Source organism: Oscillospiraceae bacterium, from assembly GCA_015067255.1.
GTDB lineage: Bacteria > Bacillota > Clostridia > Oscillospirales > SIG519 > SIG519.
Genome location: SVMS01000010.1, coordinates 1 through 49,163, shown reverse-complemented (window position 1 = coordinate 49,163; position 49,163 = coordinate 1). Strand labels below are relative to the sequence as shown.

The window sequence follows — 49,163 nt, the reverse complement described above, 5'->3', positions numbered from 1 at the left end:
CTTTTTAATTCAAGTGGTGTTTAGGGAACGAAAAAACCCAGAAACCGTTGTGGTTACTGGGTTTTTCGGGCTGTCATCTATTTTGGTAGCCAACCATGGTTGCGGAGGCCGGATTTGAACCAACGACCTTCGGGTTATGAGCCCGACGAGCTACCAGGCTGCTCCACTCCGCGATATTTATCTATAGCTATATAATAACATATAATGATTTTATTGTCAATATGTTTTTATAAATAAAAAATAAAAATATATTGACAATAAACGAGATAAATTTCCTTTTTAAAACAATAGGAGAGAAAATTTTATTCTTATTCTGAGGTTAAAATCTCTCTTTTTAATTTGTTTAAAATTTTCTTTTCAAGTCTTGAAATATATGATTGTGATATGTTTAACATCTGCGCTACTTCTTTTTGAGTATATTCTTTTCCGTCTGTAAAGCCAAAGCGCAAATTCATAATTTCACGCTCTCTTGGCAAAAGCTTATCCAAAGCATCCTTTAAAAGCTTTGATTCTACCTCTTTTTCTATATCTTTATGTACTATATCGCTATCAGTTCCCAAAATATCGGAAAGTAAAAGCTCGTTTCCGTCCCAGTCAACGTTTAAAGGCTCTTCTATGGAAATTTCACATTTCTGAGCAGTGTTTTTTCTTAAATACATCAAAATTTCATTTTCAATACAACGGGAAGCATATGTGGCAAGCTTTATATTTTTATCAAATTTAAAAGTATTTACCCCTTTGATAAGTCCGATAGTACCTATAGAAACTAAATCCTCTATGCTTATTCCTGTATTTTCAAAACGCTTAGCGATATATACAACAAGGCGTAAATTACGCTCAATAAGAATGTTTTTTGCTTGCTGATTGTTTTGTTGTAAAAGAATAGTATAATGTTGCTCCTCAGAAGCTGAAAGAGGCGGGGGAAGGGTATCATGTCCGTTTACGTAATATACGCTGTTAAGCTTAAAAAGCTTTTTAAAAAATAATTGTATTTTTAATAATAAGTTTTTCATTTGTAGTTGCATCCTTTCTATGCTAACAGCATATTGTATTCATCGGTAAGGGAAAGCTTTTTTGAAACTAAGCCTATAAGAGCATCTGTTTCATAGCTTTTATTCTCTCTGTGTATTATAATTTTATCGGGCTTTAAACAAACAATTAAATCCCCTGTGGAAAAAGCTGAGCTGACAGGCAAAATCCGTAAACCCTTAAGCTGTTCACTTGTAAGAGTGTCGATATTTCCTGAAATTATTTTTAAATATACTTCTTTTTGAAAAAGATTTTCAAATATATTAGCTTGTGCAATAAAAACAGGCAGACCGGTCAGAAAATCTCTGAGTAAATTACCTGTATCGTACAGTCCTTCGAGTGTAAAGGTGTTTCCTTTTACAGAAATATCTACTGTGTAAATAAGATTTTTTTTAAGAGTTTCGTTATTGATATGTGCATATGTCATTAACAGCAAAACAGCTACTGCACATATAGCAAGACAATAGATAGGCGGAAGGTTAAAATATGTAATTCCGTTAGATAAAGAGATAAAGCTTGAAAAAGATGTTAAATTATATATAAGATATGTACAGCCGCCTAATATGCTTGAAGCAATCAAAAAGAAAACGGAGCTTTTTATATATTGTCTAAAGCTTTTTGGCTGAAAAATAATAAAAATAATTATAAGTAAAAAAAGAATATTCAGTATTGAGGATAAATAAAAGGGGAGAGGTATATAGAAAATAACTGTACTGTATAAAGCACCCAAAGCAGAAAAAATAATAAATCGTAACTTTTTAATTCTTTTTTTCATAAGAATACAGGAACAAATAAGTATAAGCAAATTACCTGAAAAACAGTTTAAAAATAAAATATCTGCATAAACTTCAAATACCATTAAATTTTATTCACCCTATTTGAGTATACAACTTAAACAGAGTGAATTTTGTCATAATTAAGAAGCTGAAAAAAATAAGCCGACTTTTTCTGTCGGCTTATTCATCGTAAGTATCAAGAAAGCTGTGAAGCTCCCCATTTTTTTTATATCCCAATATAGTGCCTAAGTTAACATAGTGCGTGCTTTTAAAGATATTTTTATCTATAAGCTCGCTGGTGGCTCTGAATTGCTTTATAAGACGTTTCATTTCAAGACGTTTGGAGCTTTCTTCGTGTTCATTTTTGTTTTGTTGAGTGAATTTACAAGCACACTGTAAAAAAGAAAGACCGTTATACTGTGCCCAAGAAATTATATCGTCTTCACGCACATAATAGAGAGGACGGATAAGCTCCATACCTTCAAAATTAGTGGAGTGTAATTTCGGCATCATAGTTTTAAATTCGCCGCCGTAAAGCATACTCATAAGGACAGTTTCAATAACGTCGTCAAAATGATGTCCCAAAGCAATTTTGTTACAGCCAAGCTCCTTTGCTTTTTTGTAAAGATGTCCACGTCTCATTCTTGCACAAAGATAGCAGGGCGATTTTTCAATGTTTAATACCGCTTCGAATATGTCACTTTCAAATAGTGTAATAGGTACGTTAAGCAGCTTTGCATTTTCGATGATTTTTTTGCGGTTTTCAGGACTGTAACCAGGGTCCATAACCAAGAAAACAAGCTCAAAGCGTTTGTTTCCGTGACATTGAAGCTCCTGCATACATTTTGCAAGAAGCATAGAATCTTTACCGCCGGAAATGCAAACAGCAATTTTATCTCCTTCGTCTAAAAGCTTATAATCTGTTACAGCTCCGGTAAAGCTATTAAAGATAGTTTTTCTGTATTTTGTTATTATACTTCTTTCAACTTCTTTGTAAAATTCCATATGTAAATCCTTGTATTTTATTTAAAAAGATAATACTCCTGTCCGAAATATATTATATTCAGACAGGAGCATTTGTTAGTCTTGATTGTCAGAATTCTTTTTATCTTTTTTAATCAAATCTTTAAAAGTATCAAAAGCATCGGGAATCATTCCTACAAGGCGTTCAACAGCAGTTGAAGCTGCTTCGTTAACCTGTAAAAGACGAACCTGAGAATTGGATGCAATAAGAAAAGCAATAGGAGTAATTGTTATTCCTGCGCCGCTTCCGCCTCCGAAAAGATTGTTGTCAACGCTTGTTTTTGCCTGAAAATCAGAGCCGCCGGAAGCAAAACCAAAGGTTACCTTAGATACAGGGATAATAACGGTACCGTCAGGAGTAGTTATTGCATCTCCGATAATTGTATTAACATCAACCATGTCTTTAATGTTTTCCATAGCAGTTTGCATAAGTCCTTGAATAGGATGCTGTTCCATAATTTAAAATTCCTTTCTTATTTATATTTAAGTTTTATCTTTTTTTAAAATAACAGCTAAAGCTTTAATTGCAATTACAATATAAGTAATTACTCTTGCAGAAATTTTCCCTGAATATTCTACCTTTGCAGTTTTCCCATTATAAACGGGATTTATTAGTATTTGAGGTGGATTTATTATAAAAATATTTTGCAACGGTCCTAAAACAGAATATACAGCGGCATAACAGGTCCCGCATAAAATAGCTGTCTGTGCGGCATCTCCTGTGCCTATCTCCGCCGTAAGCTTAAAATCTGATATTGTCAGCTTGTGCTTTATTATTTTAATAAAATCGGTAAGATGAAATACTGCTTTTTTGACACTTGAAATTACGTCAAGGTTTTCATCTGTTTTATCTTTAGTTTCGGATTTTTTTTGCTTTTTAGGAGAAACAGGAAAAACCTTTATTTTAAAAAATAAAAATTTAATGATAATTCTTAGCTTGTCTTTATCGTCGTAGATAATAACACCGCTTAATTTTGAAAAGAGAATAATGAAAATAAGAAAAAGGAGAACGGCTGAAATTATTAAAAATATTTTCAAGCCAATATCCGCCCCTTTCTATATGTTTAATTTAAGTATTCCCGATTTTATGGAAAAAATTACATCATATTTTCATTGTCAGCTGTTGGTCCTCGTTGGGATTTGCAAGCTCAGGCAAATCAGGAAGCTCTTCTAAAGAGGAAATTCCAAAGCAACGAAGAAAATTAGGTGTTGTACCGAAAAGCAAGGGCCTTCCAGGTGCATCAAGACGTCCCTTTTCTTCAACCAGTTCTTTTTCGACTAAATTTGCCACAACTGCCGAACATTCAACGCCACGGATTTGTTCCACAAAGCCTCTTGTAACAGGCTGATTGTAAGCAATTATTGACAGAACCTCAAGGGAAGCAGGGGAGAGAATAATGTTTCTGCGATTGTTAAGAGCTTTTTTTACATAAGGAGCAAACTCAGCTTTTGTAATAAGCTGATATTTATCCTCAAGCCGCACAAGCATTATTCCTCTTGAAACATCGTCCTTGTATCTGTTTTCAAGGGTTTCCAAAATAGCCTGCATATCTGAAAGCTCCATATCGCAGGCATTGGATAAACGGGTTATTGATATTGGTTCACCTACCGCAAAGAGAATACTCTCCACAGTGGCACAGGCAGTATTGATATTCATTAAATTACCATATAATACCGAAAAGCTTTTCGGTACCGTTTCTTAGTGGATTACGGAAGCCATATTTTAAGAATTTTTAACCTTCTCCGCAAGACGCATCTCGTCATTGTCAACGGAAATTCTGCGATTTTTGGCAAGCTCAAGAATTGCAAGAAAGGTTGCAACAATTTCAGAACGGCTTTTTGAACTTTCAAAAAGAGAAAGAAAAGGAATTTTCTTTTTGAAAAGTAACTGTCTTAAAAGTGAAATTGCCTTACGGGATACAGAATAAACAGTATGTCCCACAATTCCTTTAAAAGAGGTAACAGGAGGCGGAAGCCTTCTTTTAACCTTTCTGACTGCGTTCAAATAAGCATCGTAGAGCTCGTCGGGAGAATGAGAATTTGAATATGTATTATCGGGAACGATTTTCTCAGGCTCTTTTACAAAGGTGGAATTAAGAGGCGCAGACATTTCCTTCATAGTGCCTGATACTTCTTTGTAACGTTTGTATTCAAGAAGCATACGTACCAAAAGGTCTCTGGGGTCCTCTTCCTCTTCATCCTCATACTTGGGAAGCAGCATTTTTGATTTGATATATATAAGCTGCGAAGCCATAGCAAGAAAATCGGCAGTAACCTCCATATTCATATCATTCATAGAGTCAATATACGCCATATATTGTTCTAAAATCTGAGCGATAGGAATATCGTAAATATTAACTTTGTTCTTGGAAATAAGGTGAAGCAACAAGTCAAGAGGTCCTTCAAAGACCTGAAGCTTGAAAGAGGGCTTTTCCATAGTATAAACCAAAGCCTTTCGTTGAATAAAACTAATTTACATTGATTGTGATATATTTGGAATTAAGATTTAAACGTTCAGCAAGAATTTCGGAAACGTTGAATTTAAGGCTTTCGCCGGAATTTACTGTAAAGGTAAAGGTTGAGTATCTGTCCAAAGCATCTTGGTTGAAATTCTGTGAAGAAACCTCTTTACCCAAAGAAGAGGTGACAACGTGCTTATAATAATGGTCATTATTATCAAAGCCTGTTACAGAGCCCATCATATGCATTTGCATAGGTAAAACACGTTCTTTTTCCGTTTCACGTACAGTGATTGTAACTGTGCCGGGTTTTACAGATACTGAGTTTGAAGTAACGGGCTGTCCGTTGATTTCCAATGCATATGACCAATAGGATTTTTCAAGCTCAACAACGTCTTCGGTAGCAATCTCATTTTTAAGAGTGTCTTCTGTGTATTTATCGTTGGATTGCTTAAGTAAATCAACATTGTCAAGAATAGATATAGAGTTTTGTATTTCTTTTAAAATGTAATCCTTTTGAGATTGTAAGCTGGAAAGCTGACGGCCGAAGGAAATAATAACGGCAATCAAAACAAGGGATAAAAACCAGAAAATAGCAGAAAGAATTATTTTAACCTGAAGAAAGCGCTGTGCTTTTTTTAATGCGTCCATATTATTCCCTCCTCCTTAATTATATATGATTTCAAAAAAGTTTTGGCCAAATTCAACACGTCCTGAAAGGTCATCAGAGAAAAAGACTGTTATAATATCGCCTTTTTGAATATCGGTGTAGGTGAAATAAGCATTAGTGGCAAGATTTTTTGAAGATATTGTTTTTTTGTATTCTTTTTTACCGCAGGTAATTCTTACAGAGTTTGAAAAATCTTCAAAGCTACCTGTGAAATCTTTAACTCTTCCAAGGTTAAGAATATTTTTGGGAAGACCGCTATCCTTGATTGTTTCAACAAGACCTATAGAAACAGTAGAGCCGCTGACATAAACAACATCCTCGTTTTGAACGACCTTTCCGTTAACGGTGAAAACATAAGAATAATTTCTCTTTGCAATTTCAGTAAGCTGATTTTCTGAAAATGCAGAGTTCATTATGGTTTCAAGATATTTAAGGTTTTCATTATTGATTTTAGTAGTATAGTCATTGAGAGTAACGGTGTTTTTGTTGTTTTCCTCAGTAACTGTTTTTATCTGACCTGTTACGTTGCCGAGATAATTTACGGAGAAAACAGCTAAAGCAACAAAAACAATAGCTGATAATATTAAAACCAAAAGCCATATACGGTTATTGATTTTAACTCCGGCAGATTTGCTTTTCATAAAGTTCAATCCTTTCGGTAAAAATAATTATACTTATAAAACATACTTTATATATAATAACATATTTTAAAATCTTTTGCAATTGTTTTATTTTTAATTATATTGTCCGAAGTCGTGCGCCGCCTGATACATAGCAATAACGTTTTCCGTAGGTGTGTTATCTTGTATAAGATGGGTAGGTGCGAAGTGATATCCGTACCCTTTTTTCATAATTTCTAAGGTTTTTTTGCAATATTCACGGGTTTCTTCGGCAGTGCCGTAAGCTAAAGGACCTGCAGTAGAGATACATCCTCTGTAGCAAAGCTTGTTGCCAAAGGTTTTCTTTAAATATTCAGGGGACATATTAGTTGCTTCAGGCTGTAAGGTATCTACGGCATCAATTCCGAGTTCAATGAAATCGTTGTAAGCCCAGGAAGAGCTTCCGCAAGTATGTATAATTGTAAACACATTGTAAGCTTTTGCTAAGTCTACAAATTTTTTCTGTATAGGCTTAATATGTTTTCTGTAAAGCTCAATGCTTATCATAGGAGTATGCTGTGTTCCTAAATCTTCACCGAGCCAAAGAAAATCTATTTTGCCCTTACATTTATCAAGAGTACGCTCCATAAGCTTCAGTTGGAAATCGGCACGTTTTTTTATCAGATATAGAGCAGGCTCGTGATCCAAAGCCAAATTACACAGCATATCCTCAACGCCCATAATTCTGCCGTTGGAGTTTAAAATATCGGGAGTTCCTGAATTGCCGATAAAAATACCGTATTGGTTATCATAGTGATTTACAACATCAAGACAATAATCATAATCAAAGTCGTCGGGATTTGGTACAGGAAAATTATAAAAAACTTCATCATCTGCATCTCTAAGAGGAAAATCGCAAAAATCCCAATATCCTCCTGTTTCGTGCTCTACCCAACGCATTATACAGCCTTCTAAGGGGTCAACTCTTCTGTTTGGCGGAGCTGTAAATAATTCAGGTCCTATGTATGGAGCTGCAACTGAACGGTAATCTACTCCTAAAGCCTGAAACACTTTTTCGTAATCTCCGTCAGGAATGCCTAAAGCTTTTGACAAACGCATATGAATATTCGGATTTGCTTCGTAGCCTATTGTAACACGGTCTGTTTTTTCGTGATTAAAGGTTCTTATAACACGTTCTTTCGATGACATAGTTTCCTTGCTTTTTATAATTTGCATAATAATACTCCTTTAAAAGACTGGCTTATGTAACCGGCTGAGCCGGTGTTTTTATACCGGATTTATAATGGAAATAACAGCATATTGCTCATCAAAAAAGCTCTTTAAACGTTCTAATGCCATTTCGGGAGTAACTCGGCGGTATGCGTTGAGAAGCTCAAAAACATCAGTACCTGTAAAGAAAGCAGAAACTGCTTCGTTTCCTAAGCCCTCTACCTCGTTGAGAAGCTGAATTCTGTTTCCGTAAACAGCTTTTTTACAACGCTCAAAATCCTTTTCGGGAAAGTTCTTGATAAGCTCAGAGCAATATTCGAAAAAGCTGTCATATACAGCCTTGGGGTTATCGCTTTCACCGCCGAAAACAGCAATTCCGTAGCTTTTTGAATACATATATTCTTTTGAAAAGTCAAGACCGATAAGTCCTTTTTGATATAAATCTTTGTAAAGGGGAGAAGCTTTACCGATAATAAGCTCCAAAAGTATATCGGTTAGAGCCGCACGGTCACAAAGCTCTCCTGCAACAGTAAATTTAACATTGTCTTTAATGCCGATATTGAAAATTGTTTTTGATACCGACAGCTTTTTTTCAATTACCTTCTTATAAGGCAAAGCAGGCTCTTCGGGATATATCCTTTTTACTTCAGAGGGCTCTTTTTCCTTTAAAACCTTGTCGCAAATATTCATAACGGTTTCGGGGGTTGCGTTTCCCACAACACAAAGCACCATTTCGGAAGGATTATAGAAATTGTTATAGCAAAGATATAAAAGCTCAGGTGTTATTTTAGCAATAGAGTCAACAGTGCCTGCAATATCCTCTCTTATAGGGTGGTTTTGATATGCAGCTTCCAAAGCAGAGAAAAAGACCTGCCAATCGCTGTTGTCGTCATACATACGGATTTCCTGACCGATTATGCCTCTTTCTTTTTCAACGTTTTCGGGAGTGAAATAAGGGGAGTATACAAAATCAAGTAAAATTTCAAGAGAGTCCTCAAACTGTTCGGTACAGGAGAAAAGATAAGCAGTTGTATCAAAGGAAGTGAAAGCGTTCGCATTGGCACCTGTTCTTGCATATCTTTCAAAAGCGCCTTCCTTTTCGCCCTCGAAAAGCTTGTGTTCAAGATAGTGGGCAATACCTCCGGGAACAGTTACTTGTTCTGATTGCTTAGGAATAAAGGTTTTGTCAATAGAGCCGTAATGGGTTGCTATTACGGCATAGGTCTTTGAAAAGCCTTCCTTTGGGTAGATAATAATATTAAGTCCGCTTTTGTGCTTAAATTTAAAATAGCTTTGATTTAAGCTTTGATCGGTATATTTATTCATCTTCTTTTCCCCCTTTCAAAACATAGGTGCAGTTAAGAGAGATTTTTTCAGAAACTGCTGTGATTTGCTCTTTGCAAACAGCCATAATACGTTCGGAGATTTCTTCAGGTGAATAAATTCTGCCGGAAAGATATCCGTTTATATAAAAGCTTTCAAGAGTATAAAGGCTGTCGTTGGCGGCAATATAAAGATTTTTAAGAGTCTTTTTGGCAGCGGATATTTCTTCCTCAGTAATCTCTCCGTCTGTAATATGCTTTAGCTGATTTAAAATTTCTTCCTGTGCGGCGCTTAGCTTGTCAAATTCAACGCCTGAGTATACAAGCATAATACCTTTTTGAGCTTCAAGTCTTGCAGCACAGTAATAGCAAAGGCTGAGCTTTTCACGGACATTTTCAAAAAGCTTAGAATGAGCGCTTCCGCCGTAAATACAATTTAATAAGATAAGAGCAGGATAGCTTTTGTCAGTAGGTAAAGTATCGGTATTAAAGGCAAGAGTAAGCTTTCCTTGAGATACCTGCATATTATCTTCAAAATTTCTCACTTGCTCTGAGATAGGTACAGCTGTTTGAACTATATCGAAATTACATTTATTTTTGAATTTTTCGGTAATACTTTTTTCGATAGAGGAAAAGTCAAGCATACCCTGTGCAAATACTATTATTTTTGAATTTGATATAAATTCTTTATAAGCCTTATAAAGCTGTTTGGGTGTTGCTTTTTCAATAAACTCAATGCTTCCCAGCTCGTTTTCTCCAAAGGGACTGCCTTGACACATAAGTTCCTGACAACGTGTTACTGCATATGTTCTTTTGTCATTGACAGCAGCACGGATACGGTCGCAAAGGCTCTCTTTTTCTTTTTCAACAATTTGAGTATCAAACTGTTCATTTTCAATTTTAGGATTAAAAATAACTTCAAAAAGAAGCTCCAAAGCTTGCTTTTCAACGTTTTCTTTATCATAAGCAAAAGAATTTTTAATGAAATCGGCACAAATGCTTACCGCCTGATAATCTCCTCGCTTTTGAACAGAGCCCGAAATAAGAGCGCCGTAAAGCTCCTCACAGCGAAGATTAAGGCTTGAAATATCAGGATAGTTTTTTGTACCTCTGCGTAATACGAGAGATAAAAGAGCATATAATCCGTTTCTTTCTTTTTCAAGAGGATTTATAAATACAACGCTTATGCGATTATTTGTAAATTTATCGGTTTTAATACTCATAAGAGTAAGACTGTCGTTAATTTCTTTTACAGCAAAATCTGACATAAACAATCATTCCTTTCAAAGCTTATTATATATATTATTATACTCTCATAAGTATACAGATTTATACCTTTAATGTCAATAACATTAAAAAAAGAGCCCCTTTAAAAAAGGGACTCAAAAAGTGATACTGCAGTACTATTTTCCGCAACAGCCGCAATCCGCATCTGCACCGCCTGCATCTTTGAAATTGCAAAATTCAGGCGGGAAAAATTCGTCTGTCGGGAATTTGATTTTTGAGAAGAGATGGCAAGGATTATCTTCACCGCTTATTACACATTCTTTTTCTGGAATACAAAAATCGTAAGCGGGAACAAGTAGCTGAACGGTTCTTTCAAGACGTACAATAGAGAAAAGACCGAGAGTTACGGCAACTTTCTTGTGGTCGTCGTCAAAGGCTAAATCTTCGTTAAAGCAGCAGCAAACAAAGTCGGGGACAGATGTTTTATCACATTCACAGCAACAACAGTTATCGTTGGGCTCGATAAGCTTTGCGCCTAAAGCGATAGGGTCAACAACCTCAACTGTGGCTTTGGGAAGATTGGTTTTATACATAAGCTGCGCATCAGCTTCGCAAGGAGTATATTTTGAAGAATATATCTTTGCATTACCCTCACTTCCGAAAAGTATTACTCTTTTGTCATAGACGCACATTCCTTCAATTTCTTTAGGCTTACCTACGCAGATATAAGCATCAAGAGTAACCTTGAAATAAAATCTTATATCTACAGTGTAAAATCCTCTGTTGAAGGGGACGCATTCTACGTCAATGTATACCCAAATCAGTTCCGCACACTTTGCCTTAACGCTTACGGCTTTGTCGATTACAGCCTGAGAGCTGCTGCAAAGATAAACTCTTAAATCCTCAAGGCAATCTCTGTCACGACAGCTGTCATATACCTTTTCGGTATTGATGCACACTGCTTCTTTGAAACCGTTGCTGTTGGTAAAGCCGGACATCATTCTTTCACCCATATTTATTCCTCCGTATTTTAATTAAAACAATGATATGTTTCAATATATATTATGGTAAAATTAAAAAAGGGTGCATTTTAAAGTAAAAAAAGTAAAATGTTTACAAAGTCGTTAATTTTCCGTTAAATGTATTGATTTTGGTATTTGTACGAATATAATATTAAAAGCAAAGAAAAAAGGAGGCTATATTATTGAAAAAAGAAGACAGAGAATTTTTTAAAAAATGTATTGATGAAATTTTCGACTGCGAAAAAATCAGTCTTATGGATAACTATCAGCAGCACTGTTCGGTTTCTTGTCTTGAACATAGTGTTCTTGTTGCATATATAAGCTTTTGGTTTTGTAAAAAATTTAAAATAAAAGTTGATTTTCGTTCTTTGATAAGGGGAGCGATGCTACACGATTTTACGTTGTATAATTGGCGTGAGCGTCCCGAAAACGCTTTTGCACATTTAAGAATGCACCCTACAAATGCATACAATAATTCAATAAAATATTTTGAAATCAACGAAAAAGAAAAGGATATTATATTAAGTCATATGTGGCCATTAACCTTTAAAATGCCAAAATATAAAGAAAGCTTTATCGTAAATTTTGCAGACAATATTTGCGCTGTTTTTGAGGTTTGCGGAATGTATGCAAAAATTTTTGAAAGAAGATTAAAGAAAATAAGTGTATTTCCTTACTCTGCCTGCTGATTGAAACACATAATATTATAAATTTTTGAAAAAATAAAAAGGACAGATTTAAAGAAAGGATATGATATTATGAGAGGTATTGCAGGATTTGCCAAGGGAATGATGGCAGGTATAGCAATCGGCGGTGCTATGGCAGCGGCTATGAAAATGAACCCCAAAGCAAAGCGCATAGTCAGAAAAAAAGCGCATAAAGCCTTTGATGTTATGGATAACGTCATTGATACTATGACACGTTAAAAATTAAAGATTTTTGATGCCTTAACCAGCTTTTTTTTAATGTTGAAAAAATTTTTTCAGAAAATTAAAAATAATGCTTGCTATTTTGATTTAAATGTGTTATTATTGTTCTAAATGCGGATAGTCCTCTGCCCTGCTCGGCATGAATGTCCTAAGAATATGGAGGAAGAGATAATGCAAGATATTATCAGAAGCTTTACAAGCGAGCAGATTAAGAATGATCTTTCACAGATAGTTATTGGTAACACTGTCAGAGTTCATGTCAAAATCAAAGAGGGAAACAGAGAAAGAATTCAGGTATTTGAAGGAACAATTATTGCACGTAAGGGCGGCGGCGTTTCTGAAACATTTACAGTAAGACGTATTGCCAGCGGCGTAGGCGTTGAGAGAACCTTCCCGATTCATTCCCCGAAAATTGAGAAAATAGAAACTGTAAGAAAAGGTAAAGTTCGCAGAGCAAAGCTTTATTATCTGCGTGACAGAGTTGGTAAGGCTGCTAAGGTTAAAGAATTAATACAGTAACTTATAAAACCTGTAGATAAAAAGCTTTTAGCTTTTTATTTGCGGGTTTTTCTCTTTTTAGAATATCTATTGCAAGGTAGGGATAGCTATGAGCGATAAAAACAATTTCAATTATGACGAAATAAATAAAATTTTAAATGATATAGAAAAAAGAGAGGCTGACTCTGAAATGGACTCTTTGATAAGTAAGATGTCAGAAAAAGCAGTAGCGGAGCAAGCTGAAGAGCAACCTCGGGAAGCAGAGGATTTTCTCGATTTTGAAGACGTGCAGGAAGATGAAGCTTTCGAAGAAAACACTTACAATTATCAAAGTGATGATTTTGAATTTGACGAAGAGGATGAGCAATACGATGATTATAAGGCTCATAGCGTGACATCGAAGGAGAAGCATTCCAAGGGTATGTCAACAGAAATTTTTGAATGGGTAGAGTCTATTGCAATTTCTGTTGTATGTGTTGTTTTGCTGTTTACGTTTGTTTTCAGAGTTGTAATGGTTGACGGTCCTTCTATGGAAAACACCTTGCATAACGGCGAAAGAGTAATTCTTTCAAATTTTCTGTATACACCTAAGACAAATGATGTAGTAGTATTTATTCCCGATATGGCGGGTAATGAAAACAGACCTTTTGTAAAAAGAATAATTGCTACTGAGGGTCAGACTGTAGTTGTAGATATAGATAAAAAAGCAGTGTTTATAAACGGAGAAGAAATCGAAGAGCCTTATATTAAAGAGGCTATTTTAAGAAAAGGCGACCAGAAATATCCTTTGACAGTGCCTGAAGGCCACGTGTTTGTTATGGGAGACAATAGAAATGACTCTATGGACAGCCGAGATACAAGAGTAGGAACTGTAGATGTGCGCTCTATTTTAGGCAGAGTTGTTTACCGTGTATATCCCTTCAATAAAATAGGATTTATCAATTAGGTGTAAAAATGATAGATAATATTAACTGGTATCCGGGTCATATGGCAAAAACAAGACGGCTTATAGAAGAAAATCTTAAGCTTGTTGATATTGTTGCCGAAATAGTAGATGCCCGTATTCCCAAAAGCTCAAGAAATCCCGATTTTGACAATCTTCTTAAATCTAAAAAAAGAATAGTAGTTTTAAATAAATCCGATATTGCGGATTTACAAACCACAAAGAAGTGGCAGAAATATTATACCTCTCAGGGTATATGCGCAATATGTGCTGACAGTAAGCAAAAAAAAGGAGTATCTGATTTTCTTGCTAAAATCAAAGAGGTTCTTTGCGAGGAAGAGGAGAGAAAAAACAGCCGCGGAATGACGGGAAAGCCTATCAGAATAATGATTTTAGGCGTACCCAATGTTGGAAAATCCACATTTATAAATGCCCTTGCAGGAGCTAAAGTGGCAAAAGCACAGGATAAGCCGGGTGTTACCAGAGGAAAGCAGTGGGTGAGTATTCAGGGGGCAGACCTTCTTGATATGCCCGGAATACTATGGCCCAAAATTGACGACTCGCAAACAGGTATAAATCTTGCTTTAACAGGTGCTGTAAGAGACCAGATTCTTGATATTGAAGAGTTGGCGTGTCAGCTTTTAAGCGTTTTAAATACTAATTATAAAGAAAAATTGCAAGAGCGATATAAAATAGCTACCGATATTACAGACGGATACGAGCTTCTAAAGCTTGTAGCTAAAAAGAGAGGCTTTTTAATTTCGGGCGGAGAGCTTGATACAGAGAGAGCCGCAATTATAGTTATAGATGAATATAGGGCAGGTAAATTGGGCGCTATATCTTTGGAAAGCCCTGAGGATATTTAGAAATTATGAATACAATTTTATTTGATTTGGACGGGACTCTTGTTCCCGTAGCTCTTGAAGATTTTATAAAGGATTATTTCGGAAGACTTGCAGATAAAATGGAAAGCTTAGGCTTTGATAAAGAAAGCTTCATAAAAGAAAGTTGGAAATCTGTAGGTAAAATGATGGAGAATGACAGCCAGAAGACCAACGAAGAGGTTTTCTGGCAAAGCTTTATAAATAAAAGTAAGCCTGACAGTAAGCTTTATGAAATTTTTGATAGCTTTTATAAAAATGAATTTAATCTTACAAAGGGAATTCTCAAAGAAAAAAGAGATTTTCGTCAGATGTTTGATACTCTGAAAGAAAAAGGGTACAGCTTAGTGCTTGCCACAAATCCTCTTTTTCCGATGTCAGGTGTTGAATCACGTCTTAATTGGGTCAATCTTACACCAGAGGATTTTATATATATAACAACATACGACAACTCATATTGCTGTAAGCCTAATCTTAAGTATTATAAAAGAATTTTTGGAAAAATAGGCAAAAAGCCCGAAGAATGTCTTATGGTTGGAAATAATGTTTTAGAGGATATGTGTGTAAAAAAATTGGGAACACAGGTGTACCTTATAACCGATTTTATTGAAAATCCTCTAAACGAAAGCTTTGATAATATTCCCAACGGAAATTTTGCTCAGTTTGAAAAATATATATGCGGTTTGGATTTTGCCGTATAAATACCGTTTTTAAATTACTGTCTGTACGGCTTTTGTTTTAGCGTACGGCAGTTTTTTATATTATGTATAATGGGGAAGTTGAAAATGACAAGATTGATTATTGATACGAAAAAAATTGAGGAAAATATAAAAATAGTTAAAAAATATGCCAAGGACTCAAAAATATATTGGGTACTTAAGGGTAATGCCTATGGAATGGGCGCAGTGGAAACAGCAAGAGTGCTTCTCAAAAATTCAGAAAGTTCTTTTGCGGTATCAAGAATTGAGGAAGCAGTGGAGCTTCGTCAAAACGGAATAGACAGTGAAATACTTGTTATGTGCTCAACCTCTGTTGAACAAGAAATTCAGACTTTGATAGATAATCATTTGACAGCAACAGTAGGCTCTTTAGGCGCTATGCTTGCTTTAGACGGAGCTTTAAGACGGGACGGAGTAACATTAAACGCTCACATAGCTCTTGATACAGGTATAGGAAGATACGGCTTTTTACCTTCAGACATAAACGATTTGACTGCCGCAGTTTTAAACCTGACAAATTTGAAAATTACGGGAATTTTTACGCACTTGTCAACAGCCTTTGGAAAAAAAGCATATTCTCAGAAACAGTTTGATGTCTTTAATCAAATGGTTGAATTTTTGAAAAACAGCGGAATTGAAATACCCTGTAAGCATATTTTAAATTCAAACGGACTTTTCAGATTTGATGACATGCGTCTTGATGCGGTGAGAGTGGGCTCTGTACTTACAGGAAGAGTTTTAAAGGGAAAGGGTCTTTCACCTGTCGGAACTCTTGAATGTACGATACAGGAGATTAAAAACCTTGATAGCGGCTGTAATGTAGGCTACGGAAATGCCTTTAAGCTTAAGAAAAATGCTACAATTGCAGTTGTTCCTGTAGGCACCTCTGACGGAATAGGTCTTGAAAAGGCAAAGGGTTTATTCAGATTTATAGATAAATTAAGATATGTAAAGAGTGATTTATTACTCAGTAAAAAATCAAGAATATCCTGTAAAATAAATGATAAAAAAGTGTATATTCTTGCCCGCCCGTTTATGACAAGCTTAGTCTTAGATGTTACGGATATTCCCTGTAAAGCAGGGGATAAGTGCTATTTCAATGTAAATCCGATGTTTATTAACTCATCTGTTGAAAGGGATTATATATGATTGAAAAAATAAAGGAAATACTTCTTGAAGGTCTTGCTTTTGCAACAATGAGCGAGATAAAAAAGACAAGTGATACACTTTATAAAAATGTAAAAATAGTTCCTTTTGAAAATAAAAACGGCGATATTTTTTATCAGTTCAGCTTTTTTGAGCAAAAGAAGGTAAAGCACGAAAATTGCAGTATTGAAGATACGGCAGAAAAAATTTCATTTTTGCTTGAGAAGGACTATAATCAGCTTGTTCTTTTTACAGCGGAAAATGACTATCATATTACATATTATCAAAAGTTGAAAATCAAAAAATCAGCACCCACTAAAAAAGTAAAGGATATCAAAACTCATAACAAACAAAAAAGCTATATATTGCAAGAGGGTACACCAGTAGACTTTCTTGTGCGTTTGGGTGTAATGAATAGTCAAGGCAAGGTAATCAGCTCAAAATATGATAAATTCCGTCAGATAAATAAATATTTAGAGCTTATAGAAAGCGTTATAACCGACGAATTCGGTAAAGAAAAGCTTGAAATAGTGGACTTTGGCTGCGGTAAGGCATATCTTACCTTTGCACTCTATTATTATCTTGTAAAGGTAAGGAACTTTACGGTTTCAATTACAGGCCTCGATATAAAAGATGACGTAATTGAGTTTTGCACAAGGACAGCTGAGGAGTTAGGCTACGAAAATCTGAAGTTTAAAAACGGATTTATTTCCGATTATGAGGGAACTAAAGCCGATATAGTAATTTCACTGCACGCTTGCGATAATGCTACCGATGATTCAATAGTAAAAGCTATTGATTGCGGAGCCAAGGTTATTTTGGCGGTACCTTGCTGTCAGCACGAAATCAATTCAAAGCTTCCTAAAGAATATATGCCGCTTCTGACAAAGCACGGCATAATAAAAGAAAAGCTTTCAAGCCTTATAACCGACTCTTTGAGAGCACAGCTTCTTGAATGTATAGGCTATAAAACAACAGTATGTGAATTTATCGACAGTGAGCATACTCCTAAAAACATTCTTATAAAAGCAGTAAAGAGCGAAAGTACCGTAAATTCACGCAAAAAAGCATATGAACTATATAAAAATTATATTGATAGTCTCGATATAGACTTTTACCTTGAGAAAAAACTTGCAAAAATTCTGCATAAATGAATAAATATGCAAAATTGTGCATAAATATAAATATTTCTCGTATATGTTGTATTTGTGTGTTAAGTTATACAAAGATTTAAAAAAGGCTTGCAATATATAAAAAAATGTGTATAATTATTAGTGTTATATGATTTCAAAGGAGATTTATAAAAATGAAAAATTATAAAAAAGTTGTTTTAGCTTATTCAGGCGGTCTTGATACATCTATCATTATTCCGTGGCTTAAGGAAAATTACGGCTGTGAGGTTATCGCAGTTGCTGCCGATGTAGGACAGGGTAAAGAGCTTTCAGGACTTGAAGAAAAAGCAATTAAAACAGGTGCTTCAAAATTATATATAGAAGATTTAACAAAGGAATTTGTTGATGAATATATTTTCCCCACACTTAAAGCGGGTGCTGTATATGAGGGTAAATATCTTTTAGGTACTTCCTTTGCTCGTCCCATAATAGCTAAAAGAATAGTTGAAATAGCTAAGAAAGAGGGCGCAGATGCTATATGTCACGGTTGCACAGGTAAGGGCAATGACCAGGTTCGTTTCGAGCTTGCAATAAAAGCTTTTGCTCCCGATATGGATATTATTGCTCCTTGGAGAATTTGGGATATCAAATCACGTGACGAGGAAATTGACTATGCAGAGGCAAGAAATATTCCTCTTAATATAAGCCGTGAAACAAATTATTCAAAGGATATGAACCTTTGGCATCTTTCTCACGAAGGTCTTGACCTTGAGGACCCTGCAAATGAGCCCGATTACGATAAAATTCTGGAATTGGGCGTTTCTCCTCAAAAAGCTCCCGACAAAGCTACATATGTTACAATAGATTTTGAAAAAGGCGTTCCTGTTGCTATTGACGGTAAGAAGACAGACAGCGTTGAAATAATCAAAATCCTTAATAAATTAGGCGGAGAAAACGGCATAGGAATAGTTGACTTAGTGGAAAACCGTCTTGTCGGTATGAAATCAAGAGGCGTATACGAAACTCCCGGCGGAACAATTCTTTATGCAGCTCACGAAGTTTTGGAAACCCTTTGTCTTGACAGAGAAACAATGCACTACAAGCAGGGTATAGCTCTTAAGTTTGCCGATATCGTTTATTTCGGTCAGTGGTATACTCCTTTACGTGAAGCTCTCAGCGCTTTTGTTGATAAAACACAGGAAACAGTAACAGGCTCTGTTAAGCTTAAGCTTTACAAAGGAAATATCATTACAGCAGGAGTTACAAGTCCTTATTCCTTATACGATGAAGAAATTGCTACCTTTGATGAGGATGAGGTTTACAATCAGAATGATGCAGAAGGCTTTATCAATCTGTTTGGATTACCCCTCAAGGTAAGAGCAAAGAAAATAGGAAATAACTAAAAATAAAAAAGGGGGATGTAAAAAAAGCGCAGAGCGCATAAAACAAGTAAATAAAAGGATTATATACTATCATCTCTTGAAAAAAGAGCAAAAATTAACAGAAAAACATCTTTTTGCTAATTCTTTTAAGAAATATACGTTTTATGCTATATGTCAATTTCGCCCTCGACGTACCTCTGTACGCCGTCGGGTAACCGACAACAAATCCTTGTTTTCGCGAAATTGACATATTCTGCACATTTTTTCCTATCCCCTAAAAAGGGGCTGTAAAAAACTTTCGTTTTTTTACAGCCCCTGTCGTAGTATATTATTGAAAGGCATGATTATAAATGAAGCTTTGGGCAGGTCGTTTTTTAAAGCAGACAGATAAAAAGGTAAATGATTTTAATTCTTCAATAGCTTTTGATGCAAGAATGTATAAGGAGGATATTGAAGGAAGTATTGCGCACAGTACAATGCTCAGCGAGTGCGGAATAATTACTGCGGAAGAAAAGGATGCCATTGTTACAGCTTTAAAAGAAATTGAGCAGGAAATAGAAAATTCAACAGCGTGCCTTTCGGCAGACAGCGAAGATATTCATATGAATATCGAGGTTTTGCTTACCCAAAAAATAGGAGATACAGGCAAAAAGCTTCACACTGCAAGAAGCAGAAATGACCAGGTAGCTCTTGATATCCGTTTGAATTTAAGAAAAGAAATAAAAGAAATTGCAAAGCTTGTTTGCGAGCTTGAAAAAGCAATAATAAATAAAGCAAAAGAGAATACCGATTCTGTTATGAGCGGATATACTCATTTGCAAAGAGCGCAGCCTGTTACCTTTTCTCACGCTATAATGGCATACGCTCAAATGTTAAGACGTGATTTGGAGCGCCTTAAGGACTGCTATAAAAGAACAAGTATGATGCCTTTGGGCAGCGGTGCTCTCGCAACTACCACATATGATATAAACAGACAGCGTGTTTGTGAGCTTTTAGGCTTTGAAGCTGTTACGGAAAACTCAATGGACAGTGTTTCCGACAGAGATTTTGTTATTGAGCTTTCTTCTGCTCTTTCTATACTTATGATGCATCTTTCAAGATTCAGCGAAGAGATTATTTTGTGGTGTAGTCACGAATTTTCCTTTATCGAGCTTGACGATGCTTATTCTACAGGCTCATCAATTATGCCTCAGAAGAAAAATCCTGATATTCCCGAGCTTGTAAGAGGAAAAACAGGCCGTGTTTACGGCTCTTTGATAACTCTTTTAACTATGATGAAGGGCTTGCCTCTGTCATACAACAAGGATATGCAAGAGGATAAGGAAGCAATTTTCGATGCAGTTGATACAGTAAAGCTTTGTCTTGAAGTATTTGCACCGATGATTGATACAATGACAGTAAAAAAAGAAAATCTTAAAAAAGCGGCTCAGGACGGATTTATCAATGCCACCGACTGTGCAGATTATCTTGTTAAGCACGGTATGGCATTCAGAGATGCTTATAAAATTGTAGGAAGCCTTGTGGCTTACTGTATTCAAAATAAGAAAAATCTTGAAACTCTTTCCCTTGAAGAGTATAAAGTTGTTTGCCCTGTTTTTGAAAAAGATATTTATGAGGCAATCAGCATTGAAACTTGTGTAAACGGCAGGGGAGTTTACGGCGGACCTGCACAGCAGGCTCAGAAAATACAGATTGAAAATCTTGAAAATTTCATTGAAGAATTTGAAATTTAAGCAAATAATTACGGGTGATTTTAATGTATAAAGTATTTGTGGACGGAAGCGCGGGAACAACAGGCCTTCAGATTTTGCAAAGATTAGAAAAAAGAAATGATATAGAGCTGATAGTATTACCTGACGAACTGAGAAAAGACGAACGTGCAAAAAAAGAAGCTATCAATAAGTCAGATGTAACAATTCTTTGCTTACCTGACGAAGCGGCAAAGGCATCTGTTGCTCTGTGTGAAAATGAAAATACAATTATTATAGATGCAAGCACTGCCCACAGAACAAATGAAAGCTTTGCATACGGCTTTGCAGAGCTGTCACCTGAATTCAGAAATAAAATAAAAACTTCAAAAAGAATAGCAAATCCCGGCTGTCATGCATCGGGCTTTTGTGCGGCAGTATATCCATTGACAGCGTCGGGAATAATGGGTAAAGACTATCCTGTTACCGCAAGCTCAATAACAGGCTACAGCGGCGGTGGAAAATCAATGATTGCGGATTATAATGAGAACGGACAAAAGGAAAGTATGTGCAGTCCGAGATTTTATTCTCTTAATCTGACACATAAGCATTTGCCTGAAATGAGTAAGGTCTGCTCTCTTGAAAATGCGCCTGTGTTTACTCCGATAGTAAGTAAAATTTATAACGGTATGTTAGTATCAATTCCCATTGTAAACAGGCTTTTAAATAAGAAAATGACAGCTGAAGAAATTCACGGCTTTTATAAAGAATATTATAAAAACGAATATTTTGTACGGGTTATGCCTTTTGGAGGAAAAGAGGCTCTCGAAAACGGATTTTTACCTGCTACAGAGTGTAACGGTACAAACTTTCTTGATATATTTGTTTTTGGTAATGAAAGTCAGACTCTTGTGGTTTCCAGACTTGATAATTTGGGAAAAGGAGCTTCAGGAGCTGCTGTTCAAAATATGAATATTGCATTAGGCTTAGATGAAAAAATCTCTCTATAAAGGAGTTTAAATTAAATGGAAATAATACAAGGAAATGTAACAGCTCCAAAGGGCTTTCAAGCGTCTGGAGTATATTGCGGAATTCGCAAAAATAAAGAGAAAAAGGATTTAGCGCTTATCTATTCCAAAAAGCTTTGTCAGGCAGCTGCTTGTTATACACAGAATAAGGTTAAAGGCGCTCCTATTTTGGTAACACAGGAAAATTTACAGGACGGCGTTGCAAACGTTGTTATTTGTAACAGCGGAAATGCCAATACCTGTAATGCAGACGGAGTAGAGGTTGCAAAAAAAATATGTAAGGCTCTTGCTGATAAGCTTGATGTCTTTCCGTCAGACATTATAATAGCTTCTACAGGTGTTATAGGACAGCCTTTAAATTCTCAGGCAATAATTGACGGTATTCCTAAGCTTATTGAAGAAATGTCAGAAGAAAAGGGAATAGATGCGGCAACAGCTATAATGACAACTGATTTAAAAGAAAAGGAAATCGCTGTTGAGGTTATGATTGACGACGTGCCTGTAAGAATAGGAGGTATTGCCAAGGGAAGCGGAATGATAAATCCCAATATGGCAACAATGCTTTGCTTTATTACAAGCGACTGTGCAATCAGCTCAAAAATGCTTCAAAAGGCTTTAAAAAGAGCAGTTGGCGACAGCTTCAATATGATAAGCGTTGACGGAGATACTTCAACTAACGATATGGTAAGCGTTATGGCAAATGCTTGTGCGGGCAATTTGCTTATAGATACAGAAAATGAAGATTTTGAAATTTTTGCAGATGCTTTAAAATTTGTATGTATTAACCTTGCAAAGAAAATGGCGGCAGACGGCGAAGGCGCTACAAAGCTTTTAGAGTGCAGCGTAATTGGCGCTAAGGATGTAAAGGATGCAAAAATTGCTGCAAAGTCAGTTATATCTTCAAGTCTTGTAAAAGCAGCTATGTTCGGCGCAGATGCAAACTGGGGCCGTGTACTTTGTGCAATAGGCTATGCACCCTTTGATACTGATATTACAAAAACAGATGTTTCATTTATATCTGAAAAAGGTGAAATCTTAGTTTGTAAAAACGGCTCAGGCGTAGATTTTGACGAAGATAAGGCAAAAGAAATTTTGCTTGAAAAGGAAATAATAATATCCGTTAATTTAAACGAAGGTGATTGCCAGGCTAAAGCATGGGGCTGTGACCTTACCTATGATTATGTAAAAATAAACGGAGATTATCGTACTTGATATCAGAAAGGAAATAAAAATGGATTATTCATATCAAGCTCAAATATTGGCACAAGCGCTTCCTAATATTCAAAAATACAGGGGCAAAACAATAGTAATAAAATACGGCGGCAACGCTATGATAAATGAACAGCTGAAAAATTCTGTTATATCGGATATCGTTCTTCTTACCTGCGTAGGAATACGTGTTGTTCTTGTGCACGGCGGAGGTCCTGAAATTTCCGATATGCTTAAAAAGATAGGTAAGGAAAGCCGTTTTGTAAACGGACTTCGCTATACCGATGAAGAAACAATGGAAATTGTTCAGATGGTATTGTGCGGCAAAGTAAATAAGGATTTATCAGAGCTTATAAAAAAAGCAGGGGGCAAGGGAATAGGTCTTTGCGGTCTTGATAACGGCTTGCTTGTGGCTGAAAAGCTTGATGACGGAATAAACGATTACGGTCTTGTAGGTGAGCTTGTAAGCGCAAATGCAAAGACTATAAATGATTTACTTGAAAATGATTATATTCCCATTATAGCAACCGTAGCGGCAGATAAAAACGGTCAGGCATATAATATCAATGCCGATACTGCAGCGGCTAAAATTGCATCTGCAATAGGTGCAGAAAATCTTATTCTTTTAACAGATATAAAAGGTCTTATGCGTGACCCTAACGATGAAAGCTCTCTCATTGAAGAGGTAAGAATTTCAGAGCTTAAATCTCTTATTGCAGACGATGTTATAAAAGGCGGAATGATTCCTAAAGTTGATTGCTGTATAGATGCTGTAAGAGACGGTGTTAAAAAAGCAGTAATAATCGACGGCAGACTTGAACATTCAATCTTAATTGAAATTCTTTCCGATAAAGGTATCGGAACTATGATAAGGCGTTAAACAAGGGGCTATAAATAATGACTACTTTTGAAAAAGACAATAATTATATAATGAATACATACGGCCGTTTTAATGTCAGCTTTTGCAAAGGTAAGGGAACAAAGCTTTGGGACGAAAACGGTAAAGAATATTTGGATTTCGGCAGCGGAATAGGAGTTACCTGCTTGGGACACTGTGACGAAGGCTGGGTAAATGCTGTTTCCAAGCAAGCTTCTCAAATGGGACATATTTCTAACTTATATTATAATCCCGTTATGGCAGAGCTTGCTCAGAAGCTTACACAGCTAACCTCAATGTCAAGAGTTTTCTTCTGTAACAGCGGTGCCGAAGCAAATGAAGGAGCAATAAAGCTTGCCCGTAAATATGGAGCACAGACAGGCAGAACAACTATAATTACTCTTAAAAATTCCTTTCACGGAAGAACAATAGCAACTCTAACAGCTACAGGACAGGATACCTTCCATAAGAATTTCGGTCCTTTCCCCGAAGGTTTTTTATATGCTCAGGCGAATATGGAGTCATTAAAAAGTGTATATAATGATTCTGTATGTGCAGTTATGGTTGAATGTATACAGGGCGAGGGCGGAGTATTACCCCTTGAAGAAGGCTTTGCAAAAGAGTTAGAAAGCTTTTGTAAAGAGAAAAATATTCTCATAATAGCAGATGAGGTACAAACCGGTGTTATGAGAACAGGAAGCTTTTTGTGCAGTGAGCAATATGGCTTTAATCCGTCCATAGTAACAATGGCAAAGGGCTTGGGCGGCGGTCTTCCTTTCGGTGCCTTTTTATGTAACGAAGAATTAAAGGATATTATGTGCAAGGGTGACCACGGCTCTACCTTCGGTGCAAATACCATTTGTTGTGCAGGCGCTTTAGAGGTTATATCACGAGTTACGGCAGAGGACTTTGGAGAAGCAGTTAAGCAAAAAGGTAACTATATAATGACCAAGCTCAAGGAAATTGAGAATGTGGGCGATATAAGAGGTAAAGGCCTGATGATTGGCTTTGATGTAAAAAAAGGCGACAGCAAAGAAATCGTGGCTAAAATGATTGATAAAGGCTTGCTTTGTCTTACTGCAAAATCAGCAATCAGACTTTTGCCCGCATTAACAGTGAGCTACGAAGAAATAGATACGGCTCTTGAAATAATTAAGTCAACTCTTTAAAATATATTAATTCCGAGAAAGGAAAAAGAAAAATGAAAAAAGATTTACTTAAACTCCTTGACCTTACAAGCAAGGACATAATAAATATTTTAGATTTGGCAGACCAGCTTAAATATGAGCAAAAAAAGGGCGTAACTCATAAAAGAAATTTAAAAGGTAAAACCCTCGGTATGATATTCCAAAAAAGCTCAACAAGAACAAGAGTTTCTTTTGAAGTGGGAATATTGCAATTGGGCGGTCACGCATTGTTTTTAAGCCCCAGAGATATTCAGCTTGGAAGAGGAGAAAGCATAGAGGATACAGCAAGAGTTCTTTCAAGATATGTTGACGGAATAATGATAAGAACATATGACCAGCAGGAAGTTGAAACTCTCGCAGAATATGCAAGTATTCCGATTATTAACGGTCTTACAGACTTTGCGCATCCCTGTCAGGTATTGGCAGACCTTATGACAATCCGTGAATATAAGAATAAGCTTGCAGGACTTAAAATGTGCTTTATCGGTGACGGAGCGAACAATATGAGTAACTCTCTTATTGTAGGCGCTTTGAAAACAGGAATGGATATTTCTATTGCTTGTCCTAAGGGAGTTGAGCCTGCGCCTGAGATTATGGAGTTTGCAAAGACTGTAAAGGGTGCAACCCTTACAGTAACTGATGACGTTCTTGAAGCTTGTAAGGATGCAGATGTTTTATATACAGACGTATGGGCAAGTATGGGACAGGAAGAAGAAGCCGCTGAGAGACAAAAGCTTTTTGCAGGCTATCAGATAAACGATAAAACTCTTTCTGTAGCAAAGGAAGACTGTCTTGTATTCCATTGTTTGCCCGCACATAAGGGCGAAGAAATTACAGCAGAAGCCTTTGATGCACACGCAGACGAGATTTTTGACGAGGCAGAAAACAGACTTCATGTTCAAAAAGCTATTATGGTATTGTTAATGGAAAAACGTTAAAAAGGGAATGTAAAAATTCTTCAAAGCGCAAAAAGAAAAATATCACATTTCAAATGCGATATTTTTTATTGTGAAAACAACAAGGTTCTGGGGTACCCGCCCGCATTTTCAATGCGTAGGCGGGTCAGGTTCTTATTTTGCTATTTCCAAAACTTCGCCACTCGGCGTACCTTTGTACGCCGTCGGGCAAGACTTCGTCGAAGTTTGAAAATTTTGAAAAATTTTTCCTATTCCCTTAAGAAAAGCAGTCGCAAGTTTGTAAGCTTGTGACTGCTTTTTTCTAAGGTTTACAAACACTGCAGGGGGAATATCCTTGTTTGATAATATTATCTCTGGTGCCTGAAAATGTTGAATAGTTTTCTGCCTTTATAGAGGATACGTGTCTGCATGAGGGATAATGAAATTTTTTAGTATTTGTGTTGAGTACAAAGTTTTTAGTAACCGGATTACTGCTTGAAGATGAATTTGAGGATATAGCTGAAGAATTTGAAGAGGTTGTAGCAGAAGTGCTTTCAGAAGCTTTGCTTTTACCTGTAGAATAGTCAATTTCTACGCCGGGCTGAACATTGAAGCAGTATATATTAAAGCATATGCCATCGCCGTTATCTTCAACAGACCAGGCTTCCATTTGTACGCCTCGTGCTACCAATTCGTTTTTATTGAAAATAGGAGTTACACGGTATAAAACGTGGTTGTTTGTTTCCTTTATATAGTCGGCAACCATATTTTCAAAGGGTAACATTGCTCGTATATTAAGATATCTCGTACCTGTAATAAGATTTTTTATGTTATCGTTTTCAGCGGTTAACTGAAATCCTATCAGATGACAACGGTTATATAAATATTTTCCGTCAACAAAATCGTATTTGACTGTTTGCCAGCCTGTAGGCTTAATGTTTCCGATATTTCCTCTTTCCTCAGTAGGCATTAAATCCTTGCCGATACAGGCGTATGTAACACCGCAACGTCCCAAAGAATCAAGCTGACTGTAATTTTCAAATGAGGATGTTTGTTTCTTTTCTTCATTTGTAAAAGAAGGAATGTTATTATTTATTGCTATATAGGGAGAACCGTTGTATACAGGTAAGGCTTCGGTATTTTCTAAATTTTCATAAGAACTGCTTGAAGAAGCTTCAGACTGTACTGCTGATTGATTTTGTGAGCTTTCTGACTCTACCTGCGATTGAATAGCAGAGCTATCATTTAAAGCGCTTGAGCTTTGCTCAGGTGATGGAGAAGCGCAGGAGGTGATTAGCAGCAGAGTAATCAATATTAAAGTGATAATTTTATTGTGTATTTTGAGCATTTTAATTTACCTGCCTTGTATAAATTTCTTTTGTGATTTTTTCGTGAGAATTTCCTGTAAATTCATTTGAAGCACTTAAAGAGTATTTTGATAAATCAATATCAAAGTGCTTGTCAGCAGGATAAACTCTGTTCCAGCGGTATATAACAATTTCTTCTATATCGTTATGAAAAGACGAGATATCTGTATCTTCAATAAAATACCAACCATTCTGCAAAAGATTTTCGCTTACAGATACATTTTGAGGGAAATCTGCAAACAAGGACAAAGAATAAGGGCTTATTAAAATATTGTCAAAGCTTTTTACAATATCAGAATAAACCTCTTTATCACGGCTTTGACGGCGGTTGTTAAACATCATTCCGTTATTATCATCAAGACAGACAATTATTTTCAATGTATCACTTCCAAATAAACTTATATATTTAATTATAACAAATGTTTATTTTCAAATCAAGCATAAAAACGGTGCATCATTATTTAGTGATGCACCGTTAAATTATTTGATAGCTCGTGCTGATATTTTTATCAAAAGCTTGCTCATAGGCAGAATAAGAAGACCTGCCAAAAAGTTTCCTACACAATGAAGAATATCAAATGTAAAAAATCCTGCGGCAATCCAGGCAAGCATAGCTTCAAAATTCAAACGGAACATTAAAGCTTGGGCAGGTGCATATAATATTCCGAATAAAAGTCCGTACAAGCCGCAGACAACAGGATAAATTATTGCTTTGGCTACATCAGGTATTTTTTTTGGCAAAAGCATAGTAATTCCCCAAAGTATTGTCCATATATAGAGATAGGGTATCCACCAAGTAGCAAAGCCACTGTAAAGACCGTTTATAAAAACATAAATATATATGGGGATTAAAGCTTTTGAACGGTATACAAGGGTATATACCATTGTAAGCATACCTAATAGGTGTATGTTGGGTAAAAGCTCCATAATAATTTTGGAGCAAAACATCAAAGCGCCCAACATAGAAAAAATACATATTTCTTGAATTGAAATACGGCTTTTTTTATTCTTTAGTGTAGACGAGCTCATATGTTTCCCCGCTTGAGAATTTAGTTGTATCTACACCCGACATCATATATTCTCCGTTTTTGAAAAAGCCCCAATAAGCTTTATCTTTGTCATAGTCGGCACGTACACCGTTTACAGCCTTTATATACATTCCGTATTCAGCGTTTTCGCCTGCGATGATTTTATGTTCAAGCAGTACATCACCGAGAACCTCAGCGTCAGTGTGGAATGTGAAAGTAACGGTATTGTTTTTATCGTCTGTAACTTTAACAGTAACAGTTTTACTGCCTTCACCTAATTCGGTATCCGAGGTGTAAACAGCTGTTTGGTAGTCTATTGAAGTACTTTGGCAAGCGGAAAAAAGACATAAAATTGCAAGTAGCAACAATAGTGCTTTCTTAAGATTTTTCATTTTTATACTTCCTTTCAAATTTTTAACAGAAAGGATAACGCAAAAGCACCCTCCTTAAAGGGTGCTTTAAAAACAATTATACTGTTTTTGCACTACCCTTCAATTGCCCAAGGGGCTTATTTGCAAAACGCAAAACGATAAGCATTCCGACTTATGAGTCAAGCTCAATTACGGTAATGGCTGTTGCTACGGATTTTCACCGTATTTCCTTATCCCCTAATATATCAGTCAATGTGATATATCCGACAACGGAAATAAATTCCGATGTTTTGCGGCTATTCTTCTGTACTTTTAGATTTTAGCATATGTTTTTTAATAAGTCAACAATATTCTTTAATGATATATAGCTAAAGTTATAGTACTAAATGCTCCAGAGCAATTTCTGCAATAGCTTCGTATCTTTCTTTCTTTCCTTTTATTCTTTTCTCCAAAGAGGGCAAAAGACCGAAATTGATATTCATAGGCTGGAAATTTTCAATACTGCTGTCACTTACATATTTTGCAAGCGCTCCTATAGCGGTATATTCCGAAAAGGGAGTAAAATTACCCTGAGTAAGCCTTTTTGAAGCTGAAATTCCTGCAACAAGTCCCGAAGCGGCAGACTCTACATAGCCTTCCACACCGGTCATTTGTCCTGCAAAATATATTTTGTTGTTTGCTCTTAAGCTGTAATCGTTGTTTAACAGCTTGGGAGAATTGAGAAAGGTGTTTTTGTGCATAACTCCGTAACGAACAAATTGAGCGTCTTTAAGAGCAGGAATAAGTGAAAAAACACGCTTTTGTTCGCTGAAGGTAAGATGAGTCTGAAAACCTACTATATTGTAAAGGCTCGCTATACTGTTGTCCTGACGCAATTGAACAACGGCATAAGGGCCTTTATTTGTTCGTGGGTCCTTAAGTCCTACAGGCTTTAAAGGTCCGAAAAGTAAGGTTTGTCTGCCTCTTTTTGCCATAATTTCTACAGGCATACAGCCTTCAAAAACCTTTAGCTTTTTGTCAAAGCTGTGAAGCTCTGCTGATTTTGCGTTTATAAGCTCGTCATAAAAGAGGTTGTATTCCTCTTCGTTCATAGGACAGTTTATATAGTCAGGAGTCCCTTTATCGTATCTGGAAGCAAAATAAGCGCTGTTCATATCAATACTGTCACGCATAACAATAGGTGCAGCGGCATCAAAGAAATGAAGATAATCTTCTCCTATAAGCTTTGAAATGCTTTTAGAAAGAGAAGTAGAGGTGAGAGGTCCCGAAGCAATAATAAGTATGTCGCATTTGTCTATGTAGCTGTCAAGAATTCTTATTTCCTTTTCAATAACAGTAATGTTTTTATGATTTCTGATTTTATCAGTAACATATTTGGAAAAAGCATTTCTGTCAACAGCAAGAGCACCACCTGCAGGAACTGCTGTTTTATCTGCCGCTTCCATTATAAGACTGCCTATTCGACGCATTTCTTCCTTTAAAAGTCCTACAGCATTGGAGAGGGAAGCGCCTCTTAAAGAATTGGAACAAACAAGCTCACAAAAATTTTCGCTTTTGTGAGCCGGTGTTTTTTTCTTAGGCTTCATCTCATAGAGAGTAACCTGTATATTTTCATTTGCAAGGCGCCAGGCAGCTTCACAGCCTGCTAAACCGGCGCCGATAACTATAGCTTTTTTCATCACTTTTTAAAATCGCAGCCTTCCTTTAAACAATGGGCCTTGCTTCCTCTGAAAGCGGGCTTATACAGAGAGGAGCCGCATTTGGGACATTTTTCCTTAAGAGGAACCTCCCAAGTCATAAAGCCGCATTCCTTGCCCTTTTCGCAAGCATAGTATTTTTTGCCTGCTCTTGATTTTTTAAGAAGCATTTTAGAAGAGCATTTGGGGCAAAGTCCGTCGGTTTCGTTAACAAGAGGCTTTGTATTTTTACATTCGGGATATCCGGGACAGGCAAGGAATTTTCCAAAACGGCCCTGCTTGATAACCATCATTTTTCCGCATTTATCACAGGGAATATCAGTAACCTCATCGGGAATTTTAATATATTCACCTTCAAGCTTCTTTTCAGCATTTTCAAGAGTCTTTGCAAAGGGTGAATAAAATTCTCTGATAACCTCTTTCCAAGGACGCTGACCGTCCTCAATGGTGTCAAGGTCATTTTCCATATTAGCGGTAAATTCAATATTAACAATATCGGGAAAATGCTCGGTCATAAGGTCAGTAGTAACCTCTCCCAAAGATGTGGGATATAATAGCTTACCTTCTTTTTTAACATAATTTCTTTCAGTAATAGTTGAAATTGTGGGAGCGTAGGTAGAAGGTCTTCCTATACCGTCCTCCTCAAGACGCTTTATGAGAGTAGCTTCGCTGTAACGGGAAGGGGGCTGAGTAAACTTTTGCTCAGGAATAAGCTCTTTGAAATTGAGAATATCTCCTTCGTTAAGATTGGGAATCTTTGAAAAGCTTTCTTCCTCTTCCTCGTCTCTTTTTTCTTCGTATAGAGCAGTAAAGCCGTTAAATTTAATTTTTTGGTCATTTGCTTTAAAAATATAATCGTAAGCCTTAATATCAATACTTAAGGTTTCATAAACAGCATTTGCCATCTGGCTGGAAAGAAAACGTTCCCAAATAAGCTTGTAAAGCTTTAGCTGTTCAGTAGTAAGACTATCCTTAACCTTATCGGGAGTAAGGGTTATATCAGAGGGACGGATAGCTTCGTGAGCGTCCTGCGCACCTTTTTTAGTTTTAAAAATTCTTGTGCTTGAAGGATAATATTTCGGTCCGTAGGTGCTTAAAATATGAGCTTTTGCCTGTGCCAAAGCTTCATTGGAAATTCGCAAAGAATCAGTTCTCATATAGGTTATAAGACCTGTAAGACCAATTCCCTTTATATTAACGCCTTCATATAGCTGCTGAGCGATACTCATAGTCTTTTTAGATGGATATCCAAAACGGCGTGAAGCCTCCTGCTGAAGAGTAGAGGTTATAAAGGGAGGTGCGGGTTGACGTTGCTTTGTACCTTTTTTTATGCTATCAACACAGTATTCAGCTCCGTTAAGAGCCTCTATTATTTTCAAGGTCTGAGCTTCGGTTTTAAGCTCAATTTTTCCTTTTGTATCTCCAAAAAATTTAGCAGTAAAGAATTTTTTGGGAGTTGATTGAAATTTTGCTGTTAAGCTCCAGAATTCTTCGGGTATAAAATCTTTTATTTCTCGTTCACGGTCAACAATAAGACGGGTAGCAACCGATTGAACACGTCCTGCAGAGAGACCTTTTTTGATTTTTCTCCATAAAAAAGGACTTAGCTTATAGCCGACAAGACGGTCAAGCACACGTCTTGCCTGCTGAGCATCTATAAGATTTTTATCAAGACAGCGGGGATTGCGAATGCCTTCTTTAACCGCATTTTTAGTAATTTCGTTAAAGGTTACACGGTTGGCTTCTGTTTCTTTTAAACCTAAAATATATGCAAGATGCCAGGAAATAGCTTCTCCTTCACGGTCAGGGTCAGTTGCAAGGAAAATTTTGTCACAATCCTTAGCAGCCTTTTTCAAATCATTTATGAGAGGAGCTTTGCCCTTTATATTTATATATGCAGGCTCAAAATCGTTTTCCGTATCTACTCCGATTTTAGAAACCGGTAAATCACGAACATGACCCATAGAAGCGGTAACTTCATATCCTGAGCCGAGATATTTTTTTATAGTTTTCGCCTTAGCGGGAGACTCAACAATTACAAGCTTTTTTGACACCCGACTTACCACCTTACAGTAAAAATTGAATTTATATAAATGTGCCGAAGAGTATTATACTATACTTTTTCAAAAAATACAAATATTTTTTTATGTTAATTATTTTTATAGCCTTCAAGATAAATCATAAGCACTGAAATATCCGCAGGACTGACTCCTGAAATTCTTGAAGCCTGTCCTAAGTTTAAAGGACGTATTTTAGAAAGCTTCTGACGTGCTTCAATTCGTAAACCGTATATTTTATTATAGTCTATATCCTCAGGCATAATCTTATTCTCATTTTTTTTGAATTGCTGTTGTTTTTGTTCCTCACGCTTTATATAGCCTTCATATTTAAGCTCTGTCTGAGCCTGCTCAAAAATATATGAGGGCAAAGAGGGACGGGAAGTGTCAAGCTCTGATAGTTTCTCGTAATCAAGCTGAGGACGTTTAATAAGGTCGCATAAAAATGCTCCTGAATTAAGAGGGTCTGTATTGTTATTTATAAGAAGTTCATTTGCTTTAGCAGTAGGCTTAATAATTGTTTTTCTTGTGCGCTCTATTTCAGCTTCAAGCATCTGAACACGTTTTAGAAATTTATTGTATTGGCTTTTCTTAACAAGTCCGATTTTATAGCCTATAGGAGTAAGACGTCTGTCCGCATTATCCTGTCTCAGCATAAGACGGTATTCGCTTCTGCCCGTCATCATTCTGTAAGGCTCGTTAGTTCCTTTTGTAACTAAATCATCAATAAGAGTTCCTATATATGAGCTGCTTCTGTCAAGAATAAGAGGCTGTTTGTTTTTAAGCTTTAAGGCAGCGTTTATTCCTGCAATAATGCCCTGTGCCGCCGCTTCTTCATAGCCTGAGCTTCCGTTGAATTGACCTGCACCGTAAAGTCCGGAAATCTTTTTAAATTCCAATGTGGGCAAAAGCTCAAGAGGATTTACGCAATCGTATTCAATAGCATAAGCAGTTCTCATCATTTCAACATTTTCAAGTCCCTTTATAGTGCGAAGAAATGCAAGCTGAACATCTTCAGGCAGGGAAGAGCTCATTCCCTGAACGTACATTTCGTCAGTAGAAAGTCCCATAGGCTCAATGAAAAGCTGATGGCGCTCTTTGTCAGCAAAACGGACAATTTTATCTTCAATACTTGGACAGTATCGAGGTCCGATGCCTTCTATTTTACCGCTGTAAAGAGGGGAGCGGTGAAGATTTTCAAGAATTATTTCGTGAGTTCTTCTGTTAGTATAGGTAAGATAACAGCTTGCTTTGTTTTTGGGTATGTAGCCGCTTCCTTTTGAAAAAGCAAGGGGTTCATCATCACCCTTTTGTTCCTCGGTTTTGGAGAAGTCAACGCTTCTTCTGTTAACTCTTGCAGGAGTACCCGTTTTAAAGCGCATAAGCTCAATACCTAAATCCAAGAGCTTTTGAGAAAGCTCATTGGCAGCATGCATACCGTCAGGACCGCCGCTGTAAGAAGCGTCTCCAACTATGATTTTTCCTTTTAAAAATGTGCCTGTGGCAATAATAACAGCATTGACGTTATAAACAGCGCCTAAATCGGTGGTAACAGAGCAGACCTTACCGTTCTCAACGCCGATATCGACAATCTGAGCTTGTTTTAACTGTAGGTTTTTAGTTTTCTCCAAAACTTTTTTCATATACTCTCTGTAACGGCTTCTGTCAGACTGCATACGAAGAGAGTAAACAGCGGCGCCTTTTCCTCTGTTGAGCATACGGCTTTGGATAGATGTTCTGTCAGCAGCTTTTCCCATTTCACCGCCCAAAGCATCTATTTCGCACACCAAATGGCCCTTTGCCGTACCGCCGATAGAAGGGTTGCAGGGCATATTTCCAACAGCATCAAGATTTATTGTAAAGATAATAACAGACATACCTAAACGAGCAGCGGCAAGAGCAGCTTCAATTCCTGCATGCCCTGCTCCGATAACGGCAATATCAGCATTTCCCATATTGTAAGTAGTCATAATTAGTGCCATACAACCTTTCATACAGTAATAAAAAACTAAAAAGATAACTAAAAAAGTACCCATAAGGGTACTTTTTTAAATACTTATGCTTTATTAAGAGCAAGTGTCAGCTGTGACTTTTTACGGGCAGCAGCGTTCTTGTGCATAATTCCCTTTGCGGCAGCCTTATCAATAGCTTTTACTGCAGCATTATAATTATCTTGAGTTTTATCGTTCTCAAAAGCTTTGATAACAGTTTTAAGAGAAGATCTTCTCATCTGATTGTTGAGAGCCTTTGTTCTTGTAACAATAACTCTTTTCTTAGCGGATTTAATGTTAGGCAACTTGTGCACCTCCCTTGTAAAAAGCCGTATAATTTCAGCAAAAACAATTATATCAGCTTTTTTTAATAATTGCAAGATTTTTTTAAAAATTATTCTTCAAGTACATAAACTTTTACTGTTCTTCTTCCCCAAAGATTACAATCGGCTAATGAAGGGAAAAACAAGTCAATATCGTTTGCGCCTTTCATTCCGCCTGTATCGTTAATTGTACCGTAGCCGTAAACATAACTGCCGTCAGCAGTTTCGATATACAGCTTATCACCTAAAGAGAGATATTTTACGATTTTGGGATTGATAGCAATACAGCCTTTTGAAACTTTGACTCCGGTTGCAGTGTAAATTCCTGTCTTACCTGGAACGGTTGTATATGCCGTAGCGCTCATTGTATACACTTTGGAATACTTAAGCTCTTTGCCGGCAACTATCTTTGTAGGACCCTTAACAGCTTCGTATTTTATCTCAGTAACAGGTTGCTTTTCAATAACGTTACTTATGGTTTTAGATTCGGTAACAACTCCGTTGACAACAGTATCAACCTTTGTTATTTTTCTTACACCTTCAACGCCTTTAACATTTTTAGGCATTTTGCCGATGGAAGAACCGAAATAAATTTTTTCAATCTTTGTAGAATAGGGAATAGAAACATATTCGTCATATTGCTTTGTTGAAATTCGGGTAACTTCAATTTTAAGACCGGAGGATAAAGGAACGTCTTTTTCGACGTTGATTTTATCTTCTCCTGATAAGTAAATTTTGTTTTGCTCAAGCAAATCTCCAACAGTACCGCCGGAAACCCATTGGTAGTTATTGACTCCGTCAACAAGCAAAGTGACCGGAAAGGTACGGGTAATTGAAATATCAACATTTGAACCGTTAAAAGACATATCTACTATATCGTTGGGCGCAATTTCAATTCCGCTTTCATTCATAGTCTGATACACGTCGTTATTGAGAGTCCTAATGACAATATGTTCGCCGTCAACATTGACAGCAAGCACCTTTACCGACGAAAGAGTGATAACAGCAACAGTCAAGGCAACACCTGCGAAAACAGCAAGTATTCCCAAGCGAGAGCTGACAGCACGGATAATAAAGCCGTACTTTTTAAGCACTTTCTTTCGAATTTTCTTATAACTAATCAAAAACATTTCCCCTTTGATTTTTTTGGAACATCATTATATTATATTCCATTAAAGGAAATAATATACGAAAAGCTAAATCAAGCTTTTGCCAAATACTTTCTCGAGTAGATGGGTATATTGCGAGGCTTACAGTATACCAGGCTGTAAGCACGGCAACGGGTAAATAAATACCCGAAAGCCGAAAAAACAGAAACTATCTCTTTGAGAACTGAGGAGCACGTCTTGCGCCTTTTAAGCCGTATTTCTTTCTTTCCTTCATACGAGGGTCACGGGTGAGAAGGCCTGCTTTTTTAAGAACGGGCTTTAATTCACTGTCGGACTGAAGAAGAGCTCTTGCAAGACCGTGTCTGATAGCGCCTGCCTGACCGGAAACGCCACCGCCGATAACCTTAGCAATAATATCATACTTGCCTTCAGTACCTGTAACAGCAAAAGGCTGTCTAACGATAAGCTTAAGGGTATCAAGACCGAAATAATCGTCAATATCTCTGTCGTTTATTGTAATTACGCCTGTACCGGGAACTATTCTAACTCTTGCAACAGAGCTTTTTCTTCTGCCGGTGCCGTAAAAATACTCTTTTTTAGCTGTATACATATCCTAGTTTCCTCCTTACTATATTCCGTATACTTCGGGCTTCTGAGCTGCGTGTGTGTGAGCATCGCCCTTGTATACTCTTAATCTTTTAAGAGCAGAAGCTCCTAAAGTGTTGTGAGGAAGCATACCCTTAACTGCAAGAGTCATAGCTTTCTCAGGGTTCTTTTCCATAAGAATACGATAAGGAACTTCCTTAAGTCCGCCAACATAACCTGTGTGATGACGGTAGAATTTCTTCTCAAGCTTACTGCCTGAAAGAGTTGCTTTGTCTGCATTGATGATTATTACATGATCGCCGCAATCAAAGTGAGGTGTGAAAACAGTCTTGTGCTTTCCTCTGAGCAGAACAGCTGCCTGAGAAGCAACACGACCAAGGGGCTTGTCAGCGGCATCTATTATATACCACTTTCTGTCAATGTTTTGCGCGTTTGCCATAAAGGTTGACATATCCTTTTTCCTCCTGATTATTTTTCAATTTATTAACTCGCACATTATAATATGTCGAAATTAACTTGTCAAGCCTAATTTGGCGGAATTTTTAATTTATATCCCTTATTTGCTCTGTTTCTCTTGTTTTTACGAGTTTTCTCTCTTATTTTCATTTTTTATTTAACTTTTTAAAAATGGCGTATATTATCACTTTTTATAAGCTTTGAATAGTATATATCAAAGAGAAAAAAGGGAGAAAAACACCGTGTTTATTGGTTGCTTAAACAGTATTTTGCTTTTTGCTTTTAATAGAGAATTTTTAAGTAAGGTATTTATTATAGCAGGCTTTATTTTGGCTTTTGCCTGTTTTGTTCTTATTTTTATTAGTTTAATTCCCGAGCTTGTAAGCCTTTTTAAAAAGCTGTTGGGTTTTATAATGGGAGTTTTCAAAATACGTCCCGAAAATTTTGAAAATATATATAATGAATTAGGCTTTGCATATGACAAAAATCAGGATATTTTTTATTCGGAGATTGAAGCGTGGCAGAGAGAATACGGATATTGCCGTCTTTATGATGAAGCGGCAATAACAATGGGAATGGTGATAGACTGCGAGCCTATAAAATTTGAATACAATTCAAAGCAGTGGCTTGCAGAGCTTTGGAAAGGTCAGTACGGAATGACCACAGGCGCCGAAATAGGAATTTATTACCGTACAGATAAAGAAATATATCAAAGCTTAAAAAATGATGAGCTTATTCCTATGTCTGTTACTCTTTTAAAAAATAACAGAAAAATTTTTAAAAGAGCGCAGAAGCATTGGTGGCTTACAGGCTTTAAACTGGGAGAGTTTTCAACGCCCGAGGAACTGTCAGCACTCTATCAGATAAAATTTCCCGACAGAAAAATGGCACAGGCTTTTGAAGAAGCGGCAATAAATATAGGCTATAGCAGTGAAGATTTATACCGCCGTAAATCAATTGTGCAAATTTATATGACAACCCCAAAAACTCAACAGCCTTTCAGCCGTACTCCGATTGCAGAAGAAATAGTTCTTGCAAACAGTAGGAATTTATGTGAAGCATATAACGACATTGTAGATGAAAGTATGAACGCACAGCAGGGTATAGAGCTTATAAAAGAGAAAAAACCTGAATTGCTTAAAAGCTTTTTAGAAACCGGAAGAGTACGAGGCTTATATAAGTAAAATGAGTATGAGTAAAAAATTCGATAAGCTTTTAAGAAGCTGTCCTGTTATATTTTTTGACAATAACGATAAATTTATTTTAATGAGTGATTGCCACAGAGGTAACGGCAGTCACTCAGATACCTTTTTAAAAAATCAGCATTTGTTTTATTCGGCATTGGAATACTATTATAAAAATGGGTTTTCCTATATTGAATTAGGCGACGGCGACGAGCTTTGGGGAAATAAAAATTTTGAGCAGATTTTAGAGGTACACGCAGATATTTTTTTGCTGATGTCACATTTTTTAAAAGAAGACAGATTATATATGCTTTACGGAAATCACGATATGCAAAAGAAAAAGCCATATATAAGAAAAATAAAAGGGTGTTATTACGATTATACACAGAAAAAAGAGCTTACGCTTTTGCCCAATATGCAATATCTTCAGGCTTTGTTGCTACTTAATAAGGAAAGCTTAAAGAGCTTGTTTCTTGTTCACGGTCATCAGGCGGATTTTTTTAATGACAATTTATGGAGAGTTTCAAGATTTCTTGTAAGGCATATTTGGAAGCCTCTTGAAAATATCGGATTGCTTGACCCCACAAGTGCCGCTAAAAATTATAAACAGCAGCAAAAAATTGAAAAGAAAATTTCGGACTGGGCAAAAAAAAGAAAACAACTGACAGTGACAGGACATACTCACAGACCTTCGCTGCCTCAGCCTAAAAGCTCTTTTTATTTTAATGACGGCAGCTGTGTCCACCCAAGATGTATAACAGGAATTGAAATAGAAAAAGGAAATATAACTTTAATAAAATGGCTTGTAAAAACGAAAAAAGACGGTATTATGTTTGTTGGCAGAGAGGTTTTAGACGGTCCGTATCCTTTAGCTGATTTTTAATGATTGTAATAGGTAAAGTGTTATGATATAATGATTTTAATTGCAAAGCAATAAAAATCGTCGATATGTTGCCTTACGGCAACGAGAAAAGGTCAAATATAATGGATATAACAAAAGAACTTTTTAAAATGCAGGATTTGAAATACAAAGAGTTTCATTCTAAGCTTATGCCCACTGTGGACAGTCAGAGTGTTATAGGTGTAAGAGTGCCGCTTATTCGTGCATTTTCAAAGAAAATAAAAAATGAGGCAGACGAGTTTTTGAATTCGTTACCTCATAAATATTATGAAGAGAATAATCTTCACGCTTTTCTAATTGCCCAAACGGACGATTTTGATAAATGTATAAAAATGTTAAACGTATTTTTGCCTTTTGTGGATAACTGGGCAACCTGTGATTCATTAAGGCCCAAATGCTTTAATAAAAATAAGGATAAGCTTCTTTGTGAAATTGAAAAATGGATAAAGTCAAAGCACGTGTATACTGTTAGATTTGCAATAGAAATGCTTATGGTGTACTATTTAGATGAAGACTTTGATGAAAGGTATCTTAAAACAGTTTCTGAAATTAAGTCCGAAGAGTATTATATAAATATGATGCTTGCGTGGTACTTTGCTACTGCTTTGGCTAAAAAATGGGATAGCACAATTATATATCTGAAAAACAATGCTTTACCTTTATGGGTACACAATAAAACTATACAAAAAGCAGTGGAAAGCTATAGGATAACAGCAGAGCAAAAAGAATATTTGTGCAGTTTAAAAATAAAGCTTTAAGAGAGGAAAACAAAATTTATGAAGCTCGATAAAATATTGCCTTTAGTGCAAAAGCCTACAAGATATACAGGCGGAGAATTTGGAGAAGTAATCAAGGATAAATCAAAGGTTGACCTCAGATTTGCCTTTTGCTTCCCCGATACATACGAGGTGGGAATGTCCCACTTGGGAATGAAAATATTATATTCCCTTATAAATAATGTTGATAATATGTGGTGTGAGCGCTGTTTTGCACCTGCTGATGATTTTGAAGAGCAGCTGAGAAAAAATAATATTCCGCTTTTTTGCCTTGAAAGCGCAGACCCTCTTACAGAGTTTGATATAGTAGGCTTCACATTACAGTATGAGCTTTGCTATACCAATGTTTTAAATATGCTCGAGCTTTCGGGAATTCCTTTGAAAAGCTGTGAGCGTGACGAAAGTATGCCTCTTATTGTGGCAGGCGGCCCCTGTTGCTCAAATCCCGAGCCTTTGGCAGATTTTATAGATGCTTTTATTATGGGCGAAGGAGAAGAGGTAAATCTTGAGCTGTGCAATAAGGTAATTGAAATGAAGGGCAAAAAACGCTCTGAAATTCTTAAAGAATTAGCTAAAATAGAAGGAATATATGTTCCGTCGCTTTATGAGGTTACATACAATGAAGACGGTACTATAAAAGAATTTAAACCTACCTGCGAGCAGGCAAAAGCCGTCGTAAAAAAACGTATTATTGAAGATTTAGATAAGGTTTTTTATCCTAAAAGCTTGGTAGTGCCTTACGGCTCAATAATTCATGACAGAATAATGTTAGAGCTTTTCAGAGGCTGTATAAGAGGCTGCCGTTTCTGTCAGGCGGGATTCTTGTACCGTCCTATCCGTGAAAAATCGGCAAAAACTTTAAATGAAAGCGCAAAAACTCTCTGCGAAAATACAGGCTATGAGGAAATGTCCCTTTCATCATTAAGCTCATCTGATTATACACAGATAGAGCCGCTGTTAGATGAGCTTCTAAAATGGAGTAAGGATAAAAAGCTAAGCCTTTCTTTGCCCTCCTTGCGTGTGGACAATTTCAGCAAAGAGCTTATGGAGAAAATACAAAGCGTTAAAAAGAGCGGTCTTACCTTTGCGCCCGAGGCGGGCACTCAAAGACTGCGTGATGTAATAAATAAAAACGTTACAGAGCAAGAGCTTATAAATACCTGTCTTACAGCCTTTAACGGCGGTAATACAAGCGTAAAGCTTTACTTTATGTTAGGCTTGCCAACCGAAACGGCAGAGGATATAAAGGGAATAATGGATACCTCAAAGCTTGTTGTGGGAACCTTCCATAAAGCAGAAAACAGACCGAAAAACAGAGGGGTTACTGTAAATACCTCTGTCGCTTGCTTTGTGCCCAAGCCTTTTACTCCTTTTCAATGGGAGCCTCAGATTACCGAGGAGCAATATAACAGTAAGGTTGAAGTTTTGCGCAAATACCACGACAGCAGAAAAATTTCTTTAAGCTATCACGATTTCAAAACAGCAAGACTTGAAGCAGCCTTTGCAAGAGGGGACAGAAAGGTTTGCAAAGTTATTGAAAAAGCGTTTAAAAACGGTTGTAAGTTTGACGGTTGGGCAGAATTTTTCAAATATGATACCTGGATAAAGTGCTTTGAAGAATGTGGTGTTGATATAGACTTTTACACCTCAAGAGAAAGAAAAACAGACGAAATATTGCCTTGGGATTTCATTGATATAGGCGTTACCAAAGAATTTTTTATAAGAGAAAAAAATAACGCATATGCAGAAAAAACGACTCCAAACTGCAGAGAAAACTGTGCTGCGTGCGGTTGGAAATGCAACAGCAAAAAATAATTATAATCGGAGGCTTTTATGGAAGAATATAAAAATATAAGAATAACCTTTTCAAAAGGTGAAAGGGTAAAATACATTTCGCATCTTGATTTAAACAGAGCCTTTCAACGCTCTATAAAACGTTCGGGCTTGCCGGCTTATTATACACAGGGCTTTAACCCTCATATTGAGCTTGTTTTTTCACCTCCTCTTTCTGTTGGTTATACATCTGATTGTGAGATTGCAGATTTCAGAATAAAAGAGGGAATTAGTGGAAAAGATATTATAGAAAGACTTAACAAAGCACTGCCTGCAGGATTTAAGGTTATATCAGCAGCAGAGCCTGTAGAAAAGATATCAAAAATATTTTATGCCAAGTATCTTGTAACTGTTGAAGGCAAGGCTGACTTTTCTGTCTTTGATAATGAAGAAAAGATTTTAGTTATCAAAAAGACCAAAAGCAGTGAAAAAGAAATTGATTTAAAAGAATATATTTCTCAGATAAAAGCAGAATATGACGGAGAAAAAACTGCGTTTGAAATAGTTTTACCCTGTCAGGAAGGTGCGATAAATCCGGCTTTGATTATGGGTGCTTTAAGTGAAAAAAGCTCAAAAGAGTATGATTTTTCTGTGAAACGCCTTTCTTTTTATAATGATTGTTGTTTATCGAAACGCTTAGAAGCGTTTCGATAAGCCGATTTTATCGGCTTTGCACAATTAAATTTTAAAAAAATTTAATTGTGCACGACACTCATTGCAATGGTTATTGTCAAATTTTCTTTGAAAATTTGCTTCCAAATCAAAGATTTGGTGTCGAAACAGTATTTCATATTACTGTTTCGACTAATTATAACCATTATAACATTTATACAAAAAATTTTTGTTAAATTATTATTAATTACTGAAAATAACACTTGACAATTGTTCTAAAGCGTGGTAAATTTTGTAGTGTTAGCACTCGAGCTTAAAGAGTGCTAACACTACAAGAGCGTTTGGGGGTGAACGGATTGGAGCTTGAAAACAGAAAGAAAAAAATATTGGGAATGGTTGTTTCGGCATATATCCGTTCAGGAGAACCTGTTGGCTCTAAAACGGTGCAAAACGACCCATCGCTGAATGTTTCCAGCGCAACCATCAGAAATGAAATGGCAGCGCTTGAAAGTATGGGGCTTCTTTATCAGCCGCATACCTCGGCAGGAAGAGTTCCCAGCGTAAAGGGCTATCGTTTGTTTGTTGATGAAATAATGCCCACGCATATTCTCACCAAGGACGAAAAAATTGTTATAGACAGCTTTATTGCAGAGCTTAGGCAAAGCGTTTCAAGTATAACCAAGGATATTGCTAAAATAGCATCAGAGCTTACAGGCTGTGCCGCAATTGCGCTTACTCCCTCCTCAGGCGGTATTGTGCAGATGTTTGAAGCGGTGATAGCGGGTAAACGCATAGTAACTGTACTTGCAGTAAGTGCAACAGGGCAGGTTAAAACCAAATCCTGTGTTATGGACTGTGATATCGATGCTCAGCATACTCTTATTCTTACAAGAATATTAAATGAGCTTTTTTCAGGAATGTCGCCTGACGATATTGCGGATATAAAAATGGAAGTTTTGCAGGAGCAGGTAAAGAGATACTGTCCTCAGTTAGAAGGAATTATTCCTGTTTTAAAGATGTTTATACAGGAGCTTCGAGGCTATGATGTCTATGTAGGAGGGGAGAGCAAGGTTCTTTCTTTCCCTGAGTTTTCAGATATAGATAAAGCCCGTGCTTTTATGGCAGTTTTGTCTGACTCCGATACCCTTTCTCAGATAGCGAGTCAACATCGGGAAGGCATTACAGTAGACGTTATGGAAAACAATATATCGGATATAAGTATGATTACAAGCGCATTTAAAAGCGGAAATCACGAAAACGTTCTATCGGTTTTAGGGCCTACAAGAATGGATTATGCGAGAGTGCTTGCAAAAATGAATTATTTTACCGACAGTATTACGAAGCTTATAAATGGAAAGGATTGAAATAAATGAGTGAAAAGCTTAACGAAGAGATTAACGAGCAAGTAAGCTCTGAAGAAGCAGAAAAAGCTCCCGAAAAAAAGAAAAAGAAAAGTAAGCAGGAGCAGATAAACGAAAAGCTTAAGGAAGAACAGGATAAATACTTAAGACTTTATGCTGAGTTTGATAATTTCCGTAAGCGTACAATAAAGGAAAAGGAAGCTTTGTATGCAAGCTGTGTTTGCGATACTGTTACGGCAATTCTTCCTGTGTTGGACAGTCTTGACAGAGCGGCATCAAGCGAAGGCGATGCAGAGTCTGTAAGAAAAGGAATGGAAATGGTTTTAAAGCAGGCTCAAAATTGTCTGAACAATTTAAAGGTAGAGGAAATTCCCACCGATACAGGCTTTGACCCTAATTTCCACAATGCAGTTATGCATATTGATGATGATAGCTTAGAAGCTGAAACGATAGTCGAGGTATTCCAAAAAGGCTATAAAATCGGAGATAAGGTAATAAGACATTCTATGGTTAAGGTAGCTAATTGAGTGTCTTAATATAAATTTTGAAATCACATAAGATTTAATATAAATACAAAGGAGTAATTTATTATGGGTAAAATTATCGGTATCGACTTAGGTACAACAAATTCATGCGTTGCAGTTATGGAAGGCGGCGAGCCTGTTGTTATAGCTAATCCCGAAGGAGCAAGAACAACTCCTTCCGTTGTGGCTTTTTCAAAAACAGGAGAAAGAATGGTAGGTCAGGTAGCAAAAAGACAGGCAATCACAAACCCTGACAGAACAATAATCTCAATAAAGAGAGATATGGGAAGCTCAAGAAAGGTTGATATTGACGAGAAGGCATATACACCTCAGGAAATTTCAGCTATGGTTCTTGCAAAGCTTAAGGCAGACGCAGAAAGCTATTTGGGAGAAGCTGTTACAGAAGCTGTTATAACAGTTCCTGCATATTTCTCAGATGCACAAAGACAGGCTACAAAGGATGCAGGTAAAATTGCAGGTCTTGAGGTAAAAAGAATTATCAACGAGCCTACAGCAGCGGCATTTGCTTACGGCGTAGACAAAGAGCAGGAGCAAAAAATATTGGTTTATGACCTTGGCGGCGGTACCTTCGACGTATCCATTATGGATATCGGAGACGGCGTTTTCGAAGTTCTTGCAACTAACGGTAATAACCGTTTGGGCGGCGACGATTTCGACGACAGAGTTATGAACTGGATGGCAGACGAATTCAAGAAAGAAAACGGAATAGATTTAAGACAGGATAAGAGCGCATTACAGCGTTTAAAGGAAGCTGCAGAAAAAGCAAAGATAGAGCTTTCGGGTATGAAAACAAGCAATATCAATCTTCCCTTTATAACTGCTGATGCAACAGGTCCTAAGCACCTTGATTTAACTCTTACAAGAGCAAAGTTTGACGAGCTTACAGCTGACTTGGTAGAAGCTACAATGATTCCTACAAGAAAAGCTATAGAGGATTCCGGACTTAAGCCTTCAGAAATTGATAAAATTCTTTTGGTGGGCGGTTCTTCAAGAATCCCTGCAGTTCAGGAAGCAATTAAAAACTATATAGGAAAAGAGCCCCATAAGGGTATTAACCCTGATGAATGTGTTGCTATCGGTGCAGCTATTCAGGGCGGTGTTCTCCAGGGCGATGTAAAGGGAATAGTTCTTTTGGACGTAACTCCTCTTTCTTTAGGTGTTGAAACCTTGGGCGGAGTTTGCACAAGAATTATTGAAAGAAATACTACAATCCCCGTTAAGAAGAGTATGACCTTCTCAACAGCAGCTGACAATCAGCCCTCTGTTACAATCAACGTTTTACAGGGAGAGCGTGAAATGGCGGCAGATAATAAATCTATCGGTAATTTCAATCTCGACGGTATTCCCCCCGCACCCAGAGGCGTTCCTCAAATCGAAGTAACCTTTGATATTGACGCTAACGGTATAGTAAACGTTTCTGCAAAGGAATTGGGCACAGGCAAGGAGCAGAGAGTTACAATTACAGCTTCTACAAATATGTCCAAGGAAGACGTTGAAAAAGCAGTAGCAGATGCTGAGAAATTTGCAGCAGAGGACAAGAAGCGCAGAGAAACAATAGATGCTAAAAATCAGGCTGAACAGCTTTGCTATCAGTGCGAAAAGGCTATGACAGATGCAGCTGATAAGCTTACTGATGATGATAAAGCAGGCGTAAATGCAGAAATTGAAAAAGTAAGAGAAGCTTTAAAGGGCGAAGATGCTCAGGCTATCAATGCAGCAAGCGAAGCTCTTTCAAAGAAATTCTACGAGCTTGCTCCTAAGCTTTATCCTCAGCAGCAGGGTCAGCCCGATGCTCAGGCGGGCACAGTAAATGACGACGGCACTATCAATGCCGATTTCCAGGATAAAAACGAATAATAATTATCTCAGTAACAGTTAACGGAATATCCGTTAACTGTTACAAAAATTTAGGATATATATAATCCGATTGAAAAGGATTGATTTTTTTGGCAGATAAACGCGACTATTACGAGGTGCTTGGCTTAAGCAAGGGAGCTTCTGACGAAGAGATAAAAAAAGCATACAGAAAGCTTGCCAAGCAATATCATCCGGACTTAAATCCAGGTGATAAAGAAGCCGAAGTAAAGTTTAAAGAGGCAAATGAGGCATACGAAATTCTTTCCGATAAAGAGAAGAAAGCACGTTATGACCAATTCGGTCACGCAGGTGTTGATCCCTCATACGGAGCAGGTCCGGGCGGCGCATATACAAATGTAGATTTCGGAGATATAGGTGATATTTTCGGTGACTTTTTCGGAAGTATGTTCGGAGGCGGTGGCCGCAGAAATGCAAACGGCCCTGTAAGAGGAGATAACCTTGAAACAAGCGTTACAATATCCTTTGAAGAGGCTGTTTTTGGCTGTAAAAAAACTGTTAAGTACACCCGCAGAGAGTCTTGCCCCGAATGCAACGGAACAGGCGCACAGGGAGGAACAGCTCCCGAAACCTGTCCTTCGTGTCATGGAAGCGGACGAGTTAAAAAGCAGCAGCAAACACCTTTCGGAGTTGTTGCAAGCACTGTTTCCTGTAGCTTTTGTAACGGAACGGGAAAGATAATTAAAAACCCCTGTAAATCCTGTAACGGCAGCGGCAGAGCAAACAGACAAAAAACTGTGGAGGTTAACGTTCCTGCAGGTATTTCAGACGGTCAGACTCTATCACTTTCAGGACAGGGTAATTTTGGATTAAGAGGCGGAAGCCCCGGAGATTTATATATAAACATAAGAGTTTCTCCTCATAAGATTTTTGTACGTAAAAATTATGACTTGCACTGTGAGGTTCCTATAACCTTTGCTCAGGCAGCGTTGGGAAGTGAAATAAAAATTCCCACTATTGATAAATCGGAAGAAACAATCAGCGTGGCAGAGGGAACGCAGACAGGTACTGTATATAGGATTAAGGGCAAGGGAATTCCTCAGCTAAACGGAAGAGGAAAAGGAGACCAGTATGTCAAGGTAATAGTGGAAACTCCTACAAATCTTTCTTCAAAACAAAAAGAGCTTTTAAAGGAATTAGATGCTCTTGACGGCGGAAAATGCTATCAAAAACGCAAGAATTTTGCCGATAAGCTTAAAGATGTTTTTAAATAAGATAAAGCTAATAAGCTGTAAAGCTTTAAGCCGATTAAAAGATAAATGATAAAAAAGCTGTACCTTAATTTAAAGAACAGATTTTTTAAATAGATTATTAAAATATAAGCTTTTAAGATATCAAAAAACCGAAGCTGTAAAAAAGCTTCGGTTTTTGTAATATAATTTATTATTTATGAAGGATTTGCTTGAAGGTTAAAGAAACCTGCAGGACGAATACCATAATTGTAGTGCCTAAAGTTCATAGCAAAGATCAATCCTCTGTTATCAATCGTTTCATCTGCTAAGACAGCAGCAAATAACCAACCGCCACTATTGTAACTATCCTGTAATGAGTCCGAAAGCCAATAACCGGCAGTTTCAATTATATTGCCGTAACCATTTTTCATAGTACCTTCACTTGAATAAGAAAAGCTTGTATCAAGTTGCTGAGCTAATCGTTCTTCTCGATACAGTCCTGAACCAAAACATTTGGCAATATACTCTGCGTTACAAGCGAAAAGATACTGTCCGGTAGGATAAATGTTATCGGTCCAAACATTATAAGTTCCTAAAGCGTGAACACAACCGTTTCCGTGCATGTGAGCAACATTACAGGTTCTAACTGAACCATTAACAACACCACCGGGAGTTGAGCATTTAGGATTTGATGCAACAAATATATTATGCCAAATACCGAGCTCTGTACGAATAGCACCATCAATTGTAGTTTGTAATGTTGAGCCCGAGTATGTTTGTGCGGTAACAGACTCGTTATGATAAGCAGTCGGATCAAGAACATATTGGCAAATCATAAGCATATTATTTACAGAACCGCCCATATATTGCCAGCCAATCAAGGTACGAGAGGTTTGGCCTGTTACAGGATATGAACCTAAAGGAGCACCCTCTAAATTGTTTACAATTAAATCGTCCCAGGTTCCAAATAAACCGTCAAGTCCTCGCTTAACCTTATATGAGCTATGGGCTCCGCTTATTTGATAGGACATATCGCTCGGTGAAAAATTAATAATAGCAGGGGGAGTACTTCCGTTATGAGTATCAGATGTTGTACGCCCTGATAATCTGTTATCATCCTCGGTATTAGGAATTTTGTCATTTCCTGCAATAACAACGCTTGCATTATTAGCAGGCTTGGCATCTATTGTATTGGTGTTCATAGTCTGGTAAACGTTATTACCCAATCTGTAATAATGCTGACCATTGTGTGTATATATAGTAGGGTCAACACCGCCGTTATTATCATCTGTACGGTAACAGCCTGCATCATATGTTCCGTATTTAGTAAATCTTAAATTTCTAATAGCGCCCCAACCAATTCTGTCATAACCGTATTGTTGAGATTTTAGGTATTCGTCAAGCACAGCGTCAGACCAATAAAAGCCGAAAAAGTTTATCTTTGTTATATTTAAATCTTCACTTACAGTTTTAGGAAGTCTGAGTATAACCTTATACCAAGCGCCGCTTGATACTGTTCCTTCGTCGTGTACTACTCCATCTTCATCTATTACTTTAGGTACAAGGGCAGTTTCTATATTCCACTGAATTTCACCCAGGCTGTCATGTGTTCCGCCTGAGCTCAATTCAATCTGACCTTGAGTATATGGTTCAAGATTCTCAGGAGTCTGATTGGGATAAAGAACTTCTTTTGTAGAATTAAAGCCTTTCGGAAGCCATAAGTCAAATTCAATATAGTTGTAACCGGTTATATTAATAGGGTCAAAAGAATAACGGTAACAATTGTTACAGCCAATAGCAAAAACCTGAGCATCTTTGCTTGCAGGATTAAGATCGGAATATCCGGGAGAACCTGATGTACCTTCCATATTTTGAGGTATAATGCGGGGAGCATAGTCGTAATCATCGTTATTTATTGAATCAGGAGCTGTAACTGTTAATTTAAAAGTATGTGTAAAGGTTTGTATACATTTAGATAAAACACTACCGACAAATACATTACCGACAACCATTATTGAAAAAACAAGAGCAATAGATAGAATAACCT

General features: G+C 36.9%; 47 protein-coding genes, 1 tRNA gene and 1 riboswitch. Of the genes, 23 read left to right on the top strand and 25 right to left on the bottom strand.

The genetic code is table 11. The annotated features are described in order from the left end of the window. Positions 1-96: 96 nt before the first annotated feature. The 14 genes from E7480_03810 to E7480_03745 all read right to left on the bottom strand — a co-directional run bounded on the left by E7480_03810 (position 97) and on the right by E7480_03745 (position 11,348). Positions 97-173: transfer RNA gene (locus E7480_03810), tRNA-Met, on the bottom strand. 135 nt (positions 174-308) lie between these two features. Beyond that, positions 309-1,013 carry an RNA polymerase sporulation sigma factor SigE gene (gene sigE, locus E7480_03805; GenBank protein ID MBE6903714.1) on the bottom strand — a complete coding sequence of 235 codons (705 nt, stop codon included), beginning with the start codon at positions 1,011-1,013 and terminating at the stop codon, positions 309-311. Between the two features lie 17 nt (positions 1,014-1,030). After that, a complete protein-coding gene (locus E7480_03800; GenBank protein ID MBE6903713.1) occupies positions 1,031-1,888 on the bottom strand; it encodes a hypothetical protein in 858 nt (285 codons plus the stop codon). 97 nt (positions 1,889-1,985) lie between these two features. Beyond that, positions 1,986-2,810 (bottom strand): tRNA 2-thiocytidine biosynthesis protein TtcA, encoded by an 825-nt coding sequence (locus tag E7480_03795; GenBank protein ID MBE6903712.1) that lies wholly within the window; start codon positions 2,808-2,810, stop codon positions 1,986-1,988. Positions 2,811-2,885: 75 nt separating this feature from the next. After that, the gene (ytfJ, locus tag E7480_03790) at positions 2,886-3,284 is read right to left on the bottom strand and encodes a sporulation protein YtfJ (GenBank protein MBE6903711.1); all 399 of its coding nucleotides are present in this window, start codon (positions 3,282-3,284) and stop codon (positions 2,886-2,888) included. 27 nt (positions 3,285-3,311) lie between these two features. Beyond that, positions 3,312-3,872 (bottom strand): DUF2953 domain-containing protein, encoded by a 561-nt coding sequence (locus E7480_03785; GenBank protein ID MBE6903710.1) that lies wholly within the window; start codon positions 3,870-3,872, stop codon positions 3,312-3,314. A gap of 58 nt (positions 3,873-3,930) precedes the next feature. After that, entirely contained in the window at positions 3,931-4,485 is a 555-nt protein-coding gene (gene scpB, locus E7480_03780; GenBank protein MBE6903709.1) for an SMC-Scp complex subunit ScpB, read from the bottom strand. A 66-nt stretch (positions 4,486-4,551) separates the two neighbouring features. After that, entirely contained in the window at positions 4,552-5,265 is a 714-nt protein-coding gene (locus E7480_03775; GenBank protein ID MBE6903708.1) for a serine protease, read from the bottom strand. A 31-nt stretch (positions 5,266-5,296) separates the two neighbouring features. Continuing rightward, the gene (locus E7480_03770) at positions 5,297-5,938 is read right to left on the bottom strand and encodes a hypothetical protein (GenBank protein ID MBE6903707.1); all 642 of its coding nucleotides are present in this window, start codon (positions 5,936-5,938) and stop codon (positions 5,297-5,299) included. Between the two features lie 15 nt (positions 5,939-5,953). Beyond that, positions 5,954-6,598, bottom strand: a complete 645-nt coding sequence (locus E7480_03765) for a hypothetical protein (protein MBE6903706.1) — start codon at positions 6,596-6,598, stop codon at positions 5,954-5,956. Positions 6,599-6,691: 93 nt separating this feature from the next. Further along, positions 6,692-7,792, bottom strand: a complete 1,101-nt coding sequence (locus E7480_03760; protein MBE6903705.1) for a hypothetical protein — start codon at positions 7,790-7,792, stop codon at positions 6,692-6,694. Positions 7,793-7,843: 51 nt separating this feature from the next. After that, positions 7,844-9,112, bottom strand: a complete 1,269-nt coding sequence (locus E7480_03755) for an insulinase family protein (protein ID MBE6903704.1) — start codon at positions 9,110-9,112, stop codon at positions 7,844-7,846. Then, positions 9,105-10,376: an insulinase family protein gene (locus E7480_03750; protein ID MBE6903703.1), complete on the bottom strand. Its 1,272-nt coding sequence runs from the start codon at positions 10,374-10,376 to the stop codon at positions 9,105-9,107. Before E7480_03750 ends, E7480_03755 begins: the two co-directional genes overlap by 8 nt. Before the next feature lie 135 nt (positions 10,377-10,511). Then, positions 10,512-11,348, bottom strand: coding sequence for a hypothetical protein (locus E7480_03745; protein ID MBE6903702.1), 837 nt, complete (start codon positions 11,346-11,348; stop codon positions 10,512-10,514). A 191-nt stretch (positions 11,349-11,539) separates the two neighbouring features. Here E7480_03745 and E7480_03740 point away from each other — a divergent pair, with 191 nt between their 5' ends. The 14 genes from E7480_03740 (at position 11,540) to argF (ending at position 25,894) form a co-directional block, all read left to right on the top strand. Continuing rightward, entirely contained in the window at positions 11,540-12,046 is a 507-nt protein-coding gene (locus tag E7480_03740; GenBank protein MBE6903701.1) for a phosphohydrolase, read from the top strand. Between the two features lie 411 nt (positions 12,047-12,457). Next, positions 12,458-12,805: a 50S ribosomal protein L19 gene (gene rplS / locus E7480_03735; protein MBE6903700.1), complete on the top strand. Its 348-nt coding sequence runs from the start codon at positions 12,458-12,460 to the stop codon at positions 12,803-12,805. 88 nt (positions 12,806-12,893) lie between these two features. Beyond that, positions 12,894-13,730 (top strand): signal peptidase I, encoded by an 837-nt coding sequence (lepB, locus tag E7480_03730; protein ID MBE6903699.1) that lies wholly within the window; start codon positions 12,894-12,896, stop codon positions 13,728-13,730. Between the two features lie 8 nt (positions 13,731-13,738). Next, positions 13,739-14,593: a ribosome biogenesis GTPase YlqF gene (ylqF, locus tag E7480_03725; protein MBE6903698.1), complete on the top strand. Its 855-nt coding sequence runs from the start codon at positions 13,739-13,741 to the stop codon at positions 14,591-14,593. Positions 14,594-14,598: 5 nt separating this feature from the next. Next, the gene (locus tag E7480_03720) at positions 14,599-15,309 is read left to right on the top strand and encodes an HAD family hydrolase (protein MBE6903697.1); all 711 of its coding nucleotides are present in this window, start codon (positions 14,599-14,601) and stop codon (positions 15,307-15,309) included. A gap of 69 nt (positions 15,310-15,378) precedes the next feature. Then, positions 15,379-16,476 (top strand): alanine racemase, encoded by a 1,098-nt coding sequence (gene alr / locus E7480_03715; GenBank protein ID MBE6903696.1) that lies wholly within the window; start codon positions 15,379-15,381, stop codon positions 16,474-16,476. Then, complete coding sequence (locus tag E7480_03710; protein MBE6903695.1) at positions 16,473-17,627, top strand: SAM-dependent methyltransferase; 1,155 nt, start codon at positions 16,473-16,475, stop codon at positions 17,625-17,627. Before alr ends, E7480_03710 begins: the two co-directional genes overlap by 4 nt. Positions 17,628-17,779: 152 nt before the next feature. Continuing rightward, positions 17,780-18,988, top strand: a complete 1,209-nt coding sequence (locus tag E7480_03705) for an argininosuccinate synthase (GenBank protein ID MBE6903694.1) — start codon at positions 17,780-17,782, stop codon at positions 18,986-18,988. Between the two features lie 329 nt (positions 18,989-19,317). Continuing rightward, a complete protein-coding gene (argH, locus tag E7480_03700; protein MBE6903693.1) occupies positions 19,318-20,700 on the top strand; it encodes an argininosuccinate lyase in 1,383 nt (460 codons plus the stop codon). 23 nt (positions 20,701-20,723) lie between these two features. Further along, positions 20,724-21,665, top strand: coding sequence for an N-acetyl-gamma-glutamyl-phosphate reductase (gene argC / locus E7480_03695; GenBank protein ID MBE6903692.1), 942 nt, complete (start codon positions 20,724-20,726; stop codon positions 21,663-21,665). Between the two features lie 15 nt (positions 21,666-21,680). After that, positions 21,681-22,895 (top strand): bifunctional glutamate N-acetyltransferase/amino-acid acetyltransferase ArgJ, encoded by a 1,215-nt coding sequence (gene argJ / locus E7480_03690; protein ID MBE6903691.1) that lies wholly within the window; start codon positions 21,681-21,683, stop codon positions 22,893-22,895. A gap of 13 nt (positions 22,896-22,908) precedes the next feature. After that, on the top strand, positions 22,909-23,772 hold the full coding sequence (gene argB / locus E7480_03685; GenBank protein ID MBE6903690.1) for an acetylglutamate kinase: 864 nt from the start codon (positions 22,909-22,911) through the stop codon (positions 23,770-23,772). Between the two features lie 17 nt (positions 23,773-23,789). Next, positions 23,790-24,938 (top strand): aspartate aminotransferase family protein, encoded by a 1,149-nt coding sequence (locus E7480_03680; GenBank protein ID MBE6903689.1) that lies wholly within the window; start codon positions 23,790-23,792, stop codon positions 24,936-24,938. A 32-nt stretch (positions 24,939-24,970) separates the two neighbouring features. Next, complete coding sequence (argF, locus tag E7480_03675; protein MBE6903688.1) at positions 24,971-25,894, top strand: ornithine carbamoyltransferase; 924 nt, start codon at positions 24,971-24,973, stop codon at positions 25,892-25,894. Between the two features lie 280 nt (positions 25,895-26,174). On the opposite strand, the gene E7480_03670 is transcribed toward argF, so the two are convergent. The 11 genes from E7480_03670 to rplM form a co-directional block, all read right to left on the bottom strand. Continuing rightward, positions 26,175-27,200, bottom strand: a complete 1,026-nt coding sequence (locus E7480_03670; protein MBE6903687.1) for a hypothetical protein — start codon at positions 27,198-27,200, stop codon at positions 26,175-26,177. Position 27,201: 1 nt separating this feature from the next. Then, the gene (locus E7480_03665; protein MBE6903686.1) at positions 27,202-27,597 is read right to left on the bottom strand and encodes a hypothetical protein; all 396 of its coding nucleotides are present in this window, start codon (positions 27,595-27,597) and stop codon (positions 27,202-27,204) included. 102 nt (positions 27,598-27,699) lie between these two features. Further along, positions 27,700-28,248, bottom strand: a complete 549-nt coding sequence (locus E7480_03660; GenBank protein MBE6903685.1) for a hypothetical protein — start codon at positions 28,246-28,248, stop codon at positions 27,700-27,702. Continuing rightward, positions 28,223-28,639 (bottom strand): DUF4430 domain-containing protein, encoded by a 417-nt coding sequence (locus E7480_03655; protein ID MBE6903684.1) that lies wholly within the window; start codon positions 28,637-28,639, stop codon positions 28,223-28,225. The genes E7480_03660 and E7480_03655 overlap by 26 nt, the downstream gene beginning before the upstream one ends. A 118-nt stretch (positions 28,640-28,757) precedes the next feature. Beyond that, a riboswitch (cobalamin riboswitch) is annotated at positions 28,758-28,883 on the bottom strand. 109 nt (positions 28,884-28,992) lie between these two features. Further along, a complete protein-coding gene (locus E7480_03650; protein MBE6903683.1) occupies positions 28,993-30,297 on the bottom strand; it encodes a methylenetetrahydrofolate--tRNA-(uracil(54)-C(5))-methyltransferase (FADH(2)-oxidizing) TrmFO in 1,305 nt (434 codons plus the stop codon). Further along, complete coding sequence (gene topA / locus E7480_03645) at positions 30,297-32,369, bottom strand: type I DNA topoisomerase (protein ID MBE6903682.1); 2,073 nt, start codon at positions 32,367-32,369, stop codon at positions 30,297-30,299. The genes E7480_03650 and topA overlap by 1 nt, the downstream gene beginning before the upstream one ends. A 95-nt stretch (positions 32,370-32,464) precedes the next feature. Continuing rightward, the gene (gene mnmG / locus E7480_03640) at positions 32,465-34,354 is read right to left on the bottom strand and encodes a tRNA uridine-5-carboxymethylaminomethyl(34) synthesis enzyme MnmG (GenBank protein MBE6903681.1); all 1,890 of its coding nucleotides are present in this window, start codon (positions 34,352-34,354) and stop codon (positions 32,465-32,467) included. A gap of 74 nt (positions 34,355-34,428) precedes the next feature. After that, entirely contained in the window at positions 34,429-34,668 is a 240-nt protein-coding gene (gene rpsT, locus E7480_03635; protein ID MBE6903680.1) for a 30S ribosomal protein S20, read from the bottom strand. Between the two features lie 89 nt (positions 34,669-34,757). Further along, entirely contained in the window at positions 34,758-35,816 is a 1,059-nt protein-coding gene (locus tag E7480_03630; protein MBE6903679.1) for a DUF348 domain-containing protein, read from the bottom strand. Positions 35,817-36,003: 187 nt separating this feature from the next. Continuing rightward, positions 36,004-36,405 carry a 30S ribosomal protein S9 gene (gene rpsI, locus E7480_03625; GenBank protein ID MBE6903678.1) on the bottom strand — a complete coding sequence of 134 codons (402 nt, stop codon included), beginning with the start codon at positions 36,403-36,405 and terminating at the stop codon, positions 36,004-36,006. A gap of 18 nt (positions 36,406-36,423) precedes the next feature. Then, positions 36,424-36,852: a 50S ribosomal protein L13 gene (gene rplM / locus E7480_03620; protein MBE6903677.1), complete on the bottom strand. Its 429-nt coding sequence runs from the start codon at positions 36,850-36,852 to the stop codon at positions 36,424-36,426. Between the two features lie 334 nt (positions 36,853-37,186). On the opposite strand from rplM, the gene E7480_03615 reads away from it, so the two are divergent. From E7480_03615 to dnaJ, 9 genes are all read left to right on the top strand, one after another. Beyond that, positions 37,187-38,041 (top strand): DUF4474 domain-containing protein, encoded by an 855-nt coding sequence (locus E7480_03615; GenBank protein ID MBE6903676.1) that lies wholly within the window; start codon positions 37,187-37,189, stop codon positions 38,039-38,041. Beyond that, on the top strand, positions 38,034-38,924 hold the full coding sequence (locus E7480_03610) for a serine/threonine protein phosphatase (GenBank protein ID MBE6903675.1): 891 nt from the start codon (positions 38,034-38,036) through the stop codon (positions 38,922-38,924). The genes E7480_03615 and E7480_03610 overlap by 8 nt, the downstream gene beginning before the upstream one ends. A gap of 65 nt (positions 38,925-38,989) precedes the next feature. Beyond that, positions 38,990-39,700 (top strand): DNA alkylation repair protein, encoded by a 711-nt coding sequence (locus tag E7480_03605; GenBank protein ID MBE6903674.1) that lies wholly within the window; start codon positions 38,990-38,992, stop codon positions 39,698-39,700. Between the two features lie 18 nt (positions 39,701-39,718). Continuing rightward, the gene (locus tag E7480_03600; GenBank protein MBE6903673.1) at positions 39,719-41,533 is read left to right on the top strand and encodes a TIGR03960 family B12-binding radical SAM protein; all 1,815 of its coding nucleotides are present in this window, start codon (positions 39,719-39,721) and stop codon (positions 41,531-41,533) included. 18 nt (positions 41,534-41,551) lie between these two features. Continuing rightward, complete coding sequence (locus tag E7480_03595; protein ID MBE6903672.1) at positions 41,552-42,205, top strand: DUF2344 domain-containing protein; 654 nt, start codon at positions 41,552-41,554, stop codon at positions 42,203-42,205. A gap of 305 nt (positions 42,206-42,510) precedes the next feature. Next, positions 42,511-43,527, top strand: a complete 1,017-nt coding sequence (gene hrcA / locus E7480_03590) for a heat-inducible transcription repressor HrcA (GenBank protein MBE6903671.1) — start codon at positions 42,511-42,513, stop codon at positions 43,525-43,527. Between the two features lie 5 nt (positions 43,528-43,532). Next, entirely contained in the window at positions 43,533-44,051 is a 519-nt protein-coding gene (grpE, locus tag E7480_03585; GenBank protein ID MBE6903670.1) for a nucleotide exchange factor GrpE, read from the top strand. A 63-nt stretch (positions 44,052-44,114) separates the two neighbouring features. After that, positions 44,115-45,926, top strand: coding sequence for a molecular chaperone DnaK (gene dnaK / locus E7480_03580; GenBank protein ID MBE6903669.1), 1,812 nt, complete (start codon positions 44,115-44,117; stop codon positions 45,924-45,926). An 89-nt stretch (positions 45,927-46,015) separates the two neighbouring features. Further along, positions 46,016-47,158 (top strand): molecular chaperone DnaJ, encoded by a 1,143-nt coding sequence (gene dnaJ / locus E7480_03575; GenBank protein MBE6903668.1) that lies wholly within the window; start codon positions 46,016-46,018, stop codon positions 47,156-47,158. Positions 47,159-49,163: the final 2,005 nt, after the last annotated feature.

Bases quoted from the DNA above. Each gene is read 5' to 3' on its own strand.
- sigE (MBE6903714.1), bottom strand. From the start codon at position 1,013: ATGAAAAACTTATTATTAAAAATACAATTATTTTTTAAAAAGCTTTTT.
- E7480_03800 (MBE6903713.1), bottom strand. From the start codon at position 1,888: ATGGTATTTGAAGTTTATGCAGATATTTTATTTTTAAACTGTTTTTCA.
- E7480_03795 (MBE6903712.1), bottom strand. From the start codon at position 2,810: ATGGAATTTTACAAAGAAGTTGAAAGAAGTATAATAACAAAATACAGA.
- ytfJ (MBE6903711.1), bottom strand. From the start codon at position 3,284: ATGGAACAGCATCCTATTCAAGGACTTATGCAAACTGCTATGGAAAAC.
- scpB (MBE6903709.1), bottom strand. From the start codon at position 4,485: ATGAATATCAATACTGCCTGTGCCACTGTGGAGAGTATTCTCTTTGCG.
- E7480_03775 (MBE6903708.1), bottom strand. From the start codon at position 5,265: ATGGAAAAGCCCTCTTTCAAGCTTCAGGTCTTTGAAGGACCTCTTGAC.
- E7480_03770 (MBE6903707.1), bottom strand. From the start codon at position 5,938: ATGGACGCATTAAAAAAAGCACAGCGCTTTCTTCAGGTTAAAATAATT.
- E7480_03765 (MBE6903706.1), bottom strand. From the start codon at position 6,598: ATGAAAAGCAAATCTGCCGGAGTTAAAATCAATAACCGTATATGGCTT.
- E7480_03760 (MBE6903705.1), bottom strand. From the start codon at position 7,792: ATGCAAATTATAAAAAGCAAGGAAACTATGTCATCGAAAGAACGTGTT.
- E7480_03755 (MBE6903704.1), bottom strand. From the start codon at position 9,112: ATGAATAAATATACCGATCAAAGCTTAAATCAAAGCTATTTTAAATTT.
- E7480_03750 (MBE6903703.1), bottom strand. From the start codon at position 10,376: ATGTCAGATTTTGCTGTAAAAGAAATTAACGACAGTCTTACTCTTATG.
- E7480_03745 (MBE6903702.1), bottom strand. From the start codon at position 11,348: ATGGGTGAAAGAATGATGTCCGGCTTTACCAACAGCAACGGTTTCAAA.
- rplS (MBE6903700.1), top strand. From the start codon at position 12,458: ATGCAAGATATTATCAGAAGCTTTACAAGCGAGCAGATTAAGAATGAT.
- lepB (MBE6903699.1), top strand. From the start codon at position 12,894: ATGAGCGATAAAAACAATTTCAATTATGACGAAATAAATAAAATTTTA.
- ylqF (MBE6903698.1), top strand. From the start codon at position 13,739: ATGATAGATAATATTAACTGGTATCCGGGTCATATGGCAAAAACAAGA.
- E7480_03720 (MBE6903697.1), top strand. From the start codon at position 14,599: ATGAATACAATTTTATTTGATTTGGACGGGACTCTTGTTCCCGTAGCT.
- alr (MBE6903696.1), top strand. From the start codon at position 15,379: ATGGGGAAGTTGAAAATGACAAGATTGATTATTGATACGAAAAAAATT.
- E7480_03710 (MBE6903695.1), top strand. From the start codon at position 16,473: ATGATTGAAAAAATAAAGGAAATACTTCTTGAAGGTCTTGCTTTTGCA.
- E7480_03705 (MBE6903694.1), top strand. From the start codon at position 17,780: ATGAAAAATTATAAAAAAGTTGTTTTAGCTTATTCAGGCGGTCTTGAT.
- argH (MBE6903693.1), top strand. From the start codon at position 19,318: ATGAAGCTTTGGGCAGGTCGTTTTTTAAAGCAGACAGATAAAAAGGTA.
- argC (MBE6903692.1), top strand. From the start codon at position 20,724: ATGTATAAAGTATTTGTGGACGGAAGCGCGGGAACAACAGGCCTTCAG.
- argJ (MBE6903691.1), top strand. From the start codon at position 21,681: ATGGAAATAATACAAGGAAATGTAACAGCTCCAAAGGGCTTTCAAGCG.
- E7480_03680 (MBE6903689.1), top strand. From the start codon at position 23,790: ATGACTACTTTTGAAAAAGACAATAATTATATAATGAATACATACGGC.
- argF (MBE6903688.1), top strand. From the start codon at position 24,971: ATGAAAAAAGATTTACTTAAACTCCTTGACCTTACAAGCAAGGACATA.
- E7480_03670 (MBE6903687.1), bottom strand. From the start codon at position 27,200: ATGCTCAAAATACACAATAAAATTATCACTTTAATATTGATTACTCTG.
- E7480_03660 (MBE6903685.1), bottom strand. From the start codon at position 28,248: ATGAGCTCGTCTACACTAAAGAATAAAAAAAGCCGTATTTCAATTCAA.
- E7480_03655 (MBE6903684.1), bottom strand. From the start codon at position 28,639: ATGAAAAATCTTAAGAAAGCACTATTGTTGCTACTTGCAATTTTATGT.
- E7480_03650 (MBE6903683.1), bottom strand. From the start codon at position 30,297: ATGAAAAAAGCTATAGTTATCGGCGCCGGTTTAGCAGGCTGTGAAGCT.
- mnmG (MBE6903681.1), bottom strand. From the start codon at position 34,354: ATGGCACTAATTATGACTACTTACAATATGGGAAATGCTGATATTGCC.
- E7480_03630 (MBE6903679.1), bottom strand. From the start codon at position 35,816: ATGTTTTTGATTAGTTATAAGAAAATTCGAAAGAAAGTGCTTAAAAAG.
- rpsI (MBE6903678.1), bottom strand. From the start codon at position 36,405: ATGTATACAGCTAAAAAAGAGTATTTTTACGGCACCGGCAGAAGAAAA.
- rplM (MBE6903677.1), bottom strand. From the start codon at position 36,852: ATGTCAACCTTTATGGCAAACGCGCAAAACATTGACAGAAAGTGGTAT.
- E7480_03605 (MBE6903674.1), top strand. From the start codon at position 38,990: ATGTTGCCTTACGGCAACGAGAAAAGGTCAAATATAATGGATATAACA.
- E7480_03600 (MBE6903673.1), top strand. From the start codon at position 39,719: ATGAAGCTCGATAAAATATTGCCTTTAGTGCAAAAGCCTACAAGATAT.
- E7480_03595 (MBE6903672.1), top strand. From the start codon at position 41,552: ATGGAAGAATATAAAAATATAAGAATAACCTTTTCAAAAGGTGAAAGG.
- grpE (MBE6903670.1), top strand. From the start codon at position 43,533: ATGAGTGAAAAGCTTAACGAAGAGATTAACGAGCAAGTAAGCTCTGAA.
- dnaK (MBE6903669.1), top strand. From the start codon at position 44,115: ATGGGTAAAATTATCGGTATCGACTTAGGTACAACAAATTCATGCGTT.